This is a genomic window from Sphingobium agri (assembly GCF_023051225.1).
In the GTDB taxonomy this organism is placed as follows: domain Bacteria; phylum Pseudomonadota; class Alphaproteobacteria; order Sphingomonadales; family Sphingomonadaceae; genus Sphingobium; species Sphingobium agri.
The window spans coordinates 1-55520 of record NZ_JALKHS010000019.1 but is presented as its reverse complement, the minus strand read 5'-3'; the positions used below and the strand labels follow the sequence as shown (position 1 = coordinate 55520).

59 protein-coding genes (1 of these 59 running past the window's edge) are annotated in these 55520 nt (G+C 57.9%); 31 read left to right on the top strand and 28 right to left on the bottom strand.

Annotated features, from left to right (window positions below):
* The 9 genes from hmpA to MU848_RS17100 form a co-directional block, all read left to right on the top strand.
* On the top strand, window positions 1-939 hold the 3' portion of the coding sequence (gene hmpA, locus MU848_RS17140; protein WP_196225551.1) for an NO-inducible flavohemoprotein. The gene continues 273 nt to the left of window position 1, outside the view; 939 of the gene's 1212 nt are visible here — the last part of the coding sequence; its start codon lies off the left edge, out of view; it ends in the stop codon at window positions 937-939.
* Window positions 940-950: 11 nt separating this feature from the next.
* On the top strand, window positions 951-1415 hold the full coding sequence (locus tag MU848_RS17135; protein WP_196226453.1) for a hypothetical protein: 465 nt from the start codon (window positions 951-953) through the stop codon (window positions 1413-1415).
* 247 nt (window positions 1416-1662) lie between these two features.
* A complete protein-coding gene (locus MU848_RS17130; protein ID WP_196225552.1) occupies window positions 1663-1866 on the top strand; it encodes a hypothetical protein in 204 nt (67 codons plus the stop codon).
* A 152-nt stretch (window positions 1867-2018) separates the two neighbouring features.
* Complete coding sequence (locus tag MU848_RS17125; RefSeq protein ID WP_247234408.1) at window positions 2019-4112, top strand: FUSC family protein; 2094 nt, start codon at window positions 2019-2021, stop codon at window positions 4110-4112.
* On the top strand, window positions 4109-4333 hold the full coding sequence (locus MU848_RS17120) for a DUF1656 domain-containing protein (RefSeq protein WP_196225554.1): 225 nt from the start codon (window positions 4109-4111) through the stop codon (window positions 4331-4333). The genes MU848_RS17125 and MU848_RS17120 overlap by 4 nt, the downstream gene beginning before the upstream one ends.
* A gap of 2 nt (window positions 4334-4335) precedes the next feature.
* Window positions 4336-5235: an efflux RND transporter periplasmic adaptor subunit gene (locus MU848_RS17115; RefSeq protein ID WP_196226454.1), complete on the top strand. Its 900-nt coding sequence runs from the start codon at window positions 4336-4338 to the stop codon at window positions 5233-5235.
* Window positions 5229-6665 (top strand): efflux transporter outer membrane subunit, encoded by a 1437-nt coding sequence (locus MU848_RS17110; protein ID WP_230463255.1) that lies wholly within the window; start codon window positions 5229-5231, stop codon window positions 6663-6665. Before MU848_RS17115 ends, MU848_RS17110 begins: the two co-directional genes overlap by 7 nt.
* 6 nt (window positions 6666-6671) lie before the next feature.
* Window positions 6672-6998: a hypothetical protein gene (locus MU848_RS17105; RefSeq protein ID WP_230463256.1), complete on the top strand. Its 327-nt coding sequence runs from the start codon at window positions 6672-6674 to the stop codon at window positions 6996-6998.
* Between the two features lie 398 nt (window positions 6999-7396).
* Complete coding sequence (locus tag MU848_RS17100; protein ID WP_196225555.1) at window positions 7397-7870, top strand: hypothetical protein; 474 nt, start codon at window positions 7397-7399, stop codon at window positions 7868-7870.
* A 212-nt stretch (window positions 7871-8082) separates the two neighbouring features.
* On the opposite strand, the gene MU848_RS17095 is transcribed toward MU848_RS17100, so the two are convergent.
* From MU848_RS17095 to MU848_RS17075, 5 genes are all read right to left on the bottom strand, one after another.
* On the bottom strand, window positions 8083-8784 hold the full coding sequence (locus MU848_RS17095; RefSeq protein WP_196225556.1) for an RNA polymerase sigma factor: 702 nt from the start codon (window positions 8782-8784) through the stop codon (window positions 8083-8085).
* 26 nt (window positions 8785-8810) lie between these two features.
* Window positions 8811-9137, bottom strand: a complete 327-nt coding sequence (locus MU848_RS17090; protein ID WP_196225557.1) for a cupredoxin domain-containing protein — start codon at window positions 9135-9137, stop codon at window positions 8811-8813.
* A gap of 10 nt (window positions 9138-9147) precedes the next feature.
* The gene (locus tag MU848_RS17085) at window positions 9148-9672 is read right to left on the bottom strand and encodes a DUF4142 domain-containing protein (protein ID WP_196225558.1); all 525 of its coding nucleotides are present in this window, start codon (window positions 9670-9672) and stop codon (window positions 9148-9150) included.
* A gap of 84 nt (window positions 9673-9756) precedes the next feature.
* Window positions 9757-10302: a DUF488 domain-containing protein gene (locus tag MU848_RS17080; protein ID WP_196225559.1), complete on the bottom strand. Its 546-nt coding sequence runs from the start codon at window positions 10300-10302 to the stop codon at window positions 9757-9759.
* A gap of 2 nt (window positions 10303-10304) precedes the next feature.
* Window positions 10305-10904 carry a uracil-DNA glycosylase family protein gene (locus MU848_RS17075; protein ID WP_196225560.1) on the bottom strand — a complete coding sequence of 200 codons (600 nt, stop codon included), beginning with the start codon at window positions 10902-10904 and terminating at the stop codon, window positions 10305-10307.
* Window positions 10905-11080: 176 nt separating this feature from the next.
* On the opposite strand from MU848_RS17075, the gene MU848_RS17070 reads away from it, so the two are divergent.
* Window positions 11081-11554, top strand: a complete 474-nt coding sequence (locus MU848_RS17070; RefSeq protein ID WP_196225561.1) for a DUF2231 domain-containing protein — start codon at window positions 11081-11083, stop codon at window positions 11552-11554.
* 249 nt (window positions 11555-11803) lie between these two features.
* On the top strand, window positions 11804-12643 hold the full coding sequence (locus MU848_RS17065) for a two-component system sensor histidine kinase NtrB (RefSeq protein ID WP_247234406.1): 840 nt from the start codon (window positions 11804-11806) through the stop codon (window positions 12641-12643).
* Between the two features lie 362 nt (window positions 12644-13005).
* Here MU848_RS17065 and MU848_RS17060 read toward each other — a convergent pair whose 3' ends face one another.
* A complete protein-coding gene (locus MU848_RS17060) occupies window positions 13006-14064 on the bottom strand; it encodes an aspartyl protease family protein (RefSeq protein ID WP_196226458.1) in 1059 nt (352 codons plus the stop codon).
* 234 nt (window positions 14065-14298) lie between these two features.
* Between MU848_RS17060 and MU848_RS17055 the strand changes: the two genes are divergently transcribed.
* Window positions 14299-14526: a hypothetical protein gene (locus tag MU848_RS17055; protein ID WP_196225562.1), complete on the top strand. Its 228-nt coding sequence runs from the start codon at window positions 14299-14301 to the stop codon at window positions 14524-14526.
* Between the two features lie 862 nt (window positions 14527-15388).
* Here the strand turns inward: MU848_RS17055 and MU848_RS17050 are convergent.
* Both MU848_RS17050 and MU848_RS17045 read right to left on the bottom strand, forming a co-directional pair.
* Window positions 15389-16081, bottom strand: coding sequence for a carbonic anhydrase (locus MU848_RS17050; RefSeq protein ID WP_230463258.1), 693 nt, complete (start codon window positions 16079-16081; stop codon window positions 15389-15391).
* Complete coding sequence (locus MU848_RS17045; protein WP_167302967.1) at window positions 16078-16719, bottom strand: peroxiredoxin; 642 nt, start codon at window positions 16717-16719, stop codon at window positions 16078-16080. The genes MU848_RS17050 and MU848_RS17045 overlap by 4 nt, the downstream gene beginning before the upstream one ends.
* Window positions 16720-17517: 798 nt before the next feature.
* Between MU848_RS17045 and MU848_RS17040 the strand changes: the two genes are divergently transcribed.
* The 3 genes from MU848_RS17040 to MU848_RS17030 all read left to right on the top strand — a co-directional run bounded on the left by MU848_RS17040 (window position 17518) and on the right by MU848_RS17030 (window position 19970).
* A complete protein-coding gene (locus MU848_RS17040; RefSeq protein ID WP_196225563.1) occupies window positions 17518-18366 on the top strand; it encodes a LysR family transcriptional regulator in 849 nt (282 codons plus the stop codon).
* A gap of 46 nt (window positions 18367-18412) precedes the next feature.
* Complete coding sequence (locus MU848_RS17035) at window positions 18413-18871, top strand: DUF6306 domain-containing protein (RefSeq protein ID WP_230463259.1); 459 nt, start codon at window positions 18413-18415, stop codon at window positions 18869-18871.
* A 250-nt stretch (window positions 18872-19121) separates the two neighbouring features.
* Window positions 19122-19970, top strand: a complete 849-nt coding sequence (locus MU848_RS17030; protein WP_247234404.1) for a LysR family transcriptional regulator — start codon at window positions 19122-19124, stop codon at window positions 19968-19970.
* Window positions 19971-20188: 218 nt separating this feature from the next.
* Here MU848_RS17030 and MU848_RS17025 read toward each other — a convergent pair whose 3' ends face one another.
* From MU848_RS17025 to MU848_RS17000, 6 genes are all read right to left on the bottom strand, one after another.
* Window positions 20189-20563, bottom strand: coding sequence for a DUF488 domain-containing protein (locus tag MU848_RS17025; protein WP_196225566.1), 375 nt, complete (start codon window positions 20561-20563; stop codon window positions 20189-20191).
* Window positions 20560-20877 carry a hypothetical protein gene (locus tag MU848_RS17020; protein ID WP_247234402.1) on the bottom strand — a complete coding sequence of 106 codons (318 nt, stop codon included), beginning with the start codon at window positions 20875-20877 and terminating at the stop codon, window positions 20560-20562. The genes MU848_RS17025 and MU848_RS17020 overlap by 4 nt, the downstream gene beginning before the upstream one ends.
* A complete protein-coding gene (locus tag MU848_RS17015; protein ID WP_196226460.1) occupies window positions 20867-21358 on the bottom strand; it encodes a TlpA family protein disulfide reductase in 492 nt (163 codons plus the stop codon). The genes MU848_RS17020 and MU848_RS17015 overlap by 11 nt, the downstream gene beginning before the upstream one ends.
* A 219-nt stretch (window positions 21359-21577) precedes the next feature.
* Window positions 21578-22750 carry a cystathionine gamma-synthase gene (gene metB, locus MU848_RS17010; protein ID WP_196225568.1) on the bottom strand — a complete coding sequence of 391 codons (1173 nt, stop codon included), beginning with the start codon at window positions 22748-22750 and terminating at the stop codon, window positions 21578-21580.
* Complete coding sequence (locus tag MU848_RS17005; protein ID WP_247234398.1) at window positions 22743-23210, bottom strand: hypothetical protein; 468 nt, start codon at window positions 23208-23210, stop codon at window positions 22743-22745. The genes metB and MU848_RS17005 overlap by 8 nt, the downstream gene beginning before the upstream one ends.
* Window positions 23211-23353: 143 nt before the next feature.
* The gene (locus tag MU848_RS17000) at window positions 23354-25153 is read right to left on the bottom strand and encodes a chloride channel protein (RefSeq protein ID WP_196225571.1); all 1800 of its coding nucleotides are present in this window, start codon (window positions 25151-25153) and stop codon (window positions 23354-23356) included.
* Window positions 25154-25228: 75 nt separating this feature from the next.
* Between MU848_RS17000 and MU848_RS16995 the strand changes: the two genes are divergently transcribed.
* Both MU848_RS16995 and MU848_RS16990 read left to right on the top strand, forming a co-directional pair.
* Entirely contained in the window at window positions 25229-25669 is a 441-nt protein-coding gene (locus tag MU848_RS16995; protein WP_196225572.1) for a MarR family winged helix-turn-helix transcriptional regulator, read from the top strand.
* A gap of 123 nt (window positions 25670-25792) precedes the next feature.
* Window positions 25793-26065, top strand: a complete 273-nt coding sequence (locus MU848_RS16990; protein ID WP_196225573.1) for a hypothetical protein — start codon at window positions 25793-25795, stop codon at window positions 26063-26065.
* 418 nt (window positions 26066-26483) lie between these two features.
* Here MU848_RS16990 and MU848_RS16985 read toward each other — a convergent pair whose 3' ends face one another.
* From MU848_RS16985 to mreB, 3 genes are all read right to left on the bottom strand, one after another.
* Window positions 26484-27245: a CoA-transferase subunit beta gene (locus MU848_RS16985; protein ID WP_196225574.1), complete on the bottom strand. Its 762-nt coding sequence runs from the start codon at window positions 27243-27245 to the stop codon at window positions 26484-26486.
* 13 nt (window positions 27246-27258) lie between these two features.
* A complete protein-coding gene (locus tag MU848_RS16980) occupies window positions 27259-28125 on the bottom strand; it encodes a CoA transferase subunit A (protein ID WP_230463264.1) in 867 nt (288 codons plus the stop codon).
* A 589-nt stretch (window positions 28126-28714) separates the two neighbouring features.
* On the bottom strand, window positions 28715-29722 hold the full coding sequence (gene mreB, locus MU848_RS16975; protein WP_196225576.1) for a rod shape-determining protein: 1008 nt from the start codon (window positions 29720-29722) through the stop codon (window positions 28715-28717).
* Between the two features lie 333 nt (window positions 29723-30055).
* On the opposite strand from mreB, the gene rnk reads away from it, so the two are divergent.
* The 5 genes from rnk to MU848_RS16950 all read left to right on the top strand — a co-directional run bounded on the left by rnk (window position 30056) and on the right by MU848_RS16950 (window position 34068).
* Window positions 30056-30460: a nucleoside diphosphate kinase regulator gene (gene rnk, locus MU848_RS16970; protein WP_196225577.1), complete on the top strand. Its 405-nt coding sequence runs from the start codon at window positions 30056-30058 to the stop codon at window positions 30458-30460.
* Between the two features lie 447 nt (window positions 30461-30907).
* Window positions 30908-31624, top strand: coding sequence for a uroporphyrinogen-III synthase (locus MU848_RS16965; RefSeq protein ID WP_196225578.1), 717 nt, complete (start codon window positions 30908-30910; stop codon window positions 31622-31624).
* Window positions 31625-32157: 533 nt separating this feature from the next.
* A complete protein-coding gene (locus MU848_RS16960; protein WP_196225579.1) occupies window positions 32158-32451 on the top strand; it encodes a hypothetical protein in 294 nt (97 codons plus the stop codon).
* 404 nt (window positions 32452-32855) lie between these two features.
* Complete coding sequence (locus MU848_RS16955) at window positions 32856-33449, top strand: hypothetical protein (protein ID WP_196225580.1); 594 nt, start codon at window positions 32856-32858, stop codon at window positions 33447-33449.
* Between the two features lie 244 nt (window positions 33450-33693).
* Window positions 33694-34068, top strand: a complete 375-nt coding sequence (locus MU848_RS16950) for an STAS/SEC14 domain-containing protein (RefSeq protein ID WP_196225581.1) — start codon at window positions 33694-33696, stop codon at window positions 34066-34068.
* A gap of 56 nt (window positions 34069-34124) precedes the next feature.
* Here MU848_RS16950 and MU848_RS16945 read toward each other — a convergent pair whose 3' ends face one another.
* From MU848_RS16945 to MU848_RS16930, 4 genes are read right to left on the bottom strand one after another with little or no spacing between them, the layout of a single operon-like run.
* Entirely contained in the window at window positions 34125-34421 is a 297-nt protein-coding gene (locus tag MU848_RS16945; protein WP_196225582.1) for a DUF1971 domain-containing protein, read from the bottom strand.
* Window positions 34418-34798, bottom strand: a complete 381-nt coding sequence (locus tag MU848_RS16940; protein ID WP_196225583.1) for a group III truncated hemoglobin — start codon at window positions 34796-34798, stop codon at window positions 34418-34420. The genes MU848_RS16945 and MU848_RS16940 overlap by 4 nt, the downstream gene beginning before the upstream one ends.
* Window positions 34795-35148 carry a histidine kinase gene (locus tag MU848_RS16935; protein WP_196225584.1) on the bottom strand — a complete coding sequence of 118 codons (354 nt, stop codon included), beginning with the start codon at window positions 35146-35148 and terminating at the stop codon, window positions 34795-34797. The genes MU848_RS16940 and MU848_RS16935 overlap by 4 nt, the downstream gene beginning before the upstream one ends.
* A gap of 29 nt (window positions 35149-35177) precedes the next feature.
* Entirely contained in the window at window positions 35178-35867 is a 690-nt protein-coding gene (locus tag MU848_RS16930) for an alternative oxidase (RefSeq protein ID WP_196225585.1), read from the bottom strand.
* A 122-nt stretch (window positions 35868-35989) separates the two neighbouring features.
* On the opposite strand from MU848_RS16930, the gene MU848_RS16925 reads away from it, so the two are divergent.
* Together MU848_RS16925 and fixJ are read left to right on the top strand one after the other, a co-directional pair.
* Complete coding sequence (locus tag MU848_RS16925) at window positions 35990-37522, top strand: PAS domain-containing sensor histidine kinase (protein ID WP_230463265.1); 1533 nt, start codon at window positions 35990-35992, stop codon at window positions 37520-37522.
* Entirely contained in the window at window positions 37509-38123 is a 615-nt protein-coding gene (gene fixJ / locus MU848_RS16920; RefSeq protein ID WP_196225586.1) for a response regulator FixJ, read from the top strand. The genes MU848_RS16925 and fixJ overlap by 14 nt, the downstream gene beginning before the upstream one ends.
* A 312-nt stretch (window positions 38124-38435) precedes the next feature.
* On the opposite strand, the gene MU848_RS16915 is transcribed toward fixJ, so the two are convergent.
* Window positions 38436-40358, bottom strand: coding sequence for a DUF4209 domain-containing protein (locus tag MU848_RS16915; protein ID WP_196225591.1), 1923 nt, complete (start codon window positions 40356-40358; stop codon window positions 38436-38438).
* 62 nt (window positions 40359-40420) lie between these two features.
* The gene (locus tag MU848_RS16910) at window positions 40421-41581 is read right to left on the bottom strand and encodes a hypothetical protein (protein ID WP_247234396.1); all 1161 of its coding nucleotides are present in this window, start codon (window positions 41579-41581) and stop codon (window positions 40421-40423) included.
* 130 nt (window positions 41582-41711) lie between these two features.
* On the opposite strand from MU848_RS16910, the gene MU848_RS16905 reads away from it, so the two are divergent.
* The gene (locus tag MU848_RS16905; protein WP_097093754.1) at window positions 41712-42344 is read left to right on the top strand and encodes a tyrosine-type recombinase/integrase; all 633 of its coding nucleotides are present in this window, start codon (window positions 41712-41714) and stop codon (window positions 42342-42344) included.
* 272 nt (window positions 42345-42616) lie between these two features.
* Here the strand turns inward: MU848_RS16905 and MU848_RS16900 are convergent, their stop codons facing one another.
* Complete coding sequence (locus tag MU848_RS16900) at window positions 42617-44218, bottom strand: GMC family oxidoreductase (RefSeq protein ID WP_247234394.1); 1602 nt, start codon at window positions 44216-44218, stop codon at window positions 42617-42619.
* 48 nt (window positions 44219-44266) lie between these two features.
* Window positions 44267-44641 (bottom strand): RidA family protein, encoded by a 375-nt coding sequence (locus MU848_RS16895; protein WP_097093752.1) that lies wholly within the window; start codon window positions 44639-44641, stop codon window positions 44267-44269.
* Window positions 44642-44821: 180 nt separating this feature from the next.
* Here MU848_RS16895 and MU848_RS16890 point away from each other — a divergent pair, with 180 nt between their 5' ends.
* Complete coding sequence (locus tag MU848_RS16890) at window positions 44822-47140, top strand: TonB-dependent receptor (protein WP_247234393.1); 2319 nt, start codon at window positions 44822-44824, stop codon at window positions 47138-47140.
* A gap of 37 nt (window positions 47141-47177) precedes the next feature.
* Here the strand turns inward: MU848_RS16890 and MU848_RS16885 are convergent, their stop codons facing one another.
* Window positions 47178-47747 (bottom strand): TetR/AcrR family transcriptional regulator, encoded by a 570-nt coding sequence (locus tag MU848_RS16885; RefSeq protein ID WP_247234391.1) that lies wholly within the window; start codon window positions 47745-47747, stop codon window positions 47178-47180.
* Between the two features lie 83 nt (window positions 47748-47830).
* On the opposite strand from MU848_RS16885, the gene MU848_RS16880 reads away from it, so the two are divergent.
* The 3 genes from MU848_RS16880 to MU848_RS16870 all read left to right on the top strand — a co-directional run bounded on the left by MU848_RS16880 (window position 47831) and on the right by MU848_RS16870 (window position 51284).
* A complete protein-coding gene (locus MU848_RS16880) occupies window positions 47831-49075 on the top strand; it encodes an MFS transporter (RefSeq protein ID WP_247234389.1) in 1245 nt (414 codons plus the stop codon).
* Between the two features lie 25 nt (window positions 49076-49100).
* The gene (locus MU848_RS16875) at window positions 49101-50417 is read left to right on the top strand and encodes an NAD(P)/FAD-dependent oxidoreductase (RefSeq protein WP_247234387.1); all 1317 of its coding nucleotides are present in this window, start codon (window positions 49101-49103) and stop codon (window positions 50415-50417) included.
* An 87-nt stretch (window positions 50418-50504) separates the two neighbouring features.
* Complete coding sequence (locus MU848_RS16870; RefSeq protein WP_247234385.1) at window positions 50505-51284, top strand: SDR family NAD(P)-dependent oxidoreductase; 780 nt, start codon at window positions 50505-50507, stop codon at window positions 51282-51284.
* Window positions 51285-51750: 466 nt separating this feature from the next.
* Here MU848_RS16870 and MU848_RS16865 read toward each other — a convergent pair whose 3' ends face one another.
* Both MU848_RS16865 and MU848_RS16860 read right to left on the bottom strand, forming a co-directional pair.
* The gene (locus MU848_RS16865) at window positions 51751-52641 is read right to left on the bottom strand and encodes an ankyrin repeat domain-containing protein (RefSeq protein ID WP_247234383.1); all 891 of its coding nucleotides are present in this window, start codon (window positions 52639-52641) and stop codon (window positions 51751-51753) included.
* A 335-nt stretch (window positions 52642-52976) separates the two neighbouring features.
* Complete coding sequence (locus tag MU848_RS16860; protein WP_037463930.1) at window positions 52977-53297, bottom strand: hypothetical protein; 321 nt, start codon at window positions 53295-53297, stop codon at window positions 52977-52979.
* A 495-nt stretch (window positions 53298-53792) separates the two neighbouring features.
* Here MU848_RS16860 and MU848_RS16855 point away from each other — a divergent pair, with 495 nt between their 5' ends.
* Both MU848_RS16855 and actP read left to right on the top strand, forming a co-directional pair.
* Window positions 53793-54113 (top strand): DUF485 domain-containing protein, encoded by a 321-nt coding sequence (locus MU848_RS16855; protein ID WP_201516762.1) that lies wholly within the window; start codon window positions 53793-53795, stop codon window positions 54111-54113.
* On the top strand, window positions 54110-55520 hold a 1411-nt coding region (gene actP / locus MU848_RS16850), incomplete at its 3' end, for a cation/acetate symporter ActP (RefSeq protein ID WP_247234381.1). The genes MU848_RS16855 and actP, both read left to right, overlap by 4 nt.

Genomic DNA, 55520 nt, shown 5'->3' with positions numbered 1-55520 from the left:
CAAATTCTGCCCGAGCATTATCCGCACGTGGGTGAGGCACTTCTCGGCGCTATCAAAGCTGTTCTGGGCGACGCCGCAACGGAAGACATCCTAGCAGCCTGGGGCGAAGCTTATTGGTTTCTCGCCAACATACTGATCGCTCGCGAACGGCGCATTTACACCGAACAGAAGGATATGAGTGGGGGCTGGAATGGCTGGCGGGAATTTCGAATCGATGATGTGGTACGCGAGAGCAGCGTCATCAACTCCTTCCTCCTGCGTCCCGTGGATGGCGAGCCGGTCATGACATATAAGGCCGGCCAATATTTAACTTTCTGGCTGGAAATTCCCGGCCATCCTCCCGTCAAGCGCAATTACTCAATTTCGGCTGCTCCCAACGGCGAAACTTATCGCATCTCCGTCAAGCGTGAGCCGCAGGGGCTCGCCTCGGGCTGGCTCCACGACGAAGCCAAACACGGTACGATCCTGAAGGTCGCCGCACCGGCCGGCGAGTTCTTCCTCGCTGAGCATATCGAACGACCGATCGTTCTACTTTCAGGAGGTGTAGGCTTAACCCCGATGGTAGCGATGCTTGAGGCACTAGTCGGCAACGGTGCCTCTGTTCCCGTGCAGTATATTCACGGCACCCACGACCGCGAAACGCATGCCATGCGGGATCATGTTCGCAGCGTCGCCGCGCTGGGGAACTCCGTCAAAATCATCGACTTTCATCAGACCCCCCTTGCCGACGAGGTTCTAGGTCGCGATTATGATGTTGCCGGCATCATCACCGACGAGTGGCTGGTGGCGAATACTCCTGTCGGAGATGCGGACTATTATATCTGTGGTCCTCGGCCCTTCCTGCGTCACGCTGTTTCCACGCTGTCGCTAGCGGGTGTCCCGTCGGACCGCATCCATTATGAATTTTTCGGCCCGGCTGACGAACTGCTGGCGGCGTGAGTCATTCGGCGGTGGATGGCATCAGCATAGCGCGCGTGATCCATGTCCTGGCAATCGTGTTGTGGATTGGAGGAGTGGCGTTTGTCACCCTGGTCGTGATGCCATCCATCGGCCGTGCCGCTCCTGGCGACAGTCGGATGGGTTTCTTTCGCCAGCTTGAGGGGCGTTTTGCCTTCCAGGCCAGGTTTTGGGTCCTGCTTGCAGGCATGAGCGGCCTCTGGATGGTTCAACGCGGGCATATGTGGGTTCGTTTCGCTGATCCTCGCTTCTGGTGGATGCATGCGATGTTGCTCACCTGGCTCATTTTTGCAGCCATGCTTTTCGTCATCGAGCCGATGTTTGTTCATCGCCGCACGGATAGGTCGGTTCATCCGGAAGCCGACTTTCGCGCCATGGAGCGGATGCATCGCGTGCTTCTCGCGCTCTCCGTTATAACAGTACTAGGCGCGGTTGGTGGCAGCCACGGCTTGATCTGAAGCAGCATCACGTTCTGCTCATGACGGCTTCTGCGTCGGGTTTCGGGTCACTTAGAATGCGCTGCTGTATGCAAAGGGCGGTTTCACCAATGCCACGGTGAAGGCTGCCTATGACGACGGCGTTAAACGCATCGAAATTGTTGTCTTATCCTCCAAAATCATTCGTTTGACCACGTCGCGCGCCTAGTCCAGCTATAGCGAGCAGGAACGAAAACCCCTTGTTCGAAGCTTGCGAGAGGATGCGACAATGCGCAATAATGGGCCGGAGACAGAGAGCTCGGCGTTGCGCTTCGGTGGCATTGCTCAAACGATCATCCTGTCTGCGGTTGCCGCTGCGATCTGCACCCTATTTAAGGTGCATGCGCTAACGGAAGCGCAGGCATCCATCGCGCTCGTCACGGCGCTGCCGACGGTCATGACGATACTTGTCCGACGCGACACGAAAGAGTGATGTCCAACTTAGAATGAAAACATTTGCACTAAACTATAAGTAATTTGATCTACGCGGAGGCGCAGAGTTGCGCTTATGAGGCGGACCGAAATGAGGCACGCGGCGGAGCATGATCTGCCGGCGGCTTCGGTCTAGTCACGGTTGCCTCGCAAATGTCGTCTGCAAAGTCATCGCTCTCCTGGCCTTCGGTCAGCTTGACCATTGACGCGCGCAAGCTGCTGTTCTCGCTGAGCAGTTTCCTTGCGGCGGCGATCACGCTGGCGATCGTGTTCTCGGCCAGCCTGCCACGTCCTTGGTGGGCGCTGTTGACGGTCTATGTGACGGCACAGCCCATGTCGGGCGCATTCCGGCCCAAGATGCTGTATCGCCTTGCCGGAATCGCGACCGGTGCCATCGTGACGATTGCGGTGGTTCCCAACCTCCAGAATGCACCGGAACTGCTGGTGCTGTGCATGGCGGCGTGGACGGGCTTTTGCATCTATCTTGCGGTGCTCGACAGGACGCCGCGCGCTTTCCTGTTCCAAATGGCAGCCTTCAGCTCGGCGGTAATCAGCTTTCCCTACATCGAAAATCCCGCCGATATATTCGACACCACTGCAGGGCGCGTTGCGGAAATGACCGTCGCGATCCTGAGCGTCTCGATGGTTCACGCGGTGCTGCAACCATGGAGCGCAACGCCCGTGATCCGCGATCGGGCTAAGTCCTTCTTACGACATGCGCGCCGTTGGTCGGTCGAAGTGCTGAGCGGCGACAATGGCGAGCAGGAAAACGCATACCGCCGTGCGCTGGCATCCGACGTCACCGAGTTGGGGATGATCGCAATCCACCTGCCATTCGATCAACGCGCCGCGCCCATCACGCAGCGCCGCGTTATTGCGCTCCAGCAGCAGCTTGCCAATACCATCCCGCTCGCGTCGGCTGCCGCCAACCGGCTCGACCTGATAGAACGCGAGCATGGTATCCTGCCCGAACTTAACGGATTGCTTGTCCGCACGATGGATTGGTTGGGATCGGCAGAAAGTCGGACGGCACAAGTTGGGGCACTGATTGACGAGTGCGAGCGGCTGGCGAGGCAGGCAGAGGATCGCGGCGACTGGCCTTCGCTGCTAGCCGCCAGCGCCTCAATTCGCCTTGCTCAGTTTCTGAATGCCTTCGCTAGCGCGCAGCGGCTTGCCAATCGCATCGGGTCGCCGGGTCGTCTGAAAATCAGTGACGGACATGAGCAGTCGTTCCGGCTTGCGCGCGATCACGGTGTGGCAGTGCTGGCGGGAGCGGCCACGGCGGCGGCGATCATCCTCTACTGTGCGGTGTGGATCCTGCTGGCCTGGCCCAGCGGCTCCGCCACGGCCGCCTTTGCGGCGCTCATCACCTGTTCCTTCGCGGCCCATGATGATCCATCGCCGATAATCGGCCGATATCTGAAGGCGACGTTGAAGACCTTCCCACTGGCCGCCTTCTACCTGTTCGTGGTCCTCCCTCGCGTCGACGGTTACGAAATGCTGATGATCACGCTGGCTCCGGCGCTCCTTTGGATGGGCTATATTCAGGCCGATCCGCGTCGTTCGCCCGAAGCGTTGCCAATGTTCTCCTGCTTCATCGTGGCTATGGGTTTCCTCGCCCGGTTCCAGGCCGATTTTTCCGCCTTCGTGAACACCGGCATTGCTCAGTTGGGCGGCATCGTCACGACGCTGGCCGTCACGCGTCTGTTTCGCACTGCAAGCGCGCGCTGGACTCTGCGTCGCGTGATGCGCGCCAACTGGACCGAGCTGGCCCTGCTGGCGGACATCCGCCGGCCGTTCCGTCCCGGAGATTGGACGGCGCGCTCCGTGGACCGGCTCGGCCAGATCGCGCAGCGCATCGTCGCGGCTCGTCCGGGCGATGACCTTCATGCTGCCGACAGCCTTGCTGATCTGCGGATTGGGCGGAATGTCATTCCGGTGCGTAAGGCCCTGTCCCATGTCCCACACGATCTGCGCCACGACCTTGGCCTAGTGCTGGCGGGCGTCGCCGATCACTATCGCGGCTGCACGCGGCTTTCCAAGATCGTACCAGCCGACGCGGCGCTACTGGTGCCGATCGACCGGTCGATCGACGGTCTGCTTGCCCAACTGCTCGACGAATACTGCAGGCAGGCGCTGCGTGCGCTCGTTGCGATGCGTTGCAACCTGTTCCCCGAAGCCGCTGCTCCGGTCCTAACCGCCGGCAAGACCGCCACCCTGCGGATGGTGCAAGGAGGTCGCGCATGATCGAGGAAATTCACTTTGGCGGTATCTACGTGCCCGCCGCTCTTGCAACGGCGGTCTTGTCGGGCGTGCTGGTATATGTCGTCCGCACGCCGATGCAGCGCATGACATTCTATCGACTCCTTTGGCAGCCCGCCCTGTTTGACCTCGCTGTCTTCATCCTCCTGTGGTGGGGATTAAGTGCGGGAGCAGATCTCACCTCTCACTTCTGGTTCATGTCATGACCATGCTTTCACGACACCATCTTGCGCGCTCGATCGCGACGCTTTTCGTCATTCTCGTCATTCTTGGCGGAATCTACGCGCTGTGGCAGCGCTATCAAGTCGATCCAGTGACGCGTGACGGCAAGGTCCGTGCCGACATGGTGCCCGTGTCTGCCGATGTCGCCGGACTCGTCACCGAAGTGCGGGTCGTAGATAACCAATCCGTACGCAAAGGCGACGTGCTGTTCGTCGTCGACCGGCCGCGTTACCAACTCGCCCTCGAACAAGCCGATGCAACCCTGATGAACAAGCGCGCTTCGCTCGCGCAGTCGGTTCGCGAGGATCGCCGCAACAGCGCGATCCGCGAGGTGATTGCCGCAGAGACCGTTGAACAGGGACGTACTCGGACCTATGAACTCAGAGCAGAGGTGGCGCAGGCTGTTGCTGCCCGAAACCTCGCCCGTTTCAACCTTGAACGCACGCTGGTCCGCGCGCCAGTTGACGGGGTCGTTACCAATACGACCTTACAGCCAGGAGTCTATGTCGTTGTCGGCAAGCCTGCTCTGGCCCTGGTTTATGGAAAGACCCTCCGAGTTGAGGGGTATTTCGAGGAGACCAAGCTGCCGGCTATCCAGGTCGGCGATCAGGCGAGCATCTACATCATGGGCGTCGCGGACGAAATTCATGGTCGCGTCCACAGCATCGCTGGCGGCATCGAAGACCGCGAGCGGGGCGGGACCGACGGTCAATACGCCGATGTGAATCCGAGTTTCGACTGGGTCCGGCTGCCCCAGCGCATTCCGGTCCGGATCGAGATCGAAAACAAGCCGGCGAATGTGCGGCTCATCCCCGGACAAACGGCAACGGTCGTGATTCATCCACGTGCCGACGCACGCAAGATCCAAAGGAGTCTGCCATGGTAAGGCAAGCGATGAGCCGCCTGACGCTCTGCGCCCTCGGTGCGGGGCTGCTGGCGGGCTGCACCACGGTTGGACCGGATTACAAAGGTCCAAACAGCGCGGTGCTCAAATCCCCTGCCGCCCAGGGCAAATTCGTCGGCGCTGCCGGCCTTCCCGTCGATGCCGACGCGCCTCCTCAGGATTGGTGGCGACTGTATGACGACCCGCTTCTCGACCGGCTTGTCGGAGAGGCCTTGGCCGCCAACACCGACCTTCGGGTCGCCGCTGCCAACCTGGAGCGTACCGAAGTCACAATCCACGAAGCCAAGGACGCATATGGCCCGGAGGTGGAGACTGAAGTCGCCTCAGAGCGCAGACAGTTTTCCACCCAGTCCTACCTGCGCGAGACACCTATCCCCCCGTTGACCGTCGGCAGCGTGGGAATCCGTGTCGCCTATCAGCTTGACCTGTTCGGCCAGTTAAAGCGCCTGGTCGAGGCTGCCGAGGCCGATGCGGAAGCCAGCCGCGCTGTTCGCGACGCTGTTCGCGTGACCGTGGTGGCCAATGTTGTGCGCGCCTATGTGGAAGCCTGCAGCGCCGGAGAGGAACTGGCCGCCACCCGTTCGGTCGTCAACATTCAGGAGAAAAGCGCGGGTGTCCTGCGTCGCCTCGGCCGTGCGGGGCGGATCGCGCGGACCGACGCCTTCCGGGCTGATGCCCGGACGGAAGAGGGGCGCGCCGCCCTGCCGGTGTTCGAAGCGCGACGGAAAACCGCCCTATATCGTCTCGCGGTGCTTACCGGCCGCCCGCCGGCGGAGTTCCCAATCGAAGTCGCCAATTGCGCCGAACCTCCTCACCTGACGCGCCCTGTGCCAGTCGGCGACGGGGCCAGCCTGTTGCAGCGGCGCCCCGACGTGCGCGAGGCGGAGCGCGATCTGGCCGCTGCCACGGCGCGGATCGGCGTAGCGATCGGGGAGCTCTATCCGCGCATCAGCCTGGGTGCGGGCCTAGGTTCAACCGGTATTCTATCTGATCTTGGCACAAGGCCTGCCAATCATTGGAGCCTAGGCCCCCTCATTTCCTGGTCGTTGCCCACCCCAGCTGTCAGATCTCGGATCCACCAAGCGAACGCAAAAGCGGACGCGTCCTTGGCGCAGTTTGACGGAATAGTGCTCAACGCGCTTCGTGAGGTTGAAACCAGCCTGACAAGCTATGGGCGCGACCTTGACCGCCACGCCCGCCTGGAATTGGCGCGAAACCTGTCCGTTAAAGCGCGGGACGATGCGCAGATTCTTTACAGGGCCGGCCGCACCCCACTGCTTGACCTGCTGGATGCCCAGCGAGCAGCTGCCGAAGCTGAAGCCGTGCTGGCGACGTCAAAGGCCCGGATCGCCGACGATCAGGTGTCCCTGTTCCTCGCCCTAGGCGGAGGCTGGGAGCAGGGCGAAAGTTGAACTTCGATGGACTTCGCTCTTCGTCAATTGAGGTGGGCAGAGAAGGGGGTTCCAGCCAGCGCCGATGCCCGGATGCCCTATCGTTCCACCCCCATGTTCGATGAGCAGACCTTGTCGGCGGCACTGCGCAAGCGGCCCGATATCGGGATGGGTCAGGGGGCTGATCCGGGTTCTAGAAGGCCATTCCGGCTGACGGACATCGAGCCGCCATCCGAATGTATCCTCGAACACAGTCGGCCCGGCATCTTCCGGCCGCGCGAAATGCATCTCGTGAGGCCGCTCGGGTCCATGAAGATGCAGGTGGATTTCTACAGGGAGCCGCCGCTCCTCTGAAGATACTCAGTTGTTTGCGGTCTGGTGGCCTAACAGTGTTGACTTATCATAACGTTAACCGTGCCGGTCATCTCGCCTGCGGTGCTGGGGTGAAACATTGCCGCCAGATGCGAGAAGCAGCTTAAAGTTCGGCACAGCGCGCTGTTCGAGAGTTTCGACGCCAGCAATGGGTAGGGTGGTCGATAGGAGGCGAAGATGGCGTCAGTCTTCATGTTGCGCGCAGGCACGACATTGACTGGTATAACGCACATGCATGCTCTTGCTATTTGCGCAAAAGTTTGTGTGACCCACAATAAAATAATTCATTTGTCACATACTGAAGTCGATCGCATGAAGCGCATACGGTCGTTCAATGAATACTGATTCAAAAATACTTTGTTATTGATCGGAGCTACGCAATGGCTTTTCATTCGAAAATAAATAGAAAAATGAATGTGCTGGTTTACTATGAAAAGCACTTCCCATGTAACTTGCGGGCGATATCCGGCTATGTCAGTTGGTGCGCATCTTCGCTTTCAACTGCTTGGGATCAGTGCAAGAAATCCCTCAGCCTTGTTGGTCGAACCAACGGCCTGAGGACTGTTCGTATATCTGGCGCCCTTGTTGTGACAATCGTTCCCGTAGGGACCATCGCGGCATCTCCTGCAGAAACGTACGAACAAATCTCGGTCCCAGGCAAAACGATCTTCGCCTATCGACCGCTCGCCCAGCGCAAGCGCGTCGTGGGCAAATGTCACCCCGAAGCGTCCAAGGCGATCGCCTGCGAACAGCAAGCCGCCATCGCACGCAAAGAAGCGCTAGGCGCCAAGCAGGCAGCTTCGCTTCGTAACGCCGGTCGGATCCATGAAGATTCAGGTGAACTCTTACAATAAGCTGCCGCTCGTCTGAGGTCACGCAGCCTTCCGCTGATTTCGGGACCTACGCTGTATGACCCCCTGCTGCGGAAATTCGCTGCCCGATCCGTTCCCGAGCTATGAGAGCAATTCGCGACGCGTTGCCACGCTTCACCCCAATAGAACGGGGTTGCCAGTGACACCGCCGACCTCGTTTGCAACTAGAACAAAGTCCCAGGCTTTGGATGAAGTCAGGTACCAGCGCGAGCGCTACAGATCGACTGAAGCACCCGGTTAGTCATCGCTGCGCAGTCTGCACCAGCGAATGGAAAACTGCCAGTTAAGGCGCTCTTGAGCTCTGGTGCAAGTCGTCGTTTTAGCATTCGCCTAGCTCGGAAGTCTCTCGACTTGACCGTCGCCGGCGGGATTTCTAATGAGTTAGCCACTTCCTCCACACTCATGCCCTCTATGTGTCGAAGGATGAAAACCGTTCGGAAATCATCCGATAGGCAAGCAACTGCGCTTTCCAGCACATGGCGGATCTGCTGCTGTGCAAGCGACCCGTCGGGCAGCAGTGACGTTGTGGACCCACGCATCAGCTTGTCCCGATATTCCTGGAGGATTACCACCGAATTCTCATCTAGTCTTGCTCGCTGCCTATGGAGCAACCGCTTCCGGGCTAATGCCTCATTTATTGCTATTCTCGTCAGCCAGGTCGAAAGCGAGGATCGGCCTTCAAATTCCGCCGCAGCTGAGAAAGCTTTCATGAAGGAAGACTGGACGACGTCTTCTGCTTCTGTACGATCACCGAGGATTGACCATGCGGCGCGGAAGAGGCGTTGATTGTGGCGCTGCGTAATCACGCGAACCGCCGCTGGTTCTCCAGTGGAGAAGCCTTTCGCAAGGGAGATATCGTCCGATTGGTTGTAATCCAGCGTTTCGTGCACTCGCATTGGATTGCCTCCTGACGCGGTATCGTTCACTTGAAAACGGACAGAGAGCCCGTCATCGTGGGGTGATAAACGCAGTAGAATGCATGACGTCCAGGCCCAGGCACAACGGTTTTTCCACGGCCGCCCGGGGGAAGGTCCACATGGAAAGTTTGGTCCTTGGCGGTCGCCGTATGCCGGATGATGTCCTTGTTGATCCAGACAATCGTATCGCCCGCCTTAAGGTGCGGGGGCATCGGCCCGAACTTCATATTCGCGATCACAACAACATGCCCACGCGGAGTTGCTCCCGCAGGCGCCGGTGCTAACAAGGCAGCGCTGGCAATGGCTGTCGCAAAAGACTGAAACGGACCCATGGCGCGCTCCTCACTTCAATTGGCTCAGTAGATGTTCGGCATGCGATTGGTGCGCTTGAAACAAAGCCAGTCCGTTCTCCAGAAGCGACTTGAGCTGGGCGTTGCGGGCGTTAGGAATCAACGTGGTGCTTAGAGCTTCATTGACTTGACGGTGAAACGCGACCTCGTTCCGAATATAGGCTTTGTCGAAGGATGGGCCAGTCAGGCTGCCCAACTGCGCGGCTGTACCCCGGGCCTGAGATGTGAGTTTCTCGCTTGTCGCACTCGCTTCGGGCTTCACACCCAACTTCTTCAAAAGCGCGATCGCCTGCTGGTTAACTGCTTTGTGATCGCGGATCATGGTCTGCGCGAATTGGCGCACCGCGGGGTCGGCCGCCTGACGCAGCGCCTGCTCTCCCGCTTGCACATCGAGAAGGCCCGCCGTGTATGCAATTTGCGCGATCTGCGGATCGGTGGGGCCCTCTGCGGCTAGAGTGGCCGGTGAAACGGACAGGAGGAGGGCGGATGCAGAAGCGAGCAAGGTTTTGGCGATCATCGTTCTTCTCCCATGAGTAGGTCGGTAAGCCTTTGATGCCGGATTTCTCGATCGGTTCCCGCTGATTTCGCCTGTCGACAAGCTCTATTCCGGAGGATAGATGACCCTATCGCTGGCTAGCGCGGCTCCAGAGGATAGCTTTGCAGGCTCAATACGGCCTTGTCCCATGAGGTGCAGCACCCTCCAGCCGTCTGCGAGCAGATAATCAGAAATTATACGTCGATGGCAGCGCCACCACACGGCCTCCGAACACATAAGAGCGCACAACACTTCTCGGGCGAGATGCTTCAGTTGGTCCATGCCGCCGCGAAATTGCGGCGAAAGTGCGTAATCGGCATAGTTGTGAAAGCTCTGGTTCTCCCAAAAGGCATTCAGTTGAGGCGCTACGTTCTTCTGACGAGAACGACGGCCGCCAAGCGACTCGATCAGTACGTAGCGCATTTGAAAGCGGCTGAGTGTCTCCGGTAGACTGTCAAAATTATATTGAGGATTAGTCCGTGATCGTGGAACCGCCCGCACATCAACAACGCACTGGACTTCGCCACCGCGCAGGATGTCAATGAATTCTTCAATGGTGCGGGTGGAATGGCCTATCGTGTAAATCGGGCGTCCGTCGGGTGATGCGCTCATCCTTACTGCTCCAGAACGTCTTGGACTTGCCTGCGAAGCTCCGGGAGCACCTCGAGTTCGAACCAAGGGTTGGCAGAGACCCACATGCGAGAGCGCCAGGAGGGGTGGGGTAGTGGGAAATACTTCGGCAGAAACTCGCGAAATTGACGCACGCGCTCAGTCATCCGTCCGGCGCCGAGGGCATTCTCCTGTGCATAGGTGCCGACCAGCAGAGTCAATTTGATGCGCGGCAATTGGGTGAGCAGGCTATTTCGCCACAGTCTGGCACATTCGGGACGCGGAGCGGCATCTCCGCTTTTAGCTCTGCCAGGATAGCAGAAGCCGACCGGTACGATAGCGACTCTGCTGGCGTCATAAAATGTCTTGGATGTCACCCCCATCCAGTCGCGCAACCTATCTCCCGAAGGATCTGAAAAGGGGATACCTGATGTGTGGACTTTGGAGCCGGGCGCTTGGCTCGCGATGAGCAGCCTCGCCTGAGGCGACACTTGAATGACTGGCCGTGGCTCGACGGGAAGCAGGTGGGCGCAGGCACGACAACCTCTTATCGACGCAACCAAATCCTCAAAAACAACCACACCAACCCCAATCCAAGCCGTCATGCGGAGACGAAGGAAGAACATCCAAATGCCACTGGATTATAAAGGCACGGGCCCGTGTTGAGGTTCCTTAGCGGCAGGTTTGTTGGAATCGGGAACCTAAGCGTGCTCTCGACATCTAATGGCATGGCGGAAAAGCGCCAAAGTATCTGCAGCTTCTCACCGCAGGAGGGATCGCTATGCACCATTCAAACCCGAAAAGTACCGCCAGCGTAGCTGGTCACCCGCTTCATCCTATGTTGATCCCATTTCCAATCGCCTTCTTCGTTGGTGGCCTTGCGGTGGACATCGCCTACCGTCAAAGTTTGGATCCATTTTGGCCTATGGCGGCGACCTATCTCCTCGGGGCTGGCTTGGCCATGGCGGCGCTGGCGGCGCTTGCCGGTCTCACCGATTTTCTTGGTGACCGGCGCATACGCAGCTTGCGGGCTGCTTGGTACCACCTGATTGGGAACGTCACGGTCGTGCTGATCGAGACTATAAATCTATGGAGGCGTTTGGAAGACGGGATAAGCTTCGTCCTTCCGACTGGGCTTGGCCTCTCCATTGTCGCCACGCTCATGCTGTTGTTCAACGGCTGGAAGGGGTGGGAAATGGTTTACCGGCACCGCGTGGGCATTGCACAGGAAGCGAAAGACCTCACATCCAGCTGAACAGAATGAAGCACTGTGTTGCTTTCCTACATGTCCGTCGGATGCAGCCAGCCGTTACTACTTTCCTGCAAATCTTTAGATTGCAAAAACTCTGCAAAACTAAAGGCAAACGGCGAAAGAATATAAGCAAGAACATTGTATTGAAGCGCAATTATATTAATTGGACTTTACCTAATAGGAGGAGCAAGTTCGCAGTCATAGGGAATGTGAACGGTCCCTAACATCACACGGCAGCAAAAGGACTGTTATATGCTGGTCGACGATGCGAACAGGCTACCGACCGATTGCGGAGCTCCAAACACCGCGTGCGACAGTGAGCAGTCGGGCAATATCGATCGCATACAGAATTCCGATGATATCCAGCGAATGCTTATTCTTGGCCAAATGAGTCGAGGGTTCGTGCACGACTTTAGGAACGTTCTTGGGGTGATTTCCGCAGCTGTACGTTTGGCTGAACGAAACGCTTCTGACCCTTCAGCGCTTGGCGGCTTTCTAACGGGAGCTCAGGAGGGGGTAGAACGCGGATTCCGGATGACAGCACGTCTGCTAAATTTTGCGAGCGGCCATGATTGCGACGTTCGCGCGCAGAATGTCAATGATGCTCTGGGGCGATTGCAATCGCTGTTGCAATATGCTGCTGGATCCGACATTCGAATTGTGATGCAGCTAGGTTCCGAATTACCCGATATTGATTTGGAACTTTCACAATTCAATGCAGCAATAATGAATCTTGTCGTCAACTCTCGAGATGCGACGCCTGATGGTGGTATTATCAAAATTAGCACTGCCTTGATCTTTCAATCTTTGTCACTCGATCACGAGCCCCAGCGCTATATACGCGTGCGAGTGAGAGATAACGGAACGGGCATGGATACGGACGTGAGTGGCAGAATTTTTGACCCATTCTTCACCACCAAGGCTGGAGCAGGTACCGGGCTGGGGGTCCCTCAAGTTGATGCTTTTATGAAGCAGGTCGGCGTCTCAATAAGGGTCGACACCGCATTGGGTGTCGGAACAACATTTGATCTCTTCTTTCCCGCTCCCGCCGCGGCTCGTGATGCCGACCATTCCATCTTGGCATCTAGATGAACCGGTAAAAAGGAAGACGGTGCCCGCAAAGGTTTGCCAACAGAATCAGCTGTCTCAGCCGGAGACGGGACAGTGGTATTCGAAAGACTGGCTTTTCGCAGCGTGGGAGCGCTAAAACTGCCCCAGCCACGGCTGGTGAGTGTCATAGCCGCCGTGACGACGTATGCCCGAAGTGAGCGAATGAGGCGACATTCCTACTTGCGGCCCAAGCAGGGTAAATTCATTAATGCCCAGATGAAAAGCTGGTGAATTGGATCGGCTTACCTACCATGCGTTATTGTAGTAACGTGCCAACTAAGTCATCGCTGACCCTATTATAATTTTATGGATTATGATGTCTTATACTTCCCGCCTAAAAAAGTTCAGAAGTAATTTTCCAGTGTCAAGTGTATCATCCGTCCACTAGAAAGTTCAAGAACAATGCTGCTACCCGGACGACGAAAACCTAATCGTTCGCCAGGTATCGGATAATTACGACTAATTGAGCGCCCGTCGACACTGACGACCGCATCATTGACGCGCAATCCTGCCTGCCATGCTGGACTTCCTTGTGCGACATGGGAGATAACCAGCTTCTTTTCTTCGCGGCTGCCAGAGATCCCGAGTCTGTCTCTCTGGATCTCGGAAGCCAGTATGTGTCGGTCCACCGTCGCTTGAAGTGACTTTCTACCTAAACTCAAAACCATGTGAAATGAGTGAAACAAGGGCCAGCCCAACGATATGGGCTCTGCTAGCTTCCAATTCTCCACTGCATGGACCGGAACATCATGTAGTTCGATCTCGCCGATTTGAACCGTGCGCAGTGAAAATGCGATATTGGTAAGGACGCCTTCTAGGCCGATAGATACGGCCGATGACTGAATCCTTTCATAAAGCAGCCCATGCTCCCGTGCATAATCCGCCGCGACGGTGATCGGCGTGTCGCTCCCTAAATCAAGTAGCGCTCTTACTCGTTGCCTTCCTTCCAGTATAAGATCGATCGACGGAAAGGCAGCGCGCTCACCCTGCAGGGGCAGTGTGAAATCGGCTCTAAAATCCGTATCTGGTTGCTTTTTGAGCCAACGGACGCGGTCCCCGATGAAATCTACCTCGACATCGATTATTCGAAGCACGTCGCGTCCAACGATCAAGGGAATGCGTTGACCGGACAGAGCGTCTAAGTCTGCCGCTCCATAGCTGTCGATGGGCAGATCGTGGACGATCGTGCCGGCGGCCTCGATAGTTTGCGCGCGATAGCTTAGCCCCGACACTCTACGGGTAAAGGATGTAGTTGAAGTTTCCCCAAGAGGTACAAGTCCCAATTCTCTCGCCAAGCTAGCGTTAATGATCGATCGAGAGGTGCCACTATCCACCAAAGCAGATACTGTCCGATCATTTAGCTTCACAGACGTGAAAATCATGCGTCGACGTCGAAGATCCATCGGCTCCCAAGGGTTGCCGATCTCCTCTGCAGCTCGAGTTCCAGCACAAATTTTCGAAGGTAATGACAGTTTGCCGAGCAGTCGTTTTAACAAGCGCGCCTCATCAGCTTTAGTGCCATCAAAAAGGATTTTTTCGGTGGGACAATTTCAAAGCGATGTAAAATAAGCGAATTATAAGCAAGACGAGAAAGAGAGTCTAATTGAATCAGTCAGAATTCGAGTATGATCAGAAATATGACCGAGATATATCCGAATATTATATTGAGGATTATCTTTATTAATTATCCTGATCATCGCCATCATCCTGATGAGCGTGCCACCTGCACTCAATTCGCTCACAAAGCATTCCCATTAGAAAATCTTGAGAAAGGCAATCGAAACAGTGTTATTCGAAATAGAGAAAGCAAAAGCAGTGAACTTCAATATGAGACGGGATACAGGGCGAGTTCAGCGATGAATTGATGGTCTTAAGTCCATGCTAGGTCTTCATTACGAGCGCTCGCCAGTGGATGTGTTTTGGAATTTGCATCAGCTACTTTACGGCTGAATAACCTCACTTACCTCGTCATGGACGGGGAACGCGGGCTCTGATGTCGCCGTTGCCGGAATTTGCTCGCTGATCAGAATGGCGAATTTAGCTCCAGCGTAGCAGGTCCCCGGCTGATGCCACGCACGTGTCACAACTAGGATCTTACCATTGAGTTCAACTCGCTCTCCCGGCGTGGGGGGGGCGCAAAAAATGGAAGCGGCCAGCGGGTATGGCATTCTTATGGTCGCGGCCATTGAAGACATCAATCAACATCTCATTTCATCTCCAGCAGATTGAAATAGGTAATGGACCGCGTATTTTTCGTCACAGCAAATCTCCAAACTTAGGAGAAGTGGACGTAGCGGACCAGCAGTCGAAAAATTGCAACGCGACTGGCCGGTTAGTGATCACGTGCGGCTCCGGCAAGGCGCGCGCTCAAAGCAGCGATGCAGAGCGCAATTGCATGATTTCTATGTCCGTCCGCCCACGTGCCGTCCGCGCCCAGTACGACCGTACTCGCGCCATTTTCTTCGATCCAAAAGCCTGGAGGGACGAGTGTTGCGGCAGCCGAGCGGGCTTCTGAATAGCGTAGGGCACGCACGCGTGTGCCGTCGGCTTGGATCCAGATGCCGGTGTCTGCATCCTGCAGTTCAATCAGGGATGGAAAAACAGCCAAGGCGATCTGTGCATCCAGCGCACGGCTCGGCGCCGTGGCTCGTCTGCATGCTGCGATGGCGGCAGCCAATGCTACGGTGCGGGTGTCGGTATCCGAATATGAGGAAGAACGAGGCATGCTCATCTCGCGTGCTTCACGTTGTCGTGTCGTGGCAGACCTTCGGCGTGTCGAGAGACCGGCTCGCACACAGTGCGCAACAATCCATCGCTGATTGCGTAGATCCATCCGTGCAGTGTCACGTCAGCTTGCGCTTCCCACGCGGCGCGCACGATACGGTTGCTTGTGAGGGCTTTTACCTGGGCGACAACGTTGCGTTCGCAGAGGGCGTCAGCGTCTGCTTGCGTGGGCGCGGCTTCGCAGGGATGCTGATGATGCACCGCCCTTACAGGAGCGAGCCAATCGCCGATTGCATCGTGGGTGTCAGGTGCCATGGCAGCCTGAATGCCGCCACAGCCGTAGTGACCCACTACTATGACGTGTCGAACGCGCAGCACATCGATGGCGAATTGTAATGCCGCCGCGAAATTGGGATCATCCTCGATCGCAAGATTGGCAACGTTGCGATGTACGAACATCTCGCCGGGATCGAGGTTTACAATTTCAGTCGCGGGCACGCGGCTGTCTGAACAGCCTATCCAAAAGTAGCTGGGCCTCTGCTGGTCGATAAGCCGACTGAAGAAGCTGGGATCAACCAAGGTCTTGGATTGAGCCCATGCTCGGTTGCGGGTGAATAGGGCAGTCAGGTCATCACTGTTGTCGCGCTTAGTGGCCGCGGGCATTGCGTCTGCCGGCTTTTCCCCAAGATCCATCATTGAGCAGCTTCCTCGAGGTCGACGACTCTCAAATATGGTTTCAAGGTTTTGTAGCCTTGTGGGAACAGGCGTGAGGCCTCTTCATTGGATAATTTGGGCGAGATCACCACAGGCTCGCCCGGCTTCCAGTTGACAGGTGTGGCGATGCTGCGCGCATCTGTAAGCTGAAGACTGTCAATTGCACGCAGGATTTCTGCGAAATTTCGCCCGGTCGATGGCGGATAGGTCAGGATGAGACGAACCTTGCGCGAGGGGTCTATGACAAACACCGAACGAACCGTGACAGTCGGATCGCTCTCAGGATGGATCATATCGTACAGCGTAGAAACTCGGGCGTCGGGATCTGCGATCATTGGGAAATAGAGCTTCGCGCCCTGTGTTTCCTCTATGTCGCTCTCCCATCGGCGATGTGCTTCTACCGGATCGACCGAAAGCCCGATTGGCTTGACGTTGCGCTTGTCCCATTCGGGCCGAAGCTTGGCAACCTCGCCCAGCTCAGTGGTGCACACTGGAGTGAAATTTTTGGGATGGCTGAATAATACGCCCCAGCTTGACCCAAGCCAGTCGTGGAACCGCAGGACGCCGTGTGTGCTGTTCTCTTCGAAATCGGGGGCAATCTGCCCAAGCTGGATGGTCATGGAGACTCCTCATGGTGGCCAGCCCATTGTGGAGTGAATAAAAACATCAAGCAAATGAATGATATTGATACTTTACCACAACAACCTTGGTATAACTTATCGTCCTGCTGAACTCACGACGGAATACCGCTAGCGCCGAGGCAAGCCCTAACTGTGTTCCTCTTCTGGTCGGACCACTTGTGAGCAGCACAGCAATAATGCGGTCGACAATATAGCTTCAGTCACCGTGAGCCCATTAGCAGGCTGTGGCGGGGAGATCCCGCTCTTCTCTTATTCTGAGCGAGTTCCATGGTCCCTCCGCGTCACCTCAGTCTGCTTCATCGCTGCCTCGGGCCCCTGATTGCCATCCTTGCAGATCGAAGGGTTTGATAGTTGGGAGTCTGGCGGCCAAACTGAGGCTATATCGAACGGAGGTAGGATTTCATTTGATCTTTCACGAGCAATGTCCAGCCTTGACCAATTAAAGAATCCCGTGGCGATGCCAACGCAAACGCCAGCGAAGAAGACAATCGCCATAATGCCGATTTCCGTGCTAGAAACTATTCGAGCTCGGAAATGCAACACGCCGATACCTGTGATCATCAGCAGAATTGGTAGTGTCCATATTGCTGCATACTGCTGGTGCCTTCTACGCGGGTGCTCGGGCCTGAATGATCTTGGATGTTTCATCTTGCATCCTGCTCGAACTGCGAAATTTTCAGCCTTAGACTGCATGTCCCTTGCGCGGGCAATATCGGTCAGTTAGGATATATGAAGCAAACGAATATTATTGCACTATAGGCATAAGGAGTTTGCTGGATGGATATCAGTGTCGCCCGCACCTTTTTGGAGGTGGTGAAAACCGGCAGCTTCGTAGGTGCGGCGGCCAATCTCCATTTAACCCAGACGGCGATTAGTGCTCGTATCCGCGTGTTGGAGGAGCAACTCGATGGGCCGCTGTTTGTCCGCAATAAGGCTGGCGCGAAACTAACCCCCGCCGGAGAGCAGTTCCTGCGATTTGCAACCACTTTGGTTCAGGTTTGGGCCCGGGCTCAACAAGCAGTGGCTTTGCCGCCGGGGCGGGAAACGGTGGTGACTGTGGGAGCCGAGCTTAGTTTATGGAGTCCCCTCTTGCGACACTGGCTTCTTTGGATGCGGCGCGAATGCCCGGGAATTGCTGTGCGTACGCATATCGACGGGTCTGAGCGCCTCGTGGAACAGGTTCAAGAAGGCTCGCTGGATGTTGCTGTGCTTTATGCGGCCCCGAGCCGGCCAGGAATCATTGCGGAACTCCTCTTTGAAGAGAAGCTGGTTTTAGTTCGCACGACACCTACCGATCTGCCTCTCGCGCGAGAGGATCATGTGCAGGTAGATTGGGGCGAGGAATTTGCCGCTAGCCACCAGGCGGCCTTTCCCGACGAACCGAATGCCGTAGTGTCGATCAGTTATGGTCCGTTGGCCCTCGATTATATCCTTGCTACTGGCGGGAGTGGCTACTTTCGCGAGGGCTTCATTCGCTCATATCTTGACGAGGGGCGACTTGCGCTCGTTCCGAACACCCCTGAGTTCTCCTACTCTGCCTATGTGGTTCATTCGACCAAAGCCGATCAAGAGGTGATGGACCGCATCCGAACGGGCCTCCGGGAGGCCGCTGCGATTTCAGTGTGACAGGTGATCCATGATACCAGACGAGCCGTCATCTCCAGTCTGCTATATGGCCGAGGCCGAAGACATGTATATGGGCTACATCGGTCGCGATGAACTTCTGGACGAGCTCAATGCGTTGCTCGAAGCCGAGCGAGCGGGCGCTAAGGTTGCGCTTGCCAGCAGCACTGTGTTGGCCCCGCGCGGCTACATCGAACTCATGCTCACGGTTCGCGACGATGAAGCACGTTGGTGCGCTATGCTGGCAAAGCAGATCTGCCGGCTTGGAGCGAGGCCATCGCGCAAAACCGGTGCATTTCGGGAAAAGGCGCTGGCTATCTCGGAAGCCTATGATCGGCTGGCATTCCTCAATCGTGGCCAGGCATGGGTCATCCGCAAGCTTGAAAAGTTGCTGCCGCGCGTTCGGGACGGGCATCTGCACCGTGCCCTCAAAGAGATGCTGGAAAGTCATAAAGACAATGTCCGGAAAGCCGCTGATCTCCTTGATCGTGAACATTCCGGCCATTGAAACCACCGGTCGCGTTGTTCCTCCATGTCAACGCCAAGCTGCCAAGGCGGTATGCCCCGCCATTTTTGAGAAGGTGCAGGGCTAACGCGGGCGCCACAAACCTGCGGTTCGTAGGACAAATTCCTTTCGCGGCCCCGAGATTATAAGGCATTCAGATCGCTGCTGCAGCGGCCTTGAGCGAGCGCAAATCCATCGCTATGGCCCCTCCAGATCACATATGAATACGCATTAAGCGTAAGGAAATCATTGCATGGACATCGCCATTGCGCGGACTTTTCTCGAGGTGGTGAAGACTGGCAGCTTTGTAGGTGCCGCCTCCAATCTCAATCTCACCCAAACCGCAGTCAGCGCCCGCATCCGGGTTTTAGAGGAGCAGCTCGATTGTGCGGTATTCATCCGCAACAAGGCTGGAGCCAAACTGACCCCTGCTGGCGAGCAGTTCCTTAGGTTCGCTACGACGCTTGTCCAAGTCTGGGCCCGCGCCCAACGCGCAGTCGCTCTGCCACCGGGTCGGGAGACCGTAGTCACGGTGGGAGTGGAGCTTAGCCTCTGGAACCCGCTTCTTCGCCACTGGCTGCTTTGGATGCGGCGCGAGTGTCCTGAGATTGCGGTTCGAACACAGATCGACGCAGCCGAGAACCTAATGGAACAGGTCCAAGATGGATCACTCGATGTCGCGATTCTCTACGCCGCGCCGCATCGGCCAGGCGTGGTCGCTGAGCTGCTGTTCGAAGAAAAGCTGGTGATGGTGAGAACTCCACCCACTGCTGCTCCACTATCGCCGCAGGACCATGTGCAGATTGATTGGGGCGACGAGTTTGCGGCGAGTTTCCAAGCAGCATTCCCTGATCATCCTAATGCTGTCGTTTCGATCAGCTATGGTCCTTTAGCGTTGGAATACATTTTAGCGGCAGGTGGCAGCGGATATTTCCGGAAAGGCTTCGTGCGGCCCTACCTCGAGGACAACCGTCTTGCTCTGGTCCAAAACAGTCCTGAATTTTCCTATTCGGCTTATGTTGTGCACTCCACCAAAGCCGATCCGGGGGTGATGGACCGTATTCGTGAGGGGCTTCATGTCGCCGCCAAGATCGCGGTCTGAACCGAGCCTTCATCGTTGGATATGGATCAAGCGTTCGTTGCACAAGCCACCGGTAGGAACGCGTGATATCCTGGGTTGTGTATCGTGAGGAGATCCGGCGGTTGCGCCTGCAGATCTTGAAGATTTCACCACATTTATCGATATCTTTACTTTGCAGAACGGGCCTGTGTACTGTTAGAGGGCGAGGTTCGCCGAGAGATCATTTTGGTCAAAGTCCTTCAGCCGTTCGTCTTGAAACGAACTCCGTGTTTGGCAAGGAATTTTCCCAGCACGACAGCCTGATTGATATGCCGATCTTGCGCACCGTATAGAAGCGTGGTGTTACGGGATTTGACGATGCCACAAAGCTGTTTGACCGGCTCGACGTTGTTCATCAGTTCGGCGCGATATTTTTCGGCAAATTCATCGAAACGGGCTGGCTCATGGTCGAACCACTCACGCAATTCCGCTGACGGTGCAATCTCCTTCAGCCATAGATCGAGAGCTGCCCTTGTCTTGGACACACCTCGTGGCCAAAGTCGATCCACCAAGACACGGAAGCCGTCAGTCGGAACCGCGGGGTCATATATGCGCTTGATGCGAAGCGTGCTCATCGCCTGCCTTCCGATGGTTTGCGTCCGATCCAGGCGGGTGGGTCACTAGCAGGAAAGGACTCGATCGACGCTTCATCAATAGCGTCGATGACGGATCCGCTTGCAAGCAGGAGCCGGACCTGGCGGCAGATCTCGATTACGCAGTCTCTGCGCTTTTCTTCGTTTAGCGTGACGCGAGTTCGAAAGCGGTCGTGCAAGACCTCTTCTGCTAAGATTTCCAGTGTGCCATCATCGATACGGTGGCGCAGCGCGATGTAACGGACCGCGTCTTCAAGCTGGCCAGGATCGATGGTATCGTCACCTTCACTGGGCATCGGACCGTTCCCGTTCTGCTAGGAGCAAGCCGATATCGGCCCCGACGCGCATGTCGTCCTCCGTGCCGAATGTATGCTTGCGCAGGCGGCCGCGGTGGTCGATCAGGACAAGTGTCGGCGTCCCCTGCATCCCATAGCCGGCCATGGTCTTCGGGATTGGACCCGCACCAGGAAGATCGACGCCCACAGGAAAGGTCAGCCGGAACTCGCGAATGAAGACAGCCAGTGCTTGGGGCGTCATTACCTCATTATGCTCAAACACGGTGTGGAAGCCGATGACGGCCAGATCGGCCGGATCGAAGGTCTGAGCGATGCGTTGCGCTTGCGGAAGGCTATTAATGACGCAGCCCGGACACAGCATCTGAAAGGCATGAAGAGCGACGACCTTGCCACGCAGGCTCTCAAGATCAAGTGGGCTTGAGCTATTGAACCATTCTGCCACATGCCAGTCCGGGGCGAGCGGGGCTGCAGCGCTTTTCATCATGATCACCTTCTATCACCATTTCGCTAGAGCTGAGCCAGATTGAACAAGGTCACCATCATGCCGATCGCGATGCCGAAGACCATCACCATCACCCCCGCGATACGCAGGAAAAGCCATTGAAAAGCCCACAATCACGAGGGTTATAGCGAAGAAATCGACTATGAATACATATATGGGCATCGTTGTTGATCCTTCATTCTCGTGCTTTTGAGGCTATTAGCCGCTGCAGGCTGCAAGGCCTTCATCAAGGCCGGCGAGTAGATCCCGTTCCGCCTCCAGACCAACGGAAAGCCGTAAGAGGCTGTCGGTGATGCCCGCGGTGGCACGCGCATCCTCGCCCATGTCAGCGTGCGTCATCGTAGCCGGATGAGCCACAAGGCTTTCAACGCCGCCGAGAGACTCCGCGAGTGTGAAGAACCGCACTGCGCTAAGGAACCGGCGCACGGAGAGAACGCCGCCGTGCAGCTCGAAACTCAGCATCGCGCCGAATCCGCGCTGCTGCCGCGAAGCGATCGCATGGCTTGGATGCGTTGGCAGGCCCGGGTAGTGAACCTTCGCCACAGCAGGATGGTTCTCGAGGAATTGGGCAACCGCCATCGCGTTGACCTGCTGCTGCTCCATGCGGGGAAAGAGCGTGCGCAGTCCACGCAACGTCAGCCATGAATCGAAGGGAGCGCCAGCGCAGCCGACAACATTCGCCCAATGCCGCAGTTGCTCTACCTGGGCTGGGTCGGCTGCGACAATTGCTCCCCCGATCACGTCTGAATGGCCATTCAGATATTTGGTCGTGGAGTGGATCACATAATCCGCACCGAGTTCGATAGGACGTTGGATCGCGGGTGACAGGAAAGTGTTGTCGACCGCGACCGTTGCGCCCGCTGACCGTGCTTTGCGCGAGAGGGCAGCAATATCGACGACTCGCATCAAGGGATTGCTTGGGGTCTCAATAAGGACGAGCGCGGGTACTTCCTCCAATGCGGTTTCGAATGCGCTCATTTCGGACTGGTTGACAAACCGGACGCTGCAGTGGCCAAGATCTGCACGTGCCTTGAGCAGCCGCATGGTGCCACCATAGCAGTCATGCGGGGCAAGGATCAGATCGTCGGGCCGTCTTCTGCCGACGAGGAGATCAAGCGCGGACATTCCGCTCGAAGTGATGACTGCTCCAGCTCCCCTTTCGAGTTTGGAAAGAGCGTCGCTCAGCAGCTCCCGATTAGGATTTCCTGCTCGACCATAATCGTAGACGCGGGGCTCATCGTAGCCGGCGAACTCATAGGTGCTCGACAGGTAGAGAGGGGGGGCGACGGCACCAAATGTGGGGTCGCTCGCCACGCCGTAGGCCGACGTGACAGTCTGGGGGCGCGGATTGTCGTCTGTGCGATCAGTCATTGAAAAAGCGCCCTTCCATGACTTCGCGCACGATGCCGACGCGAATGGTGAAATCTCCGAAATGCTCGCCGGGCAATCGCTCACGAGCATAGTGTGCGAGAGCGTCGGTCAGAACTTTCAGGATCGTTGCTTCCCCAACATTCTCTCGGACCATGCGGTTCAGGCGTTCGCCGTGGAAGCCGCCGCCAAAATAGAGATTATACCTCCCGGGCGCTCGCCCAGTCAGCCCAATTTCGGCAACATAGGCGCAGATTGCCGGAACCTGCGGCTGCATAAAATGCAGCAGGTTTTGTTTACTAGTTTGAAAGTTGCGTCCCCCAAATGGGAGGCGTGGCCGACTGTGTTGCCATTCCAAGATGAGGGATGATGAGTTTTGGGCTATGTTTTTGCAGGTAATGCTTTCACCCTTGTTCTGGTGCTTCCCGATTTTTCCACGCCATTTCCCAGGGCAGCTGTACACCGGTGGACCGGGCAATCAGAACGGACAAGATCCCGACTTGTTGCATCTGATGAACAAAGTGGCCTGACATAGCCGTTCGAACTGTCGGCGTCATGATCATGGCGTTCGGAGTTGCACTCGCGGAATGTTGGCGCTTTTTCACCTTAGTTAGAAATTGGGTTGGTTGAGCTTTGCTGTGCTGATTTGAAAACGAAACGTGATCGGCCAGTTTCCGCCTGCCTGTGGGCGCCGCGCGCTTTGAGCAGATCCTGGCGTGAGAGTATGCCGATCACGCGATGAGTGTCTCTCTCGACAATGGGTATGCGCCCAATCCCGCTGTCAATGATCATGTCCGCCACGACGCCCGAAGGAGTGTCGGCGAAGGCGACCGGTTGTGCTGCGTCTGAAATCGCTTCGCTGAGCGGAGTCTCCGCTTCGCGGGGATCAACCTGCCAGCGCAGAGCGTCGGTTCTTGAAACTAGACCAATGAGACGTTGCTCCTCATTTACTACGGGATAGCTGCGATGGCGGGCGTCGCCCGAGAAGAAGTTTAGCGCCTCCGACTTGGTCATGGATCCCGGCAAGGTATCGGGATTCTCCGTCATAAGCTGCCCCGCTTGCAGCAGGTCGAGAGCATCGACTGTATATTCCTGAAGTATGTGGCGACCGCGGCGGGCAATTTTTTCAGTCAGGATAGACCGCCTCATTAGGAGGACGCTAATACCATAAGCTGCCGCCGCAGACGTCATCGTAAGGGGTAGGGCACTGAAATGAGCAGTGAGCTCAGCGGCAAACATGGCGCCCGTTAGTGGGGCGCGCATCGCTCCGCTCATGATGCCCGCCATTCCTATCATAGCCCAGAAGCCCGCTTCCCCCGGGAGAAATTGGCCCATGAGAAAGCCTGCTGCACCACCCAGGATGAGGAGGGGAGCGAGCACACCGCCAGACGTTCCAGATCCCAGCGCGATCAGCCAGACCACAGCTTTGACGACAAGCAACGCCATCGCGACCCTGAGAGTAAGTGAGCCGTTCAGCAACGCATCGATGTTGCCGTAACCAGCTCCCAGAACGTGGGCGTCGATCAAACCTCCTACACCTACCGCAATCGCTCCGATCGCTGGCCACCACATCCAGTGCACGGGCAGCTTTTGAAAGAGATCCTCGATATAGTAGAGCGAGCTGGAAAGCAGTGCGGCCTGCAGACCGACTCCAATTCCCACAGCTGCCGCTGCTGCCAAATTCCAGTCCGTTTTTGGAAACAGGCCCGCCATGGGAAACATCGGGCCTGAGCCGAGCAGGTGAGGGCGCAAAGCGAACGCTACCATCGCAGCGACGACCACAGGCACGAAGCTGCGCGGCTTCCATTCGAAAAGCAAGACTTCGATGGCGAGCAGAATAGCGGCAAGCGGCGTTCCGAATATTGCCGTCATTCCCGCCGCTGCGCCAGCTACAAGTAAGGTTTTGCGTTCGGCGGCGCTCAGATGGAAGCATTGCGCGAACAGGGATCCGATAGCGCCGCCGGTCATGATAATCGGCCCCTCCGCACCAAATGGTCCTCCGCTACCGATCGAAATGGCCGATGATATTGGCTTGAGCAGAGCGACTTTGACGGAAAGGCGGCTTTCGCCGAAGAGGATCGTCTCGATCGCTTCGGGAATGCCATGTCCCCGTATCTTTTCAGAACCAAAACGTGCCATCAGCCCGACGATGAGACTTCCCAGAATAGGTATGGCGACCAACCACAAACCAAGGGAAGCATCCGTGATGTGTACATCGTCGATGGAAAAGCGCCCGAACCAGAAGAGATTGGTAGCAAAGGCAATGAGCTTAACAAGGATCCATGCACCCATGGCCCCGCCAGAGCCAACCACAATGGCCATGGCCGCGAGCAGCAGCATGCGTCGATCGACGCTATGATCGCCCAGTTTAAGATGTTCGACGGCGCGTGCAGGTGTAGGTGACATTAAAATAACTGGCCCTTCTCAGCGAGAGAGGGCATTTATATCGTAGTACGATCATATACAACCGCGGAGAATGATGTGCGTGCCAAAGCCGATCCACTTCAAGATTCGGACTATGCAGCATTGGCGAAGTTTCGGCACGCGATCCGCCATTTTCAGGCGTTCAGCGAGGTTCAGGCAGCCGAGGTCGGGCTTACGCCACAGCAGCACCAAGCGCTCTTAGCAATTCGGGCGGCCTCTCCCGACGAAGCCACGGTAGGGCATGTGGCCGAAAGATTGGTCTTGAAACCACATAGTGCGACTGGCCTTGTGGATCGCTTGGTAGCCTTGGGCCTTGTTGCACGCAAAGCAGCGAGCAATGATCGCCGGCGTGCGATGCTGCGCCTCACCGACAGAGCGTATGAGATCCTCGCCGATCTTTCGGCAGTCCATCGTGACGAAATACGGAGATTGAAGCCTCTGTTGCTCGATATTCTTAGCGAATTCGATGTTGTGTATGACCGCCAAGGGGCTGAATGAGGCGCATCAGCAGCGACAAACTGCTTGCGGACGACGAGAGGCAACCCTGTGACGCCCTTGCATTCTGTATCGTAAGACGATATAACTTAATGGTTGGCGTCTGGCAATTCGGTGGAGGAGCGCATGACCCTGCACGAGATCCTCGGCGGCTGGTTCGTTGACGTTGTCGGAAGCCTGATCGCTGCATTCCTGCTTTGTTATCTTGGCTGGAACGCCTTCAAACTCGTACACCACCCGGAAATTGGCGTCCCATTTCTGCTTTGCCTAGGTTGGATCGGCTTGCCTCATCATCTGACGGCGAGTACCTTTGTGCAAATGGTCGTCGTATATACATGCCTAGGTGCATTGATTTTATGGCCGGTTGGTCGAAAGTGGCATAGAGATCATAGTGCTTAAAATGAGAAAAGGAGAGGTAAATGGATCAATTGGATCAGGATTTTTCGGTTCATCCTGCACCTTACCCCGTTATCATTGGGTGCATCAGAGAGGGCCGCGAGCCGTCTATTGCAGAGATACTGCGTGTAGCCAAGCGCATCCGTCGGGAGGCGTATCCCGCGGCCAAAAAACTTAGTTCTAGGCACCGGCGTGGAATAGTTTTGAGCGCCCTGGCAGCTCTCGGGATCGAGCAGGAACGTTGAGGTCCCTGCTCGTGAGGAATATTTCTTTTACCATTTGGTGACGAAAGCCGCTCTTTCGCGAACATCAGGGTGTGCATCGGTCCATTAGCATCGACGACGAAAACCTGCCGCGCTTCTTAGGGCGCGGCAGAATACCCATTCACCCTTATTCTCACCTCAACCAGATGCTACTTCGTTCATGACCTATTTCTTTTCTCCTCTGGATCCAGTTGAGATATAATCGCTAGCTGCGCCGGTGTAGGCATGCAAGTTGTGGGGATTGGCGCAGAAGGGCGAGTAACTGAAAATCCCGTATTGTCCTGAACTTCGTCAAACGTGACGCCTGGGTGCAGTGATCTGATACGGATTGAGTGATGAGTTCCGCCAAAGTCGAGAACGCATAACTCTGTGACAATCAATCTGAGATCAAGCCCTTTGGGCATTTGTCCGCCTGGGTATCGATCCGGATTATATCCGGCCATGCAGACGAAGTCGACCTCCCCTTCAACAAAGACACGTTTGTTGTGCTTCGGGAAGAAGAAGCTATTCGGGTGGCAAATGGAATTGCCGGGAAAGCCTCTCACGCCAAGCATGGCAGTCCGAGGTTGCTTATGATCCCCGATAACGCTGATGTTTGCCTGGCCGTAGCGGTCGATCTGTACCGGCGTAACCATCGCATGGCGCTTTCCGCTCCAGAGTGTTGAAAACACGCGGTCGTAATTTGCCGGCCCTTCGTACACGGGTTGTTGATGACTTTGGCCTAGAGGAAGCGGTTCGGAGGTGTACCATGCCTCGCCATCCGTAATCTGGATTGCGGGACTGAAAGTACGCTTTGCCAGACCTGCTGCGATCCGCGGGATCGGGCCAATTCCGGTCACCATGATTTCACCTGCATCCCGCCAAGCTTCAGCGCAGGCAGTAATCATCAATTCCGAAAGGGGATGACTTGAGTTGATCATGTACAAAGACCTTTCAGTAAATCGGCTTTGGTAAGCTGGACACTTTAGACGGCCCGCCCACGGCAGATAGATACGACGCTTCATCTACATTGATGAAGTTAGATCTGTAGTCGTCCCATTGTTCGGCAGAGCTGGCACTTTTTGAGTACAGCCTGAGATGATCGAGATCGATCTCGTAATCAGGAGATCCGCTCGTTGGGTGAGCGCCGAACGGCGCTTCCGCCACGCCGCTTATGAGAGCCCGTTCAACGAGATTGAAGCGACTGTTAGTCTTCATATCCAGTGCTGCCGTTGATACTATTTTCTCGACCGTTACGTAGCTGCGCTCGGAAGCACGTACGAGCAGTTCGTCGAAAATGGGATCGACACTGAGGTTGAGTATATTTCCACGGTCGTCTGAACGATGAGCGTGGATGAGTGCCACATCAGGTGTGATAGGTGGCATTGCCACCAGTTCTTCCTCATCCTGGTAAGGGCTTGTAATCATTTTAAAGCCAGGCTGATTGATCACATCCGTTCCGATCCCGACGCGCGTCGGCAAAAATGGTAGTTTCATCGCCGCAGCACGCAAACCCCAGTGGAACATGCCCTCATCGACTTCCCAAACCTGGAATGCGCCTTTTTCTCTAGCCGCTCGGTAATGGGGATCCAGCGGAATATGGTCCAGGGTTACAAACGAGAAGATCAATTTTCTGATCTTCCCAGTAGCGGCAAGAAGTCCAACATCTGGGCCTCCATATCCTGCGATAACCGTAAGATCTTTCAGGGATGAGCGCGCTATTGCACGCACCAGCGCCATTGGCTTGCGTCGCGTAGCCCAGCCTCCCAGTCCAATGCTCATACCATCGCGTAGCTCGGCGATGATTTCGTCTACCGTCATTACCTTATTAATCATCTTTTACAGAACTCGGTCATGCGCGCAGCGTTCTTCACCTGCCCGACGGAGCAGGCAGAGTTGCGAGCTTTGTGGTGCAGAAGTGTCGAGGGTCGAGTTATGACCATTCTTGTTGAGGGCCAAAACTCTTGCGCTCGGTCATGGCAGAGGAAAGATCCGGCCAACAGCATGTGCTGAAAGTGGATCCATAGAGCCATAAACCCCGGTCCGAAGGCAGCACGCCTCCGGCCGGGGCTTAAATGCCTGCGACGATGCTGCCGGAGTTAAGTTCGCGAGAACGACGAGAGCAGAGACTGCGCATAAGACATTATCGCCTTGGCGGCGCTCGAAAGTCAAGCGTCGCTTGCAGCACCAAAATTCTCTGGAGCCTATAACGTTGAAGCCATCGGTCTATTTGCGAGTGTAAGCTGAAATTTTGTGAACCGCTTTCTGGAACGGGAGGATTGCGGCGCGGGGTAGCTGCATGCGTCTTCAGTATCAGTCTGGAAGTAGACTGATGTGCGGAGTTCTTTGCAGTTATGATGCCTCATTGGCGTCGGCTGGGACCTGCCACAGCTAGTCCTCTCCCCTTTGATTATCCTCGCGCAGTTTGGAGGGCAGACTGTAAACCGCGCGCAACACAATGAGCCGGATCCTCAGCGACAAGCACTGGCAGACCGAGCTCCTTCTGAAGCGACTCAACGAGACGGGGCGTCAAGGCGCCGCCACCTGTGAGCAAGGCGCCATGTTCATGCAGATCCTGGCTGAGCTCCGGTGGCGTTTGGTTCAGTACGTCCCGCACGGCTTCTACGATTTGCCTAACGTGCTTGTCGATCACTGGATCCAGTTCTGACGCGGAAATGCTTAGGGACGTCGGAGCCATGGACACAAGGCTCCGGCCGCGGACTTCGATCACCTTGTCCGAGGGGTAGCCGCCCTTCAAAGAAGAGCAGTTCCTTTTGATGCGTTCTGCCGTTGGCGCACCAACAAGAATCTTGTGCCGAAGGTGAAGATGATCGGCGATCACTTTGTTCAATGAGGCGCCTCCGATCCGAACGGAGCGAGTCAGGCAAATTCCGCCCAATGAAAGAACCGCCACCTCAGTGGTACCCGCGCCACATTCCAGCACCAGCACACCCGCTGGCTTGTTGATCTGGATTCCGGCACCAACTGCGGCGGCAAGTGGCTCATGAACTAAACGTACGGGAGCCAGTCCAGCATCATCAGCCGCGGTCAGGAGGGCTCGTCGTTCAGCTTGCGTGGCGTCGGCAGGAACCCCGATGAGCGCTCGGAGCCCTCTCACCTGTCTGCGGCCCAGAGCGTGGCGGATAGCATATCGCAACAGCTCGGCCGCAGTGCCGATATCTTGTAGAACGCCCCGCCGTAAGGGTCTTCTCACCTGCAGGCTTGGAGGTGTGCGATCGACCATTGCCTCTGCCGCACTGCCCGCCGCAAAGAGTTGGGGATTAGTTCGAAAATTGGCAAAGCAGCAAAGCGAGGGTTCGTCGAAAAGGATACCGCCATCGCGATGAATTACCCGCAAATTTGCAGTGCCAAAATCGATTGCGAGTTCCGGCCGCCTCAGAGATAAGGAAGAAAGCATCCGTCTGACATAGCGATCATTCCCGCCTTTGTCTCGCCTTTGCCTCGTCCGCGGATTTGTGTCTGGCTGCCCCACACCTGAAGCGCGGTCCTCATTGGCGGTGTTCCATTACGGGATGTTGTCGGTCAGGTTTGACATAAGCGGGCTACAACGGCATCATGGAAGAATGAAGGCCGGTCACTCTCATCATCGCTTTCGCCACCACGGGGGGCAGCTTCTCGCGGGCATGTAGCCCCGGGTTCCGGTGCTTGGTGCCCTGAACTCGGGGCTCGGATCGAAAACAAGCTTTGCCTCGCAACAGGGGCGTGAGCGCTCATCCGGAAAGCAAAGTGTATGACCAGCAAGAAGGGGCGTCGCCGCCCGCAAATCCATATGATCGATTCCGAAGCCGACGCGATCACTGATCTCGCAATCGCTGCTGAAAGACGGATCCCGCAGGTGAGCAAGCTTCTCCTGGAGGAAACTGCGCGGGCTCACATTTACTCGGCAGCGCGCATCCCTCAAGACGTTGTGACGATGAACGCCACTGTCGATTTCACCGACGAGACTGGAGAAAAGGCGCACAGCTACCAGCTGGTTTATCCGCGAGAAGCCGACATTTCATCCGGCCGAATATCTATTCTGACGCCGGTTGGTGCTGGTCTCATCGGCCTGAGGGAAGGGCAGTCAATATTGTGCCCAGATCGTGATGGACGCGAGCGAGAGCTTAAGATCGTCAGGGTGGTGCACGAAAGATAGTCTATCATTCATTCAAATTACGGGATGTTTTCGCGCAGCCAGATGTTTGAACACCGCTGGGGAGCGGGTAGGAGCACTGCGCCGACCTTTGTAGCACTGTTCAGGCGATAGTCTGACTTAGAGGAAATTTGGGCACGGAAACTTGCCGCTTCGAATGTCGTGGGAATGCATGCTTGCCTTTCCTGCTCTGCACTCTACATTAGACGGATGTTCGTTAGCAGGAAACACGAGAGACCGGCGCGCCGGTCTGGAAGCAGCGCGCTGTCGCGCGCCTAAGCCCTGACGCCGATCGCGTCGGGGCCGTTCCCTCCTTTCTGCCTCCACTGGGCGCCTTCAGCGCCAACGTCTGTGTACAAGATGAGATTCACAGGCGTGCGTGAGAAGTAATCTTCGCGACTGCGGCACATGGGTGGATATTTTCTAGCTAATTTTGTCTGAGAGGCCATCATGGGACCGAAGTTCATATGGGTTACTCGAACATCACCGTATAACATGCTTACCGCACATCGGCTGAAGGGGATTGGGCACAAGGCGCTCACAATTCCCCTTCTCACGATCAAGCCAAGGCCTCATGAGGCACTATCAACCCAACCTGATGCGCTCGCGTTTACCAGCATTCACGCTATCGAGCACCACCGCTTGGACTGCCGCTTTCGTGATCTGCCTGTTTTTACAGTTGGCGAGCGAACGGCGAAGCTGGCGCGCGATGCTGGCTATCGTCGGGTGCAATCGGCCGACGGAAATGCGCTTGATCTGGAGATACTGATCAAGGATCACATGCCTAAAGGCTCTGAAATCATCTACTATAGTGCTGCTGAGCCTGCAGTGGAACTCGCGCTATCGTTGAACGAGAGAGGTTATGCCGCTCGCCAGATCACCGTATATGAAAGTCTACGCTCTCCTTCGAACACAATTACTCCCGCATTGGCCGCCATGCCTTGGATGGACGGAGTTCTGATACACTCAGCGAAGGCGGGTAGGATTATCGCTCAGCTCATAGCCGATTGCGGAGAGCAGTGGCAGGGGACCGCCTATTGCATCTCCGAAGCTGCCGCCGATCCCCTGCGGCATCTTGCACATGGAAGAGTAAATGTTTCGGAAAAGCCTAATGAGCGGGCAATGCTTGATTTGCTAGGTGGAAGGGGCCCCCCGCCAAGTTTTTAGCTTCGATAAGCTTCGCATTAGCCAATCAACTAAGGCGATCTATTCCGTTCATTGTTGAGCCCTTGGCTCTTTTAAGGAAATGGCTCTGATCCCATGCCTCGTCGTTTCGAAAAATATGCATCGTCTTCAGCCAATCATGCAGATAAATGCTGCGTCAACGAGTTCGAGGTTAGTGCTGCAGCCTATCCTGATGGCCGAATTGCTGTGCTTCTTTCATATTATCCCAATCTTTCCCGAGAAGAACTGAAAGAGGTCATTGGGTTTGTCCGTTCAGCGCGAGACGATCAGATAAGGCGGCTAAGATCCACTCCGGGTAGTTCAAGAAAGCTCGACAAGTTCCTGCGGGACAACCGAGCACTAATGCCGAGTCTGCATGCGAAAACTAGTTCGATTGTCGCGGCTGTTGTCATTATGTCGATCCTACTGTGGATGTTGTGGGACAAGCGACCGCATCCTCTTGCGCCCGTGTCGCATCAGGCTGATGTAAGCCGACAGGCGGGCACATTTGAACGCAAATAGATCAGGAGACCGCAATGTGCGCCGTTTTTGTAAAACCGCGTCCGTTTGGGCGCCGCTCTTGCCGCTTCGTAGAACTACTCGATCGATATCCCGACGTCAGCGTCGGTCAGCTCGCTGAGATGATCGAGACATTTCCCCATCTGCCTGCGGCTGAAATCGCCATCATGTCGATATGTGAAAAATCACACAGAAAGCTGGACAAATTCATCATGGAGCAGTCGGAAGCTCTTAGTCGGCCATGGCTGAATAGTGGTTTGCTAATCATTATCGCCATCAGCTTTGTAGTTTTCCTGTACTGGCTTCATTGAAGAATGGCTTATAGTGGAAGAATTCACGCTTATGCGATCAAGGATATGCGGATAATTGAAGGCATATCGACTGGGCTACGCGATAAGATGCGCATCGGAGAGATCTAGTGAATAGAATTAGGCGATTAATCAACGAGTAGCGGCCCCGGGTTTGTGAGGGAGGAGCCCGGGGTTGATTTTGAATCTTGTAACGGCAGCGGAGTACGCTGGTCGGGAGTAGCCAATGATCAAGACAGCCGCATATGAACGAGAGTCACCGCTTGAACCTGCAGAAACGCAAGCGCCTGAACCGCGTGTGATCCCCTTTCCAAAACGCAATTCGCAGCCCGAGCCGACCCCTCCCACCGTGCCGGAACCTCCGGCTGCAGCATGATCATCAAATCAGCTGAGGAATAGGTAAGGATATGTCGATCGATGTTTCCGCGGAGTGCAGGACGTTCTTTGTCACCCTTATCAGAGGCGCTGCAGAGCGGGCAGAGGCGATCTTGGTACGGCCAGGTCAGGAGGTGCGCTTAAGAGCGATCCGAGATGATGGGTTTTCAGAATTAGCGCGGCTGGAGCTGTCGCCACTGCCGGAAGATCAATATCTCGCCGTTGCACTCCGCCTTTCGGGCGATGGGGACCGCAAGTCGGCCATATTCGCTGCACTGGCGGACCAATTTCGGTCGCCCCCTTTGAGCATCGCCGTGGAAGCTCAGCGCAAGCTTGTCCAAAGCCGTTCAAGCAAGAGTGGGCTGTCACTGAAGGCAGCCGGCGAGGCCGTTGACGCGATCAAGATAAACCTGAGTTCGGCCGGGGTCGATTATAGCCGCGCGCTAAGACTTCGAGCGGCCTTCTATTCAGATTTTTGGTGTGATCCGAGGATACCTGCCGCTCCGGGAACTCGCCGCGTTATGCTAACAATGTCCGAGATATTGAAAGCACAAGTCAATGTCGAACATGCTAATAGATTGCCAACCTGGAAGCGAACTTCTGTTACAAGGAGTGTTTGTGAATAGTATAGGATAATGTGTGAGTGAGAGTCTAATGTTGCAAACGAGATCGCTTATAATGAAAGCGGCCGGTTTGATGATCAAAGGGGAACAATGGAATCATCCGCGGTTTCGAGCCTCGTTGCCCTAGAATGGAGAGCGCGCGCTGTTCAACATCCGCGAAACTCGGCTACATTTCAGCAGCCTCTCGGATGTCGAGCGCTAAGAATTAAGTATTTTGATGTAAGCAAGTCGGATCAGTGAGGCTCCTATGTACATTTTGGAATTCGACGAACAAACGCGCGTGCTGTCCCAGAGGGCGAGCGGATTTTGGAACCTGGCAGAATTCGGGCGGTATCACGCAGAGTTCACCGCGCTTCTGAGCCGGATCCGCTCAGATGGACGACCCATTAAAATGCTGTTCGACAGCCGAGACATGCCGCCTCAATCGGCCGAGGTGGTAAACGCATTTTCCAAGATGACCAGCGCAGACGGCATGAATGCTGACGGACGGGTCGCGATCCTGGTTTCGGGCATGCTCTCCAAACTGCAGGCCCAGCGGATTTCCGATAATCCACTTGTGAAGAGTTTCAATGACGAGGCGGAAGCGCGGGCTTGGCTAGCGGAGCCGATTTTAAGTTGCTAGTAGAGGTAAGAACATCTAGTTGGAAAATTGCGCCATCCGCACCTGGCAGCGCTCCATCATGGCTCCAGCCTACTAAATTCAACGTGAAAGCGTACCGAACCTAGCGGCTCGACTCGGTGCAAGATGGTCGGCTCGACAATGCCGGGCAACGTCCCGCTGGACAATATAACTTCTGCCAGCGTTCTGCGCGGATCGGTCACGATATAGCGCAGTTCGCCTTCCTCCACGCGAATCAGACCCCAGGTGCCTTCCTTCGTCTGATGATCGTTCAGCAGACCTGCCGGTATAGTCTTCTCGGTGAAGGTCGGCGTGCGGTTATAGGGTCTGACCCCGTCAGGAAGGTGACCGATCATGCTTCATTCCTTTCTCGGTAGAATTGAACGCCAAGCTGCAGGCTTTCCGCGATCCGATCCGCCTTTTGCTGGAAGGCCGTTGCGGCGGCGGGTGAGAGCAGTTCGTCGCTGACCTCCCGCCACAGCGCCAACCATTTGGCGAAGTTGTCATCGGTCATGTGCTCGGCGTGCCGAACATGCGCCACCATCGGTTGCCCCTTGTATCGCCCCGACGTCAGCATGACCGAGGACCAGAAGTCCTGAAGCTTGCCGAGATGGTGGGGCCAATCGTCTATCGCACCATTGAAGATCGGTCCTAGGACCCGATCCTGCCGGACCCGCTCGTAAAAGGCAGGGACGAGGCGCGCGATATCTTCTTCCTTGATTTCAGTCGTCATGACGCTGCCTTCTGGCTCTGCAGGATCAGGTTCAGGGTTTGCATGAGTTCGTCTTCCAGCAGCGGCTTTTCAATGAGAATGGCGTTTAGTTCAGCGGCTGAAGCGCGAAGCGCGCGGGTGGGATTTGTCGCCAGCAGGATCGCAGGGGTGGCGCATTTCCTCCGAAGCTCGGCAAGTCGTTCAAGCCCCTGCGCGCAATCCAGGTCCACCACAAAGGCAACGGCAGCGGCCGGATCGGATAGGTCCGACCCTGCCGCTGCCTTGATCCCCACTACTGACAGGGCGAATTCGATCGAGGAGAGGAGCGCTGCATCATCGATGAACAGCAGGACCGGATTGTCCCTGGTCATCTTCGCTCTCCTCTCCCATTCAGGCCAGGTCAGGCCGCCTTCTTCCAGATGGGCTCCAGCGCGACGTGGGGCGGGCAGTGGGCGATCGCGCCCACAGGCAGGCCGCCAAGTTCATTGGCAAAGCCATGGTTGACGTCGCGGTGATGAGCTTCGTCCGCCCGGACAACCAGCACCACGTCGCGGAGCGTCGCTTCGTCCGGCAAATTCCAATAGCGTTTGGCGATTTCCGGCGCGGGCACATTGGGGCTGCGGCCTTCGTCGATCTCAGCAAGATAATGGGTGTAGCTGATCACTGCCTCTTCTTCGAAATAGCCGACCACGCGGTGAGCCGTCTTGGCGCTCACCAGATAGAGGGCGAAGAAGAACAGATAGAAGACCCACTGCACGCCCATGATCACCGCGCGTTCGAACCAGGTGGGCTTGGAAATCTCGATGAAGGTCATGAGGTGCATGCGCTCATTTTCCGCTTCGTCCATGAGCGTCTTGATCCAGCCCCTGTCATCGCAGATGCGCCGCAGGCAGGCGAGATGGGTGATGGTCGCCCCGACCATGCCGGGGACAGCCGCCACCGTTTCCAGTACCACGGCGCGATGGCCGTAGCGTGCAGCGAAGAAGGTGTCCGCGCACCAGCGCAACATCTTCGTGAAGCCAAAGGCGACCTGGTCCGACAGCCCTTTGGGCTTGTGATGGACGCCAAGATCGATGAACGGTGCGGTCATGAAACTATCTCCAGATGCGAGCCTGTTTGCTATGACGCTCATCTATGCCGCGGGGCGTCGGGGAGAAATTCGGATGTTGTCCCTACCGCAAGTCCCCTAAGGGCTTTACCGGAGGTGGGAGAATGCGCCGATCCGATGAGGAGAATGTGAACAAAGCGGCAGTGTCATTTCGGCACATGAGCCTGCTCGCGCCGCCAATTCTGGTGACGCTGGCGCTTGCCGCCATCGCTGTGGCGATTGGCGCGGGGGTGCGCATCGCCTTCGCCGCAGAGCTTGGCCAGCGCGCCACCTATATCTTCTTCGTTCCGGCGGTGGTGGTGGCAAGCGCCTTGTCAGGTCTGCGCGGCGGGGTCATCGCTTGCATAGCGGGAGCCGCATCAGGGCTACTTTGCGATAGGGCGATAGGTCCTCTGGAAGTCGGAAGCCTCATCGCGGCGGCGGCGTTCGTGGTGATCGGCCTTGCGGTTGCGCTTGGCGGCGAATGGTTCCAGCGAGCGCGGGCAGAGGCGGAACGCGGCACGGCGGCGCTGGCGAGGCGGGAGGCGCATCTGCGCTCGTTGCTCGACACCGTGCCTGACGCCATCATCGTGATCGACGAGGGGGGATTAATACGGGACTTCAGCCCGGCAGCGGAGCGGATGTTCGGTTGGAGCATGGAGGACGTACGCGGACGCAATGTCAGCATGTTGATGCCCGATCCATATCGATCGGCGCATGATGACTATCTGACCCGCTATTACACAACTGGGGAGAAGCGGATCATCGGCAAGGGCCGGGTGGTGGTGGGTCAGCGCAAGGACGGATCGACCTTTCCCCTGGAACTGGCCGTCGGAGAGATGCGCGTCGGCGGCAAACGGCATTTCACCGGCTTCATCCGCGATCTTACCGAACGGCAGCAGGCTGAGGCCCGGCTTCAGGAATTGCAGAACGAACTGGTTCATGTGTCGCGGCTAACGGCGCTCGGCGAAATGGCGTCCGCATTGGCGCATGAGTTGAACCAGCCTCTATCGGCGATTGCCAATTATCTTAAAGGCAGCCGCATGCTGCTGGCGCGCGAAGAGGTGCCGCTGGACCGCGTGGGTGAAGCGCTGGAACGGGCAGGGGCGGAAGCGCTGCGGGCGGGCGACATCATCCGCCGCCTGCGGGACTTTGTCGCGCGCGGGGAAACGGAGCGGTCGGTCGAAAGCCTGGCCAAGATGGTCGAGGAAGCCAGTGCCCTGGCACTGGTGGGCGCCAAGGAACATGAGATCCGGGTGCAGTATGAGTTCAGTCCCGAGATTGATCTGGTTCTGGCGGACAAGGTCCAGATCCAGCAGGTGGTGCTGAACCTCATCCGCAACGCCGTCGACGCAATGACCGATGTCGCGCTGCCCCGTCGCGAATTGCTGATCGGGATTGAGCCAGCGGGCGATAATATGGCGCAGGTTACCGTGGCAGACACAGGCCTTGGGATTGATCCCGAAGTTGCCGATCGCCTGTTTCAACCGTTCATCACGACCAAGCGAACCGGCATGGGCGTCGGCCTTTCCATTTCGCGCACCATTGTCGAGGCGCATGGCGGGCGGATCTGGGCGGAACCGCGGGAGGGCGGCGGCGCGTTGTTTTGCGTCACCCTGCCACGCGTGAGTGAGGAGGATCTGTATGACGGTGAGTGAAGCGATCGTTTACGTCATCGACGATGATGACGGCGCGCGTCTTTCGCTGGAGTTCCTGCTCGACTGCGCGGGGATACGGGTGCGCTCCTTTGCTTCTGCCGACACCTTCCTCGCCTCGTCCCCGCCGCTGTCGGGCGCCTGCATCGTCACGGACGTCCGGATGCCAGGCCGCAACGGCATTGAACTGGTGGAGGAACTGAGGCGGCGTGGTGCAAATGTGCCGGTCATCGTCATCACCGGCCATGCCGATGTGCCGCTCGCCATACAGGCGATGCACGCAGGGGTGGCGGACTTCATAGAAAAGCCTTTCGATGATGAAGTGATGCTGTCGTCGATCCGCAAGGCGCTTGCCCGGCAGGCCGGGGACGAACAAGCGCAGGTGGAGAAGCGGTCGATACTCGACCGCATTGCAAGCCTTAGCCCTCGCGAGCTGGAGGTGATGGACGGCCTGGTTGCGGGACACGCCAACAAGGCGATCGCCTTTGACCTGGAGATCAGCGCCAGGACGGTCGAGGTTTATCGAGCGAATGTGATGATGAAGATGCAGGTCAAGACCCTTTCGGAACTCGTCCGCATGGTGACGCTGGCAAGATTGGGCTAGAAAGTTGAGTCGCTGGAAAGGAAATAGAGACGGAAAGGCGATGGCGTCCGAACGGCATCATCCTGCTTGTCCCTGACCAGACATTCTCCTAGCGTCCACACTTTTCCGTTCAAGCAGTCTTGCGCTTCCTCCGAAAGCCGAAGTACGAGCGCCTTATCGTGCTGACCAAGCCTGGGACATTCGCGACTGTCGGCTTCGGAGCGATGCTGGTCGGATAGCAGCCGTGCTGGCTAACGGGTGATGTTAGTTGTTACCAGAATAGCTGGCTTCCGCTGGCAACGATCACTTTGTCGTGAGTATCGATTGTATACCCTAAATTTCTCCGCTCGATGTCATGGCCTCAAGCGCGGGTGCGACATGGCCGTCCCAATAGCGCAGGATCGGCGCCAGGGTCAGCATGTAGACCATCCAGCAAGCGATAATCGCCTCATCGGCGTAGAATTCACTCCAGGTGAGCTTGCCGTGGGCGAGCTCATTACGCAGTGCCGGCCCGGGGCGGAAATTGAGCAGACTGTCGATTTGCCACACGATGTTCTTGTCGAGAATGGCCTCGAGGTCAGCGCGATAGAAGGTCAGTAGCACATTGAGTGGCCTGTCGCCCTCGATGCCATCTTCTTCTATCTTTGACGCATCGCGCCCCGCCATCTGGAGGATATGTCGTAATGAATTCTCGATCTGCGGGATCAGCAGATGGGTGGCAGTCGCATAGTCGCCCTGCCAGAGCCGCGCGAAGCCGATCGAGAAGATGTGATGATGGCCAGCGGGAATGAAGCTGCTCAGCTGAACGATCGGCAACAGATGCTGCTCGTTCACCGAGTAGCGCTCGAGGACGGCTTGGCGGGCGGGTTCAATATTGCCATGAACGCGGTATCTCCGCGTGATACCAAGATGGCGAATACCATGTTCTTTGTACCAGGCTTCGCTCGGTTCCTCTTGAGAATCGAGCGACGGTCCTCGCGCCACTTCGCGTCCCTCATGGTCGGCATAGCTCGCGCCGAACATGTTGGAGAGCGGAAATTCCCGGCTCTGCTTGAGCACTGCGGCCTTCAGCTCCTCGACATCGTCGGGAATCGAAAAGCCCACCATCGCGCGCATGGCGTCTGAGAGGCTGAGCGCCTTGAACTCGTCGAAGGTCTTCACTCGCAACTCATCGATGCCATCGAGCGGCACGGCGAAGCTGCCGAACTCGTCAAGCGACATGTCCTGCAATTCGCGAAGCCGCCGGCGCATTTCGGTGACGCGCTCGGGAACGCCGCCCAAGGCGCGGAACTCGCGAAGCGTCTCTTTCACCCAATGGGCCTTGGCCGAGCTCTGAGACACCGAGTCCACCATGGCAAAGGTCTGCTCGATCGCCTTGATCGAGGCCTCGCGGCTCGCCTCCGCGTCACCAGCGCGATCATAGGCATCGGCGGCGAGCTGCCAGCATTCCTTGACCGCCAAGCAATAGTCGTTTGGCAACGCGCTGGCGGCAAGATCGGCAGCGGCGGCCGCCACCTCGTCCGCTGGTATCAGCCTAGCTTGGAGCACGCGTCGGCCGATCTGAGTTAGCGGAAAATAGGCCCGTGCATCGAGGGCGTGGGCGAAGGCAAAACGGACGGTCTCGGGCAAAGGCTCGACTAGCGTGCCACGCTTGGCGATGCGCGCATTGATCATGAAGCAGCGCTCGAGCGGCTTCACGCAGTCCATCGCGCGCGTTTCCATTTCGGGAAACTGCAGTTCGGCGCTGCCATCGGCGAAACGGCGCGCTACCTCGCAATAGGCCTCGATCGCAGTCCGCCCGGCCCGGCGAACGCCGGTCTCATAGGCAACATCGGCGAAGCGGGCGCGCAAGGTCGGATGGCCGATCGTGGGTGCAAGATCGGCCAGCACCTCGCTCTGATCGCCGCGGAAATCATGCGGCAGGGCTGTCCGGCGGGTCTCACTCTGCCACTGGAGGCCGAACGGATCGCCCTCGGCCTCGACCCGCAGGTGCAGGCCAATGAGGGACGAGACGAGGCGATAGACGCGCTCGGCGACTGCGTCGCCGGTATCTTGGGTGTCCTTGATTTTACCCCAGAAGAGATCGACCAACGAATGACGATCGAGCCGCCGCAGGTCGGCCGTGAGCGTGTCGAGGTCGACCGCGGCGAAATCCTCGCGCGAGACCGGATCGTAAAGCGGTTGTCCTCCGTTGACATTGTCTACCACCGGGTCGCCGTCATTATCATCGGTAGAGTCCATCGGGTCGTCGCTCATCTGAAGCCTTTCAATTTCTTTCGAATGATCGGCGCATGCCGCTGGCAGTTTGACGAGGCAGACTAGAAGCGATCGCCGTCGCGGAAGCTCTCGAGCAGGATGCGGGCCTTCTCCCGAAACACCGGGTCCTGCGCAGTCTCGGCCAGCTGGGTGATGCGCTCGCGCGCCGACTCGTAGTCGACCAGCGAAGCGATGTTCGACCGGCTCAGCGTTGCGATCTCGCGCTCAGCGGTTGCCGTCGCGGTGCGGACCCGGCCGCAGAGGTGCTGCAGCGTACCCACCAGCCCCTCGTCCGTATCGACCTCGGAGGCGAGAAGGTTGCGAGGGCCGTCCTCGTCGCCGCCCTGCTGCCAAGCGAAGAGCATGCTCAGCGGCTGGAGCTGGGCCTTAATGTCATCGAACGACATGCGCCTGTATCGGCCGAGCATCACCTCGGTCACTAGATCGAGCTCGTCCGATGCCAGCAGTCGGTCGGAATCCGGCCTATCGCCGTGGCGGCCGTGCGCGAACGTCTCGTGCCGAAAGAGCGACGTCAGCCATGAAACAGCCTGGCCCTCAGCGAACATGCGCCGGATGCCGGCCTCGCGAGCGTCGCCTAGCGTATCAAGCAGTGTCGGTAGCGAACGCATAGCCCTGCGCCATACGTCCGGACCGCCGAAGTCGTTCACGCTCCCTCCCGCCAGCTCGTCCATCACGTTGGCGTAGGCCAGGAGCAGATGCTCGGCCTCCGGCGCCGTCGGAGCCGCCAGGACCCTGGCAGCCAGCCGGTCCAGCATGACCTCGGCGCGCGTCACGCCGCTCGTCAGGCGCTGACCCTGCCACTTCCGCAGCAGGTCTGCGGCTTGTTCCGCCGATGCAGCAATCGCGGTCGCAAGGTCGTTGAAGTCGCTGGACCGCGGGGCGTTAGTCGGCTGCGCGAAGGCGAAATACAGCCGGTAGTGATCCGGGCTGGACAGGCGGCGCGCGCCAATCGCCCGGTCCATCTCCACCTGGTGCACTTCCTCGTAGATGCCGCCGTCGGGATCGCGGTGGTAGCTGGCGATGCCCGGAAGGTGGTCCGCCAGCCGGTCGCATACCTCCCCGAACGTCGTGCCGTCGCACTCAAGAGCGGCATCCAGGCTCTGGCGGGCCCTGACCCTCTGCTCCTCGGAGATGTTTGTCCGGCCCGACGCCCGGGCCGACATCTCAGCGAGATAGACGGTGATCCACTCGTATACCGGCATCTGCCGTGCCCGATGTGGTTAGCGGACTGTCCGTTGTTGGGGATGGAAAATCTATTGGTGAACGACCGCGAAGGGTCGGCCTACTCTGAAGCGTTCTACCTGTGGCCATCATGGCCTTAGGAGACGTGTCATGGGATTGTCAGAATTTGATCCCGCCGCTCGCGAGCGAGTATCTTGGAACGCCGGACGCAAGGTGGGGGCGAAGCGCGCGCTCAAACCCCGTCAGATCTGGGCCGTCCGTTTCTTCCTCGACCAGCATGGACGCATTCGGGATCGGGCCCTCTTTGATCTCGCCATCGATAGCAAGCTGCGCGGCTGCGACCTAGTGAAGATCAGAATCAGCGACATAGTTTGTGATAGGAAAATTCGAACGCGAGCCACCGTGGTTCAGCAAAAGACCGGAAGGCCAGTTCAGTTTGAGCTGATGGACGATGCTCGCGCCAGCCTCCTCAAGTGGCTCGAACTCCGGGGTGGATCCCTGGAGGACTACGCCTTCCCCAGCCGCACCGACCACGCGGCCCACATCAGCACACGGCAATATGCCCGCCTTGTCGATGAGTGGGTCAAAGGAATTGGCTTACCCAGTGAGGATTATGGCACCCACTCCCTGCGGCGGACCAAGGCATCGATCATCTACAAGGCGACCGGAAATCTCCGGGCCGTCCAGATCCTGCTCGGGCACACGAAGATTGAAAGCACAGTGAGATACCTGGGTGTGGATGTCGAGGACGCCCTCACGTTGGCAGAGGGCACAGAAATCTGAGATTGCCTGGCTCCTTGCCCTCGCGAGGAGCCAGGACCTATATCGCGTCGGCTCTGCGCCCCTTCTGACCCTTCAAGGAGAAAATGCCCGTTCCTGAAAGCGGACGTTACGAGTCACGCGTGCTTGTCAGTTCGCAGGGCCACCTGCATCTCGAACGACGCCCCTCGCCTTGGTCATGCGCAAGAGAAAACGACACGCTCAGTTGAATGGCATTCGACCTGTGTGAAGTATTCTACCTGCGCCGACGATGCATATAATCTCTCCCTTCGTCCTCAATCCCCGGCCAGGATCATGTCGGCGGCCTTTTCCGCGATCATGATGATCGTCGCGTTGGGATCGCCAGTGGTGATGCGCGGCATGACCGATCCATCGACGACCCGCAGCCCCTCCATCCCATGTACCTGCAGCCGCGCATCCACGACAGCAAGCGCATCTTGCCCCATGCGGCAGGTTCCGACCGCTTCATAATTGACGTTGCAGGTGCTGCGGAAAAAAGCGTCCAGATCAGCGTCGCTCACGCAGGCATCGCCGGGCGCATATTCCTGTCCCCGAAAACGGGCATAGGCGGGCTGCGCCAAAATCTCGCGCGCGATCCGGATGCCCCGGCGCAGTGCATCCCGATCCCGTTCCTCTGCAAGATAATTAGCATTTATGAGCGGCTGGTCCGTGGGATCCGCGGAGCGCAGTTTCAATTCGCCCCGGCTTTCCGGCCGGGTGAGGATCACCAGCTTGGTGAAGCCATGCTCGCGCACCGGCCTGCCGCCCGCGCCCAGCAGCATCGGCAGGAAATAATATTTGAGGTCGAGTTCATCATGCCCCGGCGCGCCCGAGCGCAGATAGGCAACCGCATCGGTGCCGCTGCTCGCCAGCGGGCCGCCGCGCGTAACCATGTAGCGCAAGGCTGCCGCCGCCATACGCACCGGACTGGTCGCGAATTTATAATCGGAGACGGGCTCAGGACAGCCGATCTGGACCTGCGTGCCGATATGGTCATGGAGATTCTGGCCGACGCCCTTGAGGTCGATGACGGTGTTGATCCCAAGCGATTTCAGATGATCGCCTTCGCCAATGCCGGACAGCATCAGCAACTGGGCGGACTGGAATGTGCCCCCGCTCACGATCACTTCGCGGGCGGCGTGGACCTGGCGGGTCTCCCCGCCCTGTCGATATTCGACGCCGACAGCGCGCTGGCCGCTCAAGAGCAGGCGGGTAACATGCGCTCTTGTGCAGACGGTGAGGTTTCGCCGCCCCCCCACCGGATGCAGATAGGCAACGGCGGTGCTCATCCGACGGCCGTTGCGGATGGTATGTTCAGAGGGCCCAAATCCTTCTGGCGCCGCGCCATTATGATCGTCGCTATAGGGATAGCCAGCCTGCTGCGCGGCTTCGATCCACGCCCGCTGGCCGGAGTTGCGGATCTCCGCGCGCGTCACCGGTAAGGGGCCGCTGCCGCCATGGAAATGGTCTTCGCCATGGGCACTGCACTCGGCGCGCGTGAAATAGGGGAGCACCTCTTCATAGGACCAGCCGCTGTTGCCGAGGCTCGCCCAATGGTCGAAAATCTCGGGACTGCCACGGCTATAGCACATGCCGTTGATGGAACTGCTGCCGCCGAGCACCTTGCCCCGCGCATCAGCCAAAATGCGATTGTCGAGATACCGCTGGGGCGTGGTCTGATAGTGCCAGCTTGCCATCCCACCTTGCAGCATCGGGAAGAAACCGGCTGGAATATGGATCAGGGGGTTGCGATCGCGCCCGCCCGCTTCGAGGAGGAGGACCCGAACGTGCGGATCGGCGGAAAGCCGGTTGGCAAGAACGCATCCCGCCGATCCCGCGCCCACGATAATATAGTCAAATTCCGTGCCTGATTGCATGTGGTCGCTCCAAGAGGAGAGGAATGGAAATGCGGGGGAAAGTGGGCGCTATAAGGCGTGTGGCAGCAGGGCGACGGCCTTGATCTCGACGATCGAGCCGGGATGGCCCAGCGCGCTGACGCCGATCGCAGTCCAGCAGGTGTTCTCGCCCTGCATGAACGCGGACTTCGCGGCTATGAAACCGTCCATGTGCGCGGGATAGCCGACATGGAAAGAGGTGAGATCCACGATATCGCCAGCACCGCATCCATGGCGGCGCAGAACCTCCCCCAGCGCGGTGAAGGCCAGCTCATACTGGCGGGACGGGTCGGGCGGCACGCTGCCGTCGACCTCTATGCCGATCTGGCCTGAGCAAAATAGGATGCGGCCAGCGATGCGAGCCTCGCAATAGCCATAGCTGGCGGCGGCATCGGTATCGGACATGTCTTCCCTCTCCTTTTTTCCGTGACCTGCGGGCGCCGGGCGCGATCAGCGACGGCAGCGCGATCGTATAGCTCGGGCACAAACACTACACAATGTCGTGTTTGTGCAGAAACTCTGTGTCAGCATGCAAAGAATCAGGAGTGATAAGCCGAACCGGCTACGCAAAGAGAGGGGAATGTCATGATGTTACGGCGTTTATCGCGCAATTTGTTGCTTTCTGGCGCGGCGTTGAGCGCGATTTGCGATACGGCTGGGGCGGCGGAAAAGCCGGTGCTCCAGGCCGATGCTCAGCTCGGCACCATTGTCGTGACTGCGCGGCGGACGCGCGAAAATCTTCAGGAAACACCGGTGGCCGTGACCGCCCTGACCGGCGAAATGCTAGACAAGCTTAATATCCGCGATGTGGTGGCGACGGCGCAATTCACCCCGAATCTTGGCATCAGCGCGCAGCCCGCGTCGATCACCGCCGCGTCGGTATTCATTCGCGGCATCGGCAACGCGTCGCCCAGTGCAGTGTCGGAACAGGGCGTCGGCATCTACCTCGACGGCGTCTATATCGCGCGATCGGCCGGGGCGATCTTTGACTTGGTCGATCTGGAGCGCATCGAAGTGCTGCGCGGCCCCCAGGGCACGCTGTTCGGACGCAACAGTGTGGGCGGCGCGATCCAGCTCGTCAGCCGCAAGCCCACCGACGATCCGGGCTTTGAGGGGAAAGCGGGTTATGGCACGTTCGACGACTGGTTCGCCCGCGCGCGGTTCGACACCGGCCTGATCGGCAACATGCCGATCAAAGCTACGGTCTCCTACATGCATCGGCAGAAAAACGGCTATTTCGACAATAGCCTGGCTCCGTCGAGCAAGGACCCCGGCGCCCTCAACAGCGATGCCGTCACCGCTGCTGTCCAGGGTGATTTCGGCAAGCTAACCGTCAATTACGGTTTCGATTATAATGTCCGTGAAGGCGCCCCGACCTTCTTCCAGGTCATCAATGCAACAGATGATGTTCGTACCTATTATGGAAGTTCCCAAGCTCTCGGCGGTTCAGCATTTCAGATCGGGCCAGAAGGACTGCGCCGGGGTGAACACCAACCGGCCATGGACCTCAATGGTAACCCAACCTTCAGCGTCAAGGCGCGGGTCTACGGCCATGCCCTGACGCTCAATCATCAGCTTATGCCCGCCCTCGCGATCAAATCGATCACGGCCTATCGCGCCTATCGCCAGGATGGCGCCAACGGCCTGTCGGGCAACGGACAGTTGCTTGGCTTCACCTTGAGCCCGCTGCTGTTCGTCGACGGCACCGTCCTGCCCACCGGAGTCCAGCCGGTGACGCCCTATGACGGCTACACTACGCAGCGTCAGCGTCAGTTTTCTCAGGAAGTGCAGTTGCTGGGCGAAGCCGGGGCGTTCAAATATGTCGGCGGCGCCTTCTATTTTCATGAAAAGTCATCCGAAGCCAATTATCAACAGTTGACCTTCGTGCTTCCCGGGGGCGATGCGGGTGTAAATCTTTCGCCACTCCAGGCATTTCATGGCAAGGCACGTTCGTATGCCGTTTTCGGCCAGCTCAGCTATTCGCCAAGCAGCGATCTGGAACTGACCGGCGGCGCTCGTTATACAAAGGACAGGAAATGGCTGACGCTTGCCGGTGATGTGCAGCCCAACCTCGACGGTCTGGTATCCTATAATAACTTCTCTTGGCTGATCTCCGCCAATTACAAGCTGCGTCAGGACTTGATGACCTATGCCCGCGTATCGAGCGGCTACCGCGCGGGCGGCATCAATCCGTCCGCTTCGGAGATCAACATCTTCGCGCCGGAAAAGGCCATATCGTATGAAGCCGGCGTGAAGGCCGAATGGTTTGATCGCCGCCTGCGCACCAATCTGTCGGCCTTCTATGTGGATTATAAAAATCTGCAGATCCCGCAATTTCTGGCGGGTACCGGCGGGGCAACATCGACCATCGCCAATGCAGGTCGCGTCGCCTATCGCGGGGTGGAAGCCGAACTCACCGCCGTCCCTGTCCCTGGCCTGACGATCGATGGTTCGGTTGGCTATACCTCACCCAAATATAAGAGCTATCTCTACCGCGATCCCATCACCGACGCGGTGATCAACGTCGCCTCCGAAGCACGCATGTCACAGACCGCCAAGTTAAACACCCATGTTGGCGCGCAATATGACCACGAATTCGGCATCGGCACCTTGTCGCTGCGTGCCGACTATTCCTATCGCAGCACCGTCTACTGGTTCACGCTGGACCGGATCAATCCCTTCAATCGCGATATCCGATCACGCCCGGACCATAATCTGCGCGCCCGTATCTCGCTGAGCGATATTGCGGTCGGCGGTGGCAGGCTGGACCTGGGCTTCTGGGGCGACAATCTGACCAACGACCGCAATATCGATTTCGGCATCGACTTCGGCAGTCTTGGCTATGGCAGCGCCTCCTTCAAGAAGAAGCGGACTTTCGGCGTGGACGCAAAGCTCAGCTATTGACGCTCTACCGGGACGGGGCGGCGCTCATCGCGGCCCCTCATGCTTCGCAACCGGCAATGAGCAGGTCGACAAGTTGGCGCACATAGGCATCGGACGGCTGGTCCTTGGCGATCACGATCAGGCCCGCGATCGAAGTGAACAGGGTCGTGATCACCATCAGCGTGTTCACTTCCGCACGGATCTTGCCCTCTTGCTTGGCGACATCGAGTGGGCCGACCATCTCTTCGGCGATCGCGCGCCACTGGCGCAGCGTTTCCTCATTCACGAAGCCGGAGCCAAGATGGGCGACCAAGCCGTTGATGGCGATTTCGTCGGGCCGCGCCGAAAAGTCGCGAAAGGCGATGGCAATGACCTGCAGATGCTCGCGCCAGTCGGCACGCGGTTTCACCCGAAACGTCGCATTATGCGCCGTCAGCGCTTCGACGATCAACGCTTCGCGCGTGGCCCAGCGGGCGTAAAGGGTCGAGCGCGCAATGCCCGCATGCTCCGCGACGTCCTGCATCGTGAACTCGGTCTCGCCGTTCTTGATGAACTGCAAGACGGTGGCGGCAACCGTCTGCCTGACCCTTTCCGTGCGCCCACCAGGGCGAATGCTGCCGCGTGTCATGCGCCCTCTTATCGAGCCGCGGCCAACAGACTCAAGAGCAAATCGCCCGATGCCACAGGCAATCGGAATGAAGGAAATACATGGTGAAGTACGGCAAAGGCAGTGTCCCCCTTGGCTCGGATCCGTGGGGGGTGATGGTGGTTCTGTCCGTCATCGGCTTCCTCCTGATTGGCGGCATGCTGACGTCGCTCACCGTCTATATGTCTGTGATGCAGCCCCTTTTCCGCTGGGATGAAGCCGAAATGGGCGCGGGGCCGGTAGCGCTGCTGCTCGGCATGAGCGCGGGCAATCTGTTCGTTGGCCGGGCGATGCGGGCAGTCGGCATCCGGCGGCTGTTTGCCTTTGGTGTTGGCATGGCGGTTTGCGGCTGGGTCGCGGCAGGCTTCACCGGGACTTTAACGTTCTTCATGGCGGCGATGGCGCTGGCGGGCCTTGGTGTCGGCATGGCCACGATCGTGCCGGGCATCGCGGTCATCGCGCAGAGCTTCCACCGGCACAGGGGGCTGGCCATTGCGCTCTTCATCGGCGGTTGCGCGCTTGCCAGTGCGACCATGCCGATGATCAGCGGGCGGCTGATCGCGGCATTGGGCTGGCGCGAGACATTCTGGACCATCGGCGCGGCGGCGGGCGTGATATGTGCAGGGCTGGTGTATGTACTTCCGTGCAGCCGATGCGGCGCCTCCGACGGAGATGGTGCGGAGAACCTCGGTCTGACAAGAGAACAAGCTCTGAGGAAGCCAGGCTACTGGTTGCTGGCCATCGTCCTCACGATCAGCCAATTGTCCTTGAATGCCGTTCTTTTCAACCTGATCGCCTATCTTCGGCACAGCGGCTTCGATCAGGCGGACGCGGTCACCGTCTACAGCGTCGCCAATTTCATGAGCCTACCGGGACTCCTGATCGGCGGACTGACCTCCGACCGGATCAGCGCCCGCATCCTCCTGCCCGTCATCCTCGCCTTGCAGGCAGGGGGTACGCTAGCCTTGCTGGGGGTCGGCGGCGACCCTCTGTGGCAGGGCCGGACGGCGATCGCGCTTTTCATCATGCTCTGGGGCAGCATGGCCGGTTTGCCAGCTCAGGCGGGATCCATGCTGCTGACAGAGATGATCGGCCAGCGCGCCTACCCCGCGATGTTGGGGATCATCTTCACCATTAACGGCTTTGTTGGCGCACTGGCGCCGGTCGCGGTCGGCTGGGCCTATGAGGCAAGCGGGGGCTATGCCCTGCCGGTCTTCTGCCTTGGCACCCTGACCCTGGTGGCGAGCATCGCCTCGCTTTTCTGCCGCAGTGCTCCGTTCGTGGCGGCCATGGCAGCGCGCGCGAACTGACAGAATTTCCCTGGAGATTGAGTAGATGCAGAACAAAGCCGTCTTCGAACGGGGCGAGATTCCGATATCCGCCAGTGGCTGGACCAAGCCGCAAGGTCTCGCGCCCAACTGGCCCGCGCTGACGGAAGCGGTTTCCACCGATGTCGCCGTCATCGGCGCTGGCCTTGCGGGGTCATCCCTCGCGCTGCATCTAGCAGAAGCGGGTATTTCAGTCACCGTGCTGGAGGCACGCCAGCCCGGCTGGGGAGCATCGGGCCGCAACGCCGGGCATGTCCTCCCGATCCTGCGGGACATGCGTGTGTTCCGTCGCTTTCCGGACGAGGGGCGGCGATTTCTGAAGCTGTTCCGCGAACATCACACCATCCCCTTCGATCTGGCTGGCCGCTATGCGATCGACTGCGATGCCGTCCGCTCCGGCTACATCAACGGGATGAAGACCCGGCGGGCCTTTAAAGGATTCCTGCGGGAATTTTCCTATCTGGAAGACCATGGCCTGCAAAAGCTGGTCCGCATGTCAGGGGATGACATGAAGGCCCGTACCGGATCGGCCGCCTATTCTTATGGCGTGCTGTTCGAAGATGGCGGCCGTATCAATCCCTATCTCTTCACCAATGGCATGGTCGCAGTGGCTGCCCGGCTCGGGGCGCGTATTCATGGCGATAGCGAGGCGCTGGCGCTGGAGCGGGCAGGTGAGTGCTGGCGCATCCGCACGCGGGCGGGCAGCGTGCTGGCGGATCGCATTGTGTTCTGCACCAATGCCTATCCGACAGGGATCGAACCCGCATTCCGGAAAGCCTTTTATCCGCTGACCGCCTATGCCCTCACCACCAGGCCGCTGCCAGCCGGGGCGCTGGACCATATTCTCCCTGGTGGCGGCACTTTTGCGCAGGCGCCGATCGATCTCAATCCGATGGTCCGCGATCGCCATGGCCGCCTCATCCTTTCATCGATCCCGCGGGTCGGCGGAGCCCATGACGCGTCATGGCATTTCCAGTCACAATTGCGCTGGCTGCATCGCATCTGGCCGGAAACGCGCGGCATGAGAATCGAGATGGAGGATTATTGGACGGGACGGGTTGCCTTGCGGAAGGCGCAGTTCCCCGGCGTGTTCGAGCTTGGCAAAGGCATTTTCGGGCTGATGTATTTCAACGCCTGGGGCAATGTCATGGCGCCCTTGATGGGCAAGATTCTTGCCGACGGACTGGCGCGCGACGACATGGCGAGCCTGCCCTTCCCGGTCGAGCGACCCGAGCCTGTGTCCTTCAGCCGCAAATATGAGGTGCTGATTCGCCACATTTTGATCCCGGCTGCGCGGACGGCGCAACGATGGGGTTTCCTCTAGCCGATCAGTCTCACGCTTATCTGACGCAGCCAACGGCGCAAAGCGCCCAAGGCAGCTGAAATACGGTCAACAGAAAGGATACGGAATATGATGGTTGATATTAGTCCCAAATTGGGGTCGCCCTCGACGGGCGTTGTAATAACCGGCGGAGCATCCGGCCTGGGCTTCGCATCGGCGCGGGCGCTGGCGGCGGTCGGCCGCCCTGTCGTGCTGTGGGACCTGAATGCCGAGCGTGCAGAACAGGCGGCGGCGGAGATCGCGGCGCAATTCGACGTAGAGACGCTGGGCCTGCGCTGCGACGTGCGCGATCTTAAGGCAATAACCGACTGTGCCGCGGAAACGCTGGCACAAATGCCCAACATCGGAGGGCTAGTTCATTGCGCAGGTGTGGTCGATCAAGAGGGACTGGATGGCCTGACTGAGGAAAGCTGGGACTGCGGTATCGCGGTCCATCTCCGCGCGCTGCCCTTCCTCATAAAGGCGTTCCTACCTGAGTTGGCAAGCCGGCCCGGGTCAGCCATTGTCGCGGCCGCATCGATCAACGCGACGCTCGGCAATGCGATCAACCCTGTCTACACGGCGGGGAAGGGTGGCGTGCTGTCGCTGGTCCGCTCTCTGGCGGACAGGCTGGCGCAGGATGGCATCCGCATTAATTCGCTTTCGCCTGGGCAAATTATTACGCCGATGACCCGCCCGGTCGTCGATGTGCTGGCACCCGGTCATTTTGAAAAGCGCATCCTCCTGGGCCGCCTGGGCGAGGCGGAGGAGATCGGGCGCGTGGTCCGTTTCTTGTTGTCGGACGAGGCGAGCTATATCACCGCCGCTCAGATCGTGGTGGACGGGGGAAATATCTCTTCCCAGCGTTGAGCGGGGGGGGGGAGCGAGTAGCGCGCACTTCCACTTGCGCGTCGTCTAACCCAGGCAGGGCGCGGCACGGCCGGGTCATCTGCCGGGGCATGGCATCCGTTCTGAAACTCTTGTTCCTAAGCCGATAGGCGGGAATCGGCCAGCCTTGGTCCCTAAGAGGAAAAAGCAGACCGACTGGACCTCGCGACAGAAAAATGGCGCCTGAGCGTCCAGGAAGGGTCGAAAATCAAAGGTGCGAGGTTAGGCATTGGCTTGCCGATTGGTTCATGCCGCGGCACCTCTCGCAGTGATCCCATGATGACGACGACTCGCTCCCTGCAATTCGGCTGCGGCACAGCTCGAAAGCTAGGATCATGTTGAGGTGCGCTACCGTGGGTCTGCCTTCCCTGGGAAATAAACAGGCGGGCTATCTACCGCGTGCAAGCTAAAGACGATCAATAGCTCACGCCTACAGCGCACAGAGTTCTCACCAGTAACGACCGGTGTTTAGGCACTGTTGCCACCGTCGCATGGCGCGCATCTTTCCTGTCGTGTCGGAGGAGAGAGCCGCGTCGGCCTGATATTTCTGCTGACACTCCACCTTTCGACTTGCGGGCGGGTTGGATGTGGAAGGCTTCGCAGTGGCAGTTCCCAGCAGCGCCTTCATCTCGGGTGAGGTGGCGAGTTGAGGCGCGGTCTGGCCATCCTTGTTGCGGATAGTTCGTTTGGCCCCTTGATCTAGTAGGATCTTGGCCAAAGCAACCCGATCCCGATCTGCGGCGTGATGAAGCAGCGTCCACCCATATTGGTCCTGATCGTCAACACCGACGCAGTCTTCGATCAATCCGGTCAGCTCGTCGGGATGATTGTACCAGATCGCATCCTTGGCCTTCAGAAATGGGCGCATGGCAGGGGACCGCCCGTCATTCACCTGTTCCGACCGAACCATAGCGCACATACCGTTTCCGGCAGGCTGTGTTGGCTGCGGGCGGCCGACGGCAGCGCCACCCGTCTGGCCAGCTGATCCAGCTGCGGTCGATGCTTTAACCATGGCCTTGCGAATTTCAGCCTGAACCATGGTTCCCAGAGCCATCTGATAAGGCGTGCTGCCCGAGCGTGATTTTAGGCTTGGATCGGCACCGCGAGCGAGGAGCGCCCTTACCATTTCGAGGTTCCCGGCATCCGCAGCATAGTGAAGAAGACTGAAGCCTTCCTCGGTTTGCATATTCACATCGAACTGACCGCTGTCCACAATCCTCAGAGCCTCAGCATTTTGCTTAACTCCCAGATAATAGCGTGCATCATCGAAGGGATCGCCTGCAATGGCGGCAGAAGACATAAAGAGGGCAGTTAACCCTATCAGCATATTACGGAACAAAGTTATCTACTCCCCCAAAAGTGGCATGTACTGCCTCTATATTGCCTCCACCGCCGAGGTGCAGCTTATGGGTGCGCACGCTCATGACTATTTCCTGCGCCGCCGTCGCACGGCGCGGGCGCAGAACTCGCTCAGTGCTGCAACCAAGAGCGCTAGAACGGTCGCTGCCAAGAGGACGAGAAGACCGATCAGCACCCATCCGGCGATCTCGGTTCCCCCGTCGATCCCGCAGCAGCGTATGCTCACAACTCCATAGGCGAGGGGTGCTAATAAGGCGATGGCACCGGCGAAAGCCAAGGCGGCGGAAATTTTCGCCGCCCAACTGATCTGCAACTTCAGTTTTGCACCCAGACCTTCATGTTCGCACCGCCAGCGGAGACGACGTTCGCTCCTCCTGCTGAGACAACATTGGCGCCGCCTGCGGAAACGACTCCTGCGCCACCCACAACAGGGTATTTTTGGCCGTTAAATTCCACAACCGCCGAACCGTCTTTGACGTGAACCTTGGCTCCTGCAGGCACGCGCAGATCGATCTGCTTCTTACGGTGGTAGGGGAATTGCGGACCGTTATTATTGTCCCACGGAGCGCAGCCCCAAACGAAGATGTTGACCACCCCATTGCATCCGGTGCCAGCTTCAGCCGGCACGGCGGTCATCCCGACTGTGACTAGACCCGCAGCAACGGCCACGGCCCGAACATGTGAACACATAGATCCCCCAATAGTCTCCCAAACAGCCGAGGCTGCTAAAAGGCTGATTTAGCTAAGTGAAGCGTCAAGGGAAAGTAAAAAGCACAGCATGATCCCACATGGATGTCATTCTCCTAAAATTCTCGAGATCGAGCTCATCGTCGATGAAACATCACCCATTCACTAAAATAGATCAATGATCTTAGTTGATGCGTTTTTCCGCCGTCGATCATTGATTATGCGAGATAGCTGGACTTCTCCGGCATGTGGAATAGGAAAACTGTAGATACGCCTCTGTGGTTTGATGCGGTTATACTTTCGGACACGCTTTTGTCCGGGCGAAGGCTAGAGCGGACGGTCCGCAGCTCGCGAGCGCAAATTGTCATCTTAGCGGCTTGAGGGTGTCGGGCTTGCAATCCCATGCTTCAACCCTATCGTCACGCAACAAAGGGGGGTGCGGGAATGACCGATGGAGAGGAAGCGGCGCTGATTTCGGCTATAACAGCCGACACCCGCTATGTGATGTTGGTAAGACGTCGTTCGCGGCTCAGCTGGTGGCTGTCGGCAATAATCTTCCTTACCTTCCTAGGATATTTGATGCTGATCGCGTTCGACAAGGCGCTGCTGGGAACGCCCATTGCGGGAGGCGTTACGTCTCTTGGTATTCCGGTCGGCCTTGGCGTTATCCTGCTCGCCGTAGCTCTGACTGCCACCTACGTCGTCTACGCCAATCGCCATTTTGACGCATCTATGGCGAAAATTCTGAAGGATCATGGTGCATGAAGGCTGCGTTGGTTGCCCTCACGTTTTCATTGATCTTTCTGTCGGCACCAGGTTTTGCTGCGGCGCTCGAGGGGGAAGCTCAGCGTCAGCCGATCAACTGGGTGGCGATTGCCATGTTCGTGGCCTTCGTCGGGCTGACACTTTGGATTACCAAAGCCGCCGCCGCGAGAACCCGCACTGCGTCGGATTTCTATACGGCTGGCGGTGGCATCACGGGCTTTCAGAACGGCTTGGCTATGGCTGGCGACTACATGTCGGCCGCCTCTTTTCTCGGCATCTCGGCACAGATTTTCAATGATGGCTATGACGGCCTCATCTACTCGACAGGCTTCCTAGTCGGTTGGCCGATCCTGCTCTTCCTGATGGCGGAACGGCTGCGGAACCTGGGCCGATATACCTTCGCTGATGTGGCGTCCTATCGCTTCGCCCAAGCGCCGGTTCGCAGTTTCGCCGCGATCAGCACGTTGCTGGTTGTCAGCTTCTACCTGATTGCGCAGATGGTCGGGGCCGGACAGCTCATCAAGCTCCTGTTCGGTCTCCCCTATACCGTTGCTGTGCTGATCGTGGGAACCCTCATGATGCTCTACGTGCTGTTCGGGGGTATGCGCGCCACGACGTGGGTCCAGATCATAAAGGCGGTGCTGCTGCTCGGCGGGGCGAGCTTCATGGCGTTCATGGTCATGGCGCATATGGGCTTTTCATTTGAGGCCCTCTTTGCTCGCGCTGTAGAGGTGAAAGCAGGCGCCGCGCTAGCAAAGGGGGTGGACGGAGCTGAAGCTGCGGCGCAGGGCCGCTCGATCATGGCGCCGGGCAACTTCATCAAGGATCCCGTTTCCGCCATTTCATTTGGCCTGGCGCTGATGTTGGGTACTGCGGGCCTGCCTCACATTCTCATGCGCTTCTTCACCGTTCCTGACGCCAAGGAAGCGCGCAAATCCGTGCTCTGGGCTACGGGCTGGATAGGCTATTTCTATATCCTCACCTTTATCATCGGCTTCGGCGCGATCGTGCTCGTCGGGACTGAGCCCAGTTATCTAGACGCAGAAGGAGCGCTGCGGGGCGGCGGCAATATGGCCGCCATCCATCTCGCGCACGCAATCGGCGGCAACGCCTTTCTTGGCTTCATTTCAGCGGTCGCCTTCGCAACTATCCTAGCTGTCGTGGCCGGGCTTACGCTGTCCGGAGCCTCGGCAGTGAGCCATGATCTTTATGCCACCGTATTTAGACACGGCAACGCTACGTCCGCAGACGAACTCCGCATGTCACGTCTGACCACCCTGGCGCTTGGCGCACTGGCGGTGCTGTTGGGCCTGGTGTTCGAAAAGCAAAATGTCGCTTTCATGGTCAGCCTGGCCTTCGCCCTAGCAGCTTCAGGGAATTTTCCGGTGCTTATTCTCTCACTGCTTT

What these genes read in the sequence shown, in the direction of transcription:
- MU848_RS17130 (WP_196225552.1), top strand. Translation starts at nt 1,663, where the DNA reads ATGCGCAATAATGGGCCGGAGACAGAGAGCTCGGCGTTGCGCTTCGGT.
- MU848_RS17125 (WP_247234408.1), top strand. Translation starts at nt 2,019, where the DNA reads ATGTCGTCTGCAAAGTCATCGCTCTCCTGGCCTTCGGTCAGCTTGACC.
- MU848_RS17120 (WP_196225554.1), top strand. Translation starts at nt 4,109, where the DNA reads ATGATCGAGGAAATTCACTTTGGCGGTATCTACGTGCCCGCCGCTCTT.
- MU848_RS17115 (WP_196226454.1), top strand. Translation starts at nt 4,336, where the DNA reads ATGCTTTCACGACACCATCTTGCGCGCTCGATCGCGACGCTTTTCGTC.
- MU848_RS17110 (WP_230463255.1), top strand. Translation starts at nt 5,229, where the DNA reads ATGGTAAGGCAAGCGATGAGCCGCCTGACGCTCTGCGCCCTCGGTGCG.
- MU848_RS17105 (WP_230463256.1), top strand. Translation starts at nt 6,672, where the DNA reads ATGGACTTCGCTCTTCGTCAATTGAGGTGGGCAGAGAAGGGGGTTCCA.
- MU848_RS17100 (WP_196225555.1), top strand. Translation starts at nt 7,397, where the DNA reads ATGGCTTTTCATTCGAAAATAAATAGAAAAATGAATGTGCTGGTTTAC.
- MU848_RS17095 (WP_196225556.1), bottom strand. Translation starts at nt 8,784, where the DNA reads ATGCGAGTGCACGAAACGCTGGATTACAACCAATCGGACGATATCTCC.
- MU848_RS17090 (WP_196225557.1), bottom strand. Translation starts at nt 9,137, where the DNA reads ATGGGTCCGTTTCAGTCTTTTGCGACAGCCATTGCCAGCGCTGCCTTG.
- MU848_RS17085 (WP_196225558.1), bottom strand. Translation starts at nt 9,672, where the DNA reads ATGATCGCCAAAACCTTGCTCGCTTCTGCATCCGCCCTCCTCCTGTCC.
- MU848_RS17080 (WP_196225559.1), bottom strand. Translation starts at nt 10,302, where the DNA reads ATGAGCGCATCACCCGACGGACGCCCGATTTACACGATAGGCCATTCC.
- MU848_RS17075 (WP_196225560.1), bottom strand. Translation starts at nt 10,904, where the DNA reads ATGACGGCTTGGATTGGGGTTGGTGTGGTTGTTTTTGAGGATTTGGTT.
- MU848_RS17070 (WP_196225561.1), top strand. Translation starts at nt 11,081, where the DNA reads ATGCACCATTCAAACCCGAAAAGTACCGCCAGCGTAGCTGGTCACCCG.
- MU848_RS17065 (WP_247234406.1), top strand. Translation starts at nt 11,804, where the DNA reads ATGCTGGTCGACGATGCGAACAGGCTACCGACCGATTGCGGAGCTCCA.
- MU848_RS17060 (WP_196226458.1), bottom strand. Translation starts at nt 14,064, where the DNA reads ATGGATCTTCGACGTCGACGCATGATTTTCACGTCTGTGAAGCTAAAT.
- MU848_RS17055 (WP_196225562.1), top strand. Translation starts at nt 14,299, where the DNA reads ATGACCGAGATATATCCGAATATTATATTGAGGATTATCTTTATTAAT.
- MU848_RS17050 (WP_230463258.1), bottom strand. Translation starts at nt 16,081, where the DNA reads ATGATGGATCTTGGGGAAAAGCCGGCAGACGCAATGCCCGCGGCCACT.
- MU848_RS17045 (WP_167302967.1), bottom strand. Translation starts at nt 16,719, where the DNA reads ATGACCATCCAGCTTGGGCAGATTGCCCCCGATTTCGAAGAGAACAGC.
- MU848_RS17040 (WP_196225563.1), top strand. Translation starts at nt 17,518, where the DNA reads ATGGATATCAGTGTCGCCCGCACCTTTTTGGAGGTGGTGAAAACCGGC.
- MU848_RS17035 (WP_230463259.1), top strand. Translation starts at nt 18,413, where the DNA reads ATGGCCGAGGCCGAAGACATGTATATGGGCTACATCGGTCGCGATGAA.
- MU848_RS17030 (WP_247234404.1), top strand. Translation starts at nt 19,122, where the DNA reads ATGGACATCGCCATTGCGCGGACTTTTCTCGAGGTGGTGAAGACTGGC.
- MU848_RS17025 (WP_196225566.1), bottom strand. Translation starts at nt 20,563, where the DNA reads ATGAGCACGCTTCGCATCAAGCGCATATATGACCCCGCGGTTCCGACT.
- MU848_RS17020 (WP_247234402.1), bottom strand. Translation starts at nt 20,877, where the DNA reads ATGCCCAGTGAAGGTGACGATACCATCGATCCTGGCCAGCTTGAAGAC.
- MU848_RS17015 (WP_196226460.1), bottom strand. Translation starts at nt 21,358, where the DNA reads ATGAAAAGCGCTGCAGCCCCGCTCGCCCCGGACTGGCATGTGGCAGAA.
- metB (WP_196225568.1), bottom strand. Translation starts at nt 22,750, where the DNA reads ATGACTGATCGCACAGACGACAATCCGCGCCCCCAGACTGTCACGTCG.
- MU848_RS17000 (WP_196225571.1), bottom strand. Translation starts at nt 25,153, where the DNA reads ATGTCACCTACACCTGCACGCGCCGTCGAACATCTTAAACTGGGCGAT.
- MU848_RS16990 (WP_196225573.1), top strand. Translation starts at nt 25,793, where the DNA reads ATGACCCTGCACGAGATCCTCGGCGGCTGGTTCGTTGACGTTGTCGGA.
- MU848_RS16985 (WP_196225574.1), bottom strand. Translation starts at nt 27,245, where the DNA reads ATGATCAACTCAAGTCATCCCCTTTCGGAATTGATGATTACTGCCTGC.
- MU848_RS16980 (WP_230463264.1), bottom strand. Translation starts at nt 28,125, where the DNA reads ATGACGGTAGACGAAATCATCGCCGAGCTACGCGATGGTATGAGCATT.
- mreB (WP_196225576.1), bottom strand. Translation starts at nt 29,722, where the DNA reads ATGCTTTCTTCCTTATCTCTGAGGCGGCCGGAACTCGCAATCGATTTT.
- rnk (WP_196225577.1), top strand. Translation starts at nt 30,056, where the DNA reads ATGACCAGCAAGAAGGGGCGTCGCCGCCCGCAAATCCATATGATCGAT.
- MU848_RS16965 (WP_196225578.1), top strand. Translation starts at nt 30,908, where the DNA reads ATGGGACCGAAGTTCATATGGGTTACTCGAACATCACCGTATAACATG.
- MU848_RS16960 (WP_196225579.1), top strand. Translation starts at nt 32,158, where the DNA reads ATGTGCGCCGTTTTTGTAAAACCGCGTCCGTTTGGGCGCCGCTCTTGC.
- MU848_RS16955 (WP_196225580.1), top strand. Translation starts at nt 32,856, where the DNA reads ATGTCGATCGATGTTTCCGCGGAGTGCAGGACGTTCTTTGTCACCCTT.
- MU848_RS16950 (WP_196225581.1), top strand. Translation starts at nt 33,694, where the DNA reads ATGTACATTTTGGAATTCGACGAACAAACGCGCGTGCTGTCCCAGAGG.
- MU848_RS16945 (WP_196225582.1), bottom strand. Translation starts at nt 34,421, where the DNA reads ATGATCGGTCACCTTCCTGACGGGGTCAGACCCTATAACCGCACGCCG.
- MU848_RS16940 (WP_196225583.1), bottom strand. Translation starts at nt 34,798, where the DNA reads ATGACGACTGAAATCAAGGAAGAAGATATCGCGCGCCTCGTCCCTGCC.
- MU848_RS16935 (WP_196225584.1), bottom strand. Translation starts at nt 35,148, where the DNA reads ATGACCAGGGACAATCCGGTCCTGCTGTTCATCGATGATGCAGCGCTC.
- MU848_RS16930 (WP_196225585.1), bottom strand. Translation starts at nt 35,867, where the DNA reads ATGACCGCACCGTTCATCGATCTTGGCGTCCATCACAAGCCCAAAGGG.
- MU848_RS16925 (WP_230463265.1), top strand. Translation starts at nt 35,990, where the DNA reads ATGCGCCGATCCGATGAGGAGAATGTGAACAAAGCGGCAGTGTCATTT.
- fixJ (WP_196225586.1), top strand. Translation starts at nt 37,509, where the DNA reads ATGACGGTGAGTGAAGCGATCGTTTACGTCATCGACGATGATGACGGC.
- MU848_RS16915 (WP_196225591.1), bottom strand. Translation starts at nt 40,358, where the DNA reads ATGAGCGACGACCCGATGGACTCTACCGATGATAATGACGGCGACCCG.
- MU848_RS16910 (WP_247234396.1), bottom strand. Translation starts at nt 41,581, where the DNA reads ATGCCGGTATACGAGTGGATCACCGTCTATCTCGCTGAGATGTCGGCC.
- MU848_RS16905 (WP_097093754.1), top strand. Translation starts at nt 41,712, where the DNA reads ATGGGATTGTCAGAATTTGATCCCGCCGCTCGCGAGCGAGTATCTTGG.
- MU848_RS16900 (WP_247234394.1), bottom strand. Translation starts at nt 44,218, where the DNA reads ATGCAATCAGGCACGGAATTTGACTATATTATCGTGGGCGCGGGATCG.
- MU848_RS16895 (WP_097093752.1), bottom strand. Translation starts at nt 44,641, where the DNA reads ATGTCCGATACCGATGCCGCCGCCAGCTATGGCTATTGCGAGGCTCGC.
- MU848_RS16890 (WP_247234393.1), top strand. Translation starts at nt 44,822, where the DNA reads ATGATGTTACGGCGTTTATCGCGCAATTTGTTGCTTTCTGGCGCGGCG.
- MU848_RS16885 (WP_247234391.1), bottom strand. Translation starts at nt 47,747, where the DNA reads ATGACACGCGGCAGCATTCGCCCTGGTGGGCGCACGGAAAGGGTCAGG.
- MU848_RS16875 (WP_247234387.1), top strand. Translation starts at nt 49,101, where the DNA reads ATGCAGAACAAAGCCGTCTTCGAACGGGGCGAGATTCCGATATCCGCC.
- MU848_RS16870 (WP_247234385.1), top strand. Translation starts at nt 50,505, where the DNA reads ATGATGGTTGATATTAGTCCCAAATTGGGGTCGCCCTCGACGGGCGTT.
- MU848_RS16860 (WP_037463930.1), bottom strand. Translation starts at nt 53,297, where the DNA reads ATGACCGCCGTGCCGGCTGAAGCTGGCACCGGATGCAATGGGGTGGTC.
- MU848_RS16855 (WP_201516762.1), top strand. Translation starts at nt 53,793, where the DNA reads ATGACCGATGGAGAGGAAGCGGCGCTGATTTCGGCTATAACAGCCGAC.